Consider the following 57,132-nt stretch of genomic DNA (forward strand, 5'->3'; position numbering starts at 1 on the left):
TAAAGGATCGGTATTTAAGGTTAATGACGTGGTCGTAGTAAAATTAGGATTATCACCTGGAAACTGCATTAACGGTTTTTATAAAAACATTGATCCAACCAGGTGCCTATGAAATCAATCACCCAATTACAGGGTGTTTTTATCAAAAACTATAACTAAACTCCGGTTGATAAACAACCAGAACTAACTACAGATGCAACAACTCCGTTTATGGTTGAATAAATACTATCATCATAGAAACGGGCGTCTGTTGCATTATAAAATATGCCTTTTTGAGAGAAGAATTTATCTGAATCATATTCGACCAAATAGAATCCATCAATTGGGAAGTCGGTGTCTGCTAGAATTGTGTTCACAACCTCAATGCTCTCTTTATGAATAGCTGCACAGGCACTCATTATACATACTCCTCAATAATAACCCGACCAGACGCGCCAGCGCCTTAGGAATAACTAACTGATGACGATATATAGCAGCCTACGGCACCGCCCGGATAACCTTCTCTATCCGCTGGAAGTGATTTGTGAGGTAATGCGCTATATGCCCCAAATACCCCATCACCCGTTCCACCAATAATGGAAGCTAATGAAGACGCATTTCGCCTACCCTGCCCTGTTTGACCCGAAACGTTAAATACGTTACCTCCTGTTGCAACACCTCGTGTGATTCCAGACGCATTGGTTGTCCACCTGTATAGGTAATAGGCAGTTTAGTGGGCATTAACTAGCTGTTTTATATCAGAATTAATTTAAATTTTCCATTTTTTATATGAACAGCGACAGCCATGTACTCTCATGTATTTGCTAGGAAAAATTTTTGTTTTGCAGAAGGGATTATTTAGACTTAATAAATAAAAAAGAGACTCAACACTTACATTTTCTATTGAGTCTCTTTTTCAGATGCACAGTGTATCATCAAACACCTGGTTACCAGCATCATTGATAATGAATGCCACCACACCCTCAACGACAATTCCTTCATCTAAAAATTCACCACAAAAAGCAATGAAGTCAGCGTTATCGATCAGCGACTCCAGCCCGCGCCGGACAATTGTCACCAGCCTGTAAACCTCATTCTTAACATCGTTCTGAACAAGCAGGAGGTGTCCGACTACGGGTTTTATTGCACTATCAACAAGCAGCATTGTTCCTGAATTTATGTGCTCCCCATGGTACTGCCTTGCAAAATGCAGACGCTAAATCAAAAAAAAACTAACATACCCTTACGTTTCCTTGCCTTCTATGAATCAAATGCTACGATCCTGCAATCTCTCTTACTCGAATCTTCTCATGTTAAAAATTTTTGTTAAGTATGCATTTATTGGCGGTCTTAATACCGCAATCCATTGGTTAACTTTTGCAGCCGTATACTATTCATTTGGTCATAAGCAAATGCTCAGTAACTTTGCGGGATTTTGCATCGCTGTCACATTTAGTTTCTTTGCTAACGCCAAGTGGACCTATCAGGCAGAACACACAACTACAAAATACTTTTTGTATGTTGGCTTCATGGGGGCGCTTGCTCTGGCCTGTGGTTACCTGGGTGACAAGGTCGAACTTAACCCAATATTAACCCTGATAGGTTTTTCAGCAATAAGCCTCCTTATTGGGTTCCTATACTCGACATTCATCATATTTAGGGAAGAGTAATGAAAATATCTCTTGTCGTCCCTGTCTTCAACGAAGAGGACACCATCGCTATTTTTTATCGGACAGTCCGTGAACAACTGTCTCAGCACGAGGTAGAGATTGTTTTCATTAACGACGGTAGTAGCGACAATACAGAAAGCCTAATTAACGCGCTGGCAAAATCAGATTCGCTCGTTAATGCCCTATCCTTCACCAGAAACTTTGGTAAAGAACCCGCTCTATTCGCAGGCCTTGAAGCTTCAACAGGTGATGTGGTAATTCCTATCGATGTTGACCTTCAGGATCCAATTGACGTGATCCCCCGACTTATAGAGAAGTGGCAGGAAGGTGCAGATGTTGTTCTGGCCAAACGAGCGGACAGGTCGTCAGACAGCCATTTTAAGCGTAAAAGTGCTGAGTGGTTTTATAAGCTCCATAACATGATCAGCAAACCCAAGATTGAGGAAAACGTTGGCGATTTCAGGTTAATGTCTCGCGCTGTCGTAGAAAACATTAAGTCGCTCCCTGAACGAAACTTATTCATGAAAGGGGTTCTGTCTTGGGTCGGTGGCCGCACCGCAGTGGTCGAATATACCCGTGATGAGCGCGTAGCCGGTTCGACAAAATTCAATGGTTGGAAACTGTGGAACCTTGCTCTCGAAGGCATCACATCTTTCTCAACTTTCCCGCTTCGCATGTGGACTTATATCGGGCTTTTTGTCGCCGGGCTATCTTTCGCCTACGGTGTATATATGATTATTGACACCCTCATTTTTGGCAACCCAATTCATGGTTACCCGTCTATTCTGGTTTCTATTCTTTTCCTAGGTGGAATTCAATTAATAGGCATTGGCGTACTTGGTGAGTACATCGGAAGGATTTATATCGAGACCAAACAAAGACCACGATTTATCATTAAGAATGACAATGGAGACTGACACCATGCCTGAACACAATGAGGCAGTGAATAAAAGGATTAAAGGAAGGTTTTTGTTCTGTTTTCTGCTTACCCTTGCTTATCTCTTCCCTCTGCTAACTTCTGGGCACTACTACGCTGATGACCTTTTGCATTCGGTTACGGGCCAGACGCCATGGAACTCCAATGGCAGGCCGCTATCAAATGGCCTGTTTCATTTGCTTATGGCTGGCGGTTTGCTGAGCGACATAGCGCCTTTAACACAAATACTTGGCGCTGCCACTATCTCAGCCAGTATCGTTTTTTTATCTTTCAGGATTAGTAAGTCTGGAGTGATTCTTCCTGTCCTTGCTCTGTTTCCTATCATATCGTCGCCATACTATCTGGAAAACTGGTCTTTTAGATATGATTCACTGACAATGGCTTTTGCTGTTTCAGCAGCAATCTTACCCTATGCATTTAAAAGCGATGATATTGTCAAAAGTATCGCTAGCTCTACGTTTTGCTTATTTATCTCACTGTGCTTTTATCAGGCGGCTCTTAACTTATTTATCTCATTCGCAGCAATAATCTTCATTGTTGATACTTATGAGAAGAGGTGTGCGGGGAAATATAAAGAACTGGCAGGAAGGGTAGCGGGGCTTTTATTAGCAAATGCCATTTACACTTTAACCATAAAAAAATTCATAGTAACAGGAGATTATAATATTATCCACAGCGAACTGGCATCAGGAAGCTTAACGGATATATTATCGGTAATTGTTATTAACTATGCATCCCTAAGCAGTATGTTTTTCTCTGCATTTGCTGGGTCTCTTCGCAACTACTTCTTGATACCTATCATTTTTTCTATGGGATTCATTTTCTTAGTTTTAAAGCATATCTTCCTGAATCAACAGATAAAAGCATTAAAGATGCTCGATTTAGCTATTTTGATGGCAAGTATTATTGTTATTTATGCATCAATATTCGGACCTCTACTTCTCCTGAAGTCACCCGTATTCTCTCCTCGCGTTCTTATCGGTGCCTCTGGGATTATGGTTTTCATTACGTTGTCTGTCGCTATCTTAACCGAAAACATAAGGGCGCTCAGGTGGATAATCGCACTTCCTGTTATCGGAATGTTTGTCCTCGCGTATTCTTACTACAACGCTCAGAGAACAACGGATGAACTTGAGGCCACAATGATTTCTGAGATTAAAACGACTATTGCCTTGCAGGGTGGTGAGGGCAAGGGCATTGCCTTTAAAGGCTCAGCCCCTCACAGTGCGCAGTCCAAACTGGCAGAGTGGAATTTCCCCATCATAGGAAGAATTATCTTCAACGATTTGAATCAGGATTTCCTGTGGGGTAGGCTGAGGCTTGAGGCGTTTGGTTTGCAGATACCTTATGTAAGCCTTGCAGAAGCCACTCAAGATCTGTGTGGGATGAAGTTGGTGGGAGATTTTGGCGGCTATTACATGTGGAGCGGAAGTGGTTATTTTGTAGTGGATTATGACCGTCACGAATGTAAATTTTGACCCTCCATGGTAATGGTTCAAATTGAAGCAATAACAAAACTGGAGTGGCATAGTAAATTTGGCCACCTGAATAGAGGTGATATCATCACCTCATAGTCAAAACAGGTGACATTATGACCGGGCGTAACAGACGCAATTTTAGCCCCGAGTTTCGCCTCGAGGCTGCCCAGCTTGTACTCGATCAGCATTACACCGCTGCCACTGCGATGAATGTCGGCAAATCCACGATGGACAAATGGGTTCGACAACTGAAAGAAGAGCGAGCGGGAAAATCACCCATAGCTTCACCCATGACACCTGAGCAGTTCGAGATGCGTGAGTTGAAGAAAATTCTTCAACATATTGAAATGTAAAGAGATATATTAAAAAAATGCTACCGCGCTCTTTATGTCAGACTCCCTGAACGATTCTCATTAGTTGAGAAACTCAGGGCGCGGTTTCCTGTTGCCGTTGTGTGCAACGTGTTTGGGGTTCATCGCAGCAGTTATAAATACTGGCGGCAGCCCAGGAAGCCTGACGCCACGAGAGTGGCATTACTGAGCCTTGTGCGTGAAGTTTATCGCGAAAGTAACGGTTCAGCAGGAGGCAGGAGCGCGAAGCATTGCCGCAATGGTCACCACCAAAGGTATAAAACTGAGCCGCTGGCGGGCAAAAAAGCTGATGAAAGCGCTCAATATTATCAGCTGTCAGCAACATGGCCATCGTTATAAGAAGGCGTCTAAGGAACACATTGAGATCCCTAATTATCTGGATCGCCAGTTTGCTGTTACAGAGCCTAATCAGGTCTGGTGCGGTGATGTGACTTATATCTGGACGGGAAAACGCTGGGCTTATCTGGCTGTTGTACTCGATTTGTTTTCCCGTAAACCGGTTGGCTGGACGATGTAATTTTTCCCTATTCCACACTGACAGGTAAAGCCCTGTCGATGGACTGGGAAGCACGGGGAAAACCGGCTAATTTACTGTATCACCCGGATCAAGGCAGTCACTATACCAGCAGGAATTTCAGACAGTTACTGTGGAGATATCAGATAAAGCAAAGCCTGAGTCGCCGGGGAAATTGCTGGGATAACAGCCCAATGGAACGGTTCTTCAGAAGCCTGAAAACAGAGTGGGTACCGGATAATGGCTACACGAATTTTAGCGAAGCCAGCACGGCAATAACGAATTACATCACAGGATATTACAGCCAGCTCAGATCTCATCAATATAATGGTGGTTTGACGCCGAATGAATCAGAACGATTGTCCTGGAAAAACTCTAAAGCTGTGACCAGTTGTTGTTGACCACTACACCACTTCAGCATGAAAGTGTTCAAGCCGTCATCAAACTTCATGATGTCATTCTCGTTGATCCTTACTGTCATCAGGTAGTCCATTCCCTGCCGTAGTGATATCGGCTCATCTATCACGAATCCGAACCAGTCATCGTAAATCTGGCCAAGCCAATAGTCGCCGCCATGCTCTTTGAGGCGCGGCTGAGTCATTGCCCGGTCGCAGGGCTTTTTACGTTTAAAGACACTTATCATTAGTGCATAATTATAAGATAACTTATGGCTAATCAGGATCTGAATATGGCAAACCAAGGAAGAAACAATGCTATCGATTTTGTAAAGATTTTGATGGCCATCCTTGTAATCTCAATTCATACGATAACTCCTAGCGGGACTTTAGATTATCTTCTCACCCAAAGCATAGCGAGGGTCGCCGTACCATTTTTCTTTATTGCTGCCGGTTATTATTTTCCATCAAATCCTAAAGCAGCAGATATTAAGAAAACTGTTTTCAGGCTTACCTGCTTGTATATCGCATGGTGTGTTTTTTATCTGCCCTTCGAAATATCGGATATAGCTATGAAGCACCGTTCAACTGGCGGGTATGCATTTGAATCTTTATACATACTTGTAAAAGGGTGGCGGCATCTTTGGTTTATGCCTGCGCTGATAATCGGCATGATTGTTTATTATTTCCTGTATGCAAACAAACGACTTTACCTTATTGCTATATCACTATATGTGATTGGATTCATCTTGCAGTCAAGTATTGAGCATGGTGAATACTCTATCCTATTTTATAGAAACTTTTTAACATTCGGATTCCCTCTAATTGCCTTAGGTGCGGCCCTAAAAAAATACAGAATTTCATCTATGGCCGCCTATTCTGGGGTATCAACCTTCTTATTTCTTACTATCATGCTTTGTGCTGAGGGATGCATCAGGCTAAAGCTGGGAGTTTATAATAATGATCTATTATTATTCGCTCCACTCGCCGCGTCTTGTATCTTCATGATTGCGTTAAGATCAAATATTAAAATTAACTTTAACATAGCTAGCACTGCATCAAGCATTTACTTTATTCATTATTTCTTTTACTTAGCTTTAAAATCCCAGATTGGTAACCAGACACTCCTGTTTTTATCGGTTTCATTTTTTTCAGTATTTTTCAGCCAGACGTTTGGAAAAATCAGTTTTTATAAAAGAATCCTAACTTAAAGCTTATATGAGTACGTTTTTTTAAGATCAGTCTTTAGGTGGTGAAGGGAGTTCTTTGCTTCCATCACCTGAAGAAATGTATGATCTTAATGATTTCCTATACCCGGTCCAAGTGCTCAGTAAATCATCAAGCTCAGACTCCATTGCAGTTGTAAAATCTTCGTCTTCAATTTGCTCTCTGATGGAATTTATTTTAGAAGATGCTCCGTCATATTCAGACTGTTCAGCAGCAGCCTTCGGTTGTCGTAAATACAGCTCAGCCGTCAAATATTCCGCCGCCATTGAATCAGAAGTAAGAGCCTACCCGGCCACCGAGTCGGGTTTTCTATATGAAAAAAATACAAAAACTCTTTATCGAAGAACGCAAAGGCCTTAGCCCTTGGGATAGCACCCCCTAATAACTACTATGGAAACGAGAATGTATTATTTTCTTTGTTGTAGACCATTCCTGTAGATGCGGGATTATCCTGAATTATTTCAACCAGATAATATCCATCCAATTCAAAATCTGAATCGGCTACAATCGTGTTGTCAACTATGTTAGTTGTCGAGGAAATCAATGCGTAAATAGTAGCAGCCATTATGCATACTCCATAATAATTATATAACCATTTGCACCCGCACCAGATGCAAGGTATTGAGTTGATGTTGGTTTTTTTCCGCCAGCCCCTCCGCCACCGGCACCACCTCCAGAAGCGGTTGTTGTTGTGTTACCGCCACCCCAACATTTGATCTGTGCTTTTTTTGCTCCTGAAGTTTTGGTCCAAGTTCCGCTTGTGCTGAACACTTGACTATTGAGTAATTGCCCAGGCGCCGCACTCAGTAGGCCCGACTTAAGATTCGTCACAATAGTAGCAGGCACTCCATTATCAAGCACATCAGTGGACGAAGTATCAGAAATGAACTGGGCCAACACATAGGCCATTACTGTTGCCTGCCTGATGGCTTTGTTTATTTGCGCAGATGATGACTTCCCTGCCTGAAATCCTGAAGCAAGTGCGCTCAATGCTTCATAATCAGCTTGAGATAAGACATTCGCTCCTGAGCTAATTGCGAAAAGTTTAAAATTGTTTGTACTCATTATAATTTCTTCTCCCATGCGCCATCATCGAATCCGGCTATGTAATCGTTATCCATATCAAACCCGAAAAATTTATTGCCTACTGACGGGGTTTCTACGGAGGGTGTCTGAATGTCGCCAGCCCAAACCCCGGCGGCCTTTACTGCCAGATCTCCCTGACGGATCGCCGCGATCAGCTCGAGTGAAACATCAGAAATATCGGTTTCCGGAAATACCCAAACTGAAATTGTCATGTCCTGGTTGTCTACGATCTGCATCGTCAGGCCTGAACCTGCCAGAGCCGTATCGAGGATTTCCGGTAGGGTTTCGTTTGTGCCGTTCCAGTGATTAATCGCAATTTTTGCTTTGAGGACAATTCGGTAAGCGTCATCACTCAAGTTCGTAAATCCAACGTCAGGATCATATTGCCCTTGCCACACACCCTGATCGAATCCCAAACTGTCCGTGTCAAAGGAAAAATAAATGCCAGATATGGGCTGTCTAACAACTCGCGTTCTGCCAATCCATTTGCCGAGAATATCCAGCTGCACGCCGATCGCTTCATCGATATCGAATTCGGTAATAAACGCAGTTATTGCGTTTCCGGCATCGCTCAGCGGTCGGGTAATCAGGTCAATATGGTCAACGAAAAGCGGCTTTAGGCTGTGGTAATTGGTAGTAAGATCGGTGTCTTTACTCATGGCGTCACCGTAATGCTGATATTGCTCACGTCACAGGTTGCCGATTCGCTGTAACCAATAGCGATATTTGCCGCGGCGACCGTTCCGGCACTTTTCCCGATTTGCAAACTGGTGATGTCGTAGAACCGTCGCTTACCACACCAAGGTTTGCCGCCGTTGCGATTGAGTTTGCGCGTAGGCAATGGGAGAGAGAGAAGCAAGGGGGGCGCGGCAGAGCAATGTCAGGTTCGAATCAGACCCTTGACCCACGCACAGACGGCATTCTGGGGCTGGGCAAGTGAAAACCTAACCGGAAACTTAAGGTAAGGCACTTGAAAGCGCGGACAGGTTGGGATTATTCCTTAACCTTGTTCGTGCCGTGCTTCCTCCCGTTGCTTAGGAATGGCTGTTATTGGCACCGTCTGGCATCACCGTAGATATATTTCCCGTATAGTTTTTGGACAGGATAAGTCCACAGAATTGCAGTGATTGAGCAATGAGCAAAGCCGCTCGCAAAGTCAGAGAGAATGCCCGTAAGAGGGCTAACATTCTGGTAGGTGCAAAGCCTAAACAGATGGAACAGGAAGACGCCCGCACACAACGAAAAGAAGTTTTGTTAAGTGCTGAGGCAAAAGCCCACCTAATCGAAATGCGGACTGAGGGAGTCTGCCCCCCGAATACGTTACCCACGGTTCAGCAATATTCACGATACGCAGCATTCAAGAATTCGCAGGCCGCAGCCAGTCGAGCCCGTGCCATGCAGGAGGAAACAAGCCTGTATGTTGCAGAGGGCGGAGTAATGGGGCGCGTCTTTGAACGCCTGAATTCACCACCCCTGAAAGATACCCCGTTTGCGGTTCTGGCTACGCTTGCCGTTCGCCTCATGAGCTCCGCTCCGTCACTGGTTGACGAAGGGCAACGCATCGCACAAGCCACAGACGGTAACAATGTGTCAGACGATGAATTGGCAGCAGGCATCGCCCGCGCTGGGGTGGATGCTATGCGCCGAAACCTGCATGTGAGGGGATACAACGGCGCTCACCAATGGCGTTCATTCATTTCGGTGATTCACTTATTCCGGCAATGCAACCTGCCCTTGTATGCGATGGCTCAACGCTAACCGGAACTCTATCCCTGAATAGTTACAGGGACAGCATGAGTACAAAACTCACTTATTTAGTAAGCACAGAAAAATATTTAGGGTTTGTGGCGATTTGTGCGGGGTGGTTTTTTGGGGGGTAGTGTGGAAACGCTAACTTGACTTGTAACTAAACTAGGGGGTTTTGATGTTTGGCGGGGTTTTTGCGTGTAACTCATTGTTTTTAAATGGTACGCCCTACAGGGCTCGAACCTGTGACCTACGGCTTAGAAGGCCGTTGCTCTATCCAACTGAGCTAAGGGCGCATTGCTTGTCCCAAATTGGGAGCGTTGCGGGTTCGGATTATACGGGCAGACCGGGTTGAGTCAATGGCTTTCGAACTCTCTGCTTAATGCCTGAACAATTAGCAGTTATTCCCGGTATGCCTGATAAGACGATGTCATCAGCGGTGGTTATTTTTCGTGCTCAGATTTCAATGCAGCGGTGATAACGCGCGCGGAGGCGTGGTATGCCACGCCTTCGTAGGCGGTCAGTTCCGGCTGCAAAGTTTGTACGATACCGTTTTTACCGATCACCGCCGGTTGCCCGATATACACGCTAAGTTCTTCATCCCACGCGGAAACCGGGTACACGCTCTGCGCATTGGACAGCACGGCATCCACCAGACGCGCTGTCGCGGTCGCAATACCGAAGCTGGTCCAGCCCTTCCCTTGCAGGATTTCCCAGCCGCCGCCGCGAACGGCGTCGTCCATTTTTGCCCAGTCAACCTCGCGATCGCCCGCCAGTTCGGCGACCGGACGTCCACCGAGCGTGACAGTGCTCCAGGCGACAAACTGCGACTCACCGTGTTCGCCCATCACGTAGCCCGTGACGCTTTTCGGATCAAAGCCGAAAAACTCGCCGACGACGCGTTTCATCCGTGCGGTATCCAGAGACGTGCCGGTGCCAAATACCTGCGAATCCGGCAAGCCGCTGGTTTGCTGAATAATCTGGGTTATCACGTCGCACGGGTTGGTGATGTTGATAATAACGCCGCCAAAACCGCTGGCGATGACACGGGGAATGACTTCACGGACTGCCGCACGGGTTTCGGCCAGCTCTTCCAGACGGTCTTCGCGTAACAGCGTTTTAGGGCCGACGGCGATGACCAGCACGTCGGCGTCATGCAATTCGCTGTAATCATTAGCGATGACCTGAACGCGCGAAGCAGTCAGTGAAGCCATATCGCGCAGTTCAAGCGACTGGCTGACGGCTTTCTTTTCATTTTCATCCAGCAGCACAATGATGTCGCACAAACCCTGTGTGACCAGTGAAAACGCGACGTCAGCGCCCACGTGCCCGGCACCGATGATTCCCACTTTACGTGTCATTTATTCCTTTCCTCATGATTTAAATAGAGTCACCTCTAAAATAGACACTTTTTTCGCCACTGTCTCAGGTTAAATTCTCACCCGCCGATAACAAGTTATTCGCATTCAGCGCCTGACAGCGCACGCCTCTTCTGACAAAATAGACGCATCCCCCTGCATTTTTTAATTGATGGATTTATTCCCTGATGGCAGCAAAGATTATTGACGGTAAAACGATTGCGCAGCAAGTCAGAAACGAAGTTGCGGCGCGTGTTCAACAACGACTGGCGGAAGGGAAACGTGCTCCCGGGCTGGCTGTCGTACTGGTCGGTGAAAATCCGGCATCGCAGATTTATGTCGCCAGCAAGCGCCGTTCTTGCGAAGAAGTCGGGTTTATTTCCCGCTCTTACGATTTACCGGCGACGACCACCGAAGGCGAACTGCTCGGCCTTATCGATCAGCTCAATAACGACAACGAAATCGACGGTATTCTGGTTCAGCTTCCGCTGCCTGCGGGCATTGATAACATCAAGGTGCTCGAACGTATTCATCCTGACAAAGACGTCGACGGGTTCCATCCGTACAACGTGGGGCGTCTGTGCCAGCGCGCTCCAACGCTGCGTCCTTGTACGCCGCGCGGTATCGTGACCCTGCTCGAACGTTATGGCGTTGATACATTCGGGCTGAACGCCGTGGTGATCGGCGCATCCAATATTGTTGGCCGTCCGATGAGCATGGAGTTACTGCTGGCGGGCTGCACCACGACGGTCACGCACCGCTTCACTAAAAATCTGCGCCATCACGTTGAAAACGCCGATCTGGTGGTGGTTGCCGTCGGTAAACCGGGTTTTATTCCGGGCGAATGGATTAAACCGGGCGCGATTGTCATTGATGTCGGTATAAATCGTCTGGAAAGTGGTAAAGTTGTCGGCGATGTGGAATATGATGGCGCCGCTGAGCGAGCTTCCTTTATCACACCGGTGCCGGGCGGTGTTGGCCCGATGACGGTCGCGACGCTGATCCAGAATACCTTGCAGGCTTGCGAGGAATATCACGACATCAGCGCAAATAAGTCTTAAACAATTAGCACTACACATAAAGTCAGGAATACATGGAAACTTTTTTTCTCGAAAAACATCCGCACGTTGAACTGTGCGACCTGCTCAAATTTATGGGCTGGTGTGACAGTGGCGGTACCGCTAAAGCGGTGATCGCTGAAGGCCAGGTTAAGGTCAACGGTAAAGTCGAAACCCGTAAACGCTGCAAAATCGTTGCTGACCAGAACGTTGAGTTCGCCAGCAATAAAGTCGTGGTGAAGGCGTCAGTATAATTTTCTGACCCAATCCGGCTTCGAAAAAATGCCCTGCAAGCTTCACGCTGACAGGGCATTTTTTATGTCTGCTTTAGGACAAAGACTGAGTTACGGAGCCTGTGTAACCCACAATACCGGCCAGTCGCCGCCGCTGCTGTAGCCATCACAGCTTGGCTCTGACGCAAACGCGGCCAGGCGGAACGTTTTGCCATCGAATATCCAGCGGGAAGAGACGCCGCAATCTCCGACGCCACGGCCTTTATCGTAGGTCGTCAGCAATCCGGTTTTCGGATCAAAATCAGCATTGATCAGTTCCGGAGACTGATCGTCTTCGCCCAGTTTGAACGGCATGCTCAGCGCCAGATCGTCCATTTTATACGGTGACTGACGCGAAACCAGGAATCCCAGCGCGTAAAGGTTATACGCGCCCATATCGCAGTTCACTGTCATCAGCGCTTTCTCGTTGCTGAGTGCAAAGATATGTACTTCGCGCTCCGACGGGTCGAGGCTGCAATCGTTGTTCTCAATGGTAGTCGCGGCATTCTGCGTAATCGCCGAAATCTCAGTTTCAGAAAGCGCATGAGGTTCGCTGAAACGCGGCAGAACCGGCGTTGCCGGGATCGGCGGCACCGTATTCACCGGCTTCGTTCCGCGGTTCGCCCAGGCAGTTTTCGTGCCAACGCGCCCCTGCTGTGCATCGATTGCCAGCAAAGCGGCCTTCAGCCCTTTGAGTGAAATAACCGGCCTGACCGGCTGCGCGGTATCGGCTTTACCGGCCAGCTGAATGCTGCTGCCTTCACGGATAGCGGCAATAAAATCATTCACCACCAGACGGTTACCGGTAGAAAGGTGTTTTTTGCTGACATCCCATTCGCGATGATTAAAGCTCAGCGTTTTGCCATTCATCTGCAAACGGCTGGCGATTGGCGCTTCAGCAGACTGTTCATCGCTGTTGCGCTGGTAATCAATGCTGACAGTCGATTTACCTTCGGGTCCGGCTTCGCGGGTAATTTTCATTACCAGCTCCTGCCCGTCCTGAGAATTTCGGGCGACGCAGTGATTGAGATTGTCGCAGCTGACCTGCCAGTCGTTATAAATTGCCTGCGTCGGCTCGGCCTGCGCGCTGAAAGCCAGCATTCCGGCCAGCAGGCATAAAGGGGCGGTAATCCATCTGCTCATTATGAGTTTCTGCTCTGTTCGAAATTATCTTTTTTGATAATAGCGTAACCGCCGCCAAGACTCTGCCAACAATGCAGCATTTTTTATTCGAAATAAGAAAGAGATACTTTGCCGGATTTATTTTTTTGCAGGCATTTATTTTTCACCACTTACGAAATCACGTAATGGTGACGTAACGAAACTTTCAGTACACTGACTCCGCCAATAACGAAAAAAAATGGCGAAAGGATGATGTTCATTTCTCCGGGAGATTCAGATGAAGTTATGGATTTGGCTGATAACGTTGTTCTCTCTGTCCGCGTGGGCGGAAGAGCCGCCGGTGGTGTACAACGGCACACTGGGAAAAACCAGCATAGTGGTTGAGCTGGACATGAATAAACCTGACGAAGTGACGGGCCGTTACTTTTATCAGAAGTACCATCTGGATTTGCCACTCAACGGCGCGCTGGACGGGCAGGATCTCAAACTTCAGGAAGGGCTGGACGATTTTGACGATACGCCGCGTCCTGAATTCACACTGACCAAAGATGAAAACGGTGGCTGGCAAGGTAACTGGACCAATCCGCAGGGCAAAACGCTGCCGGTGACGCTAAAACCTGCGCAGCTTCCTGCGGCGGCTACCGACGACAGCTATCTGGGTTCGCTGATTCATACCGATCCTTACGAGTATCTGCGGTTATCTGAATTGCAGCTGAAGGCCGGTAAAAGCGAGAATTTCATGGGTTATCAGCTGCAATGGTGGGTTGAGCCTCAGTCGAAAATCACGCTTTTCGAGATTGTGTCCGGTTATCCGGACGCCAGTTTGCAGGCGATGAACCAGAAACTGCGCACCCGTTTATGGCAGGAAGTCAGCGGATGGCATGCGTGTATGCTCGGCGCCAGCCGGTTTGGTCAGGGCGAATATCAGCAGACCGTTACGCCGGAATTCATGAGCCCGGAAGTCGTCAGTGTCAGTCTGTTCACGTCCTATGATTGCGGCGGTGCGCATCCTGATTTCGGCGAAGCGCCGGTCAATATGAACGCCCAAACGGCGGATACACTGACGCTGGAAGACATCGTGTGGGTCGGTGACGGCGCGCCGTTCCATTATCTCAATGCGGAAGATCGCGCCTCATCGGGCAAGAATGACGTGGATTTCGATACCTTCGCCGCGTACCGCGATAAGAAATGGGCACCGTGGCTGGTGAAACAGCTTACTGAGGCGCATCCGGAACAGATGAAGAAGCCGACCGACGATAGCGATGATGACTGCGATTATTCGGATCCGTCCGTCTGGCAGTTCCCGGCGTGGTATTTCACACCGAAAGGCCTGTATTTTGATCCGACGTTCGCCCGCGTACAACGTTCGTGCGAAAGCCCGGAATGGTCAGTCTTGCCGTGGTCAGCGCTGAAAGGCCACGCAGGGAGCACCGCCATCAGTCTGGAACACTAAAAGTCAAAGGCACCTGCGGGTGCCTTTGACTTTTAAGATAACAATGACTTTTCGGGATTAAAACTTTTACGCCAGCCAGCCCTGCAACTGCGCGTATTGAAGCAACATAATCGTTTTACCGTCTTTGATGCGGCCATCTTTGATCATCGCCAGCGCTTCGGTGAACGGCACTTCCAGCACGTCAATATCTTCATCTTCCACGCCACCGCCAGCATTCGCCCGCTGCGATTCATCATATTCTGCGGCAAAAAAGTGAACGATTTCCGTCACGCTGCCCGGCGACATGTAGCATTCGAAGAGTTTCTCGACGTGCCCGACGGCAAAACCGGTTTCTTCAATCGCTTCTTTACGGATGCAGTCTTCCGGCGAATCATCGTCCAGCAACCCTGCGCAGGTTTCCAGCAACATGCCGGTCGGGTTGCCGTTGACATACGTCGGCATACGAAACTGATTGATCAGCAGAACGGTTTTCTTTGGCCGGTTATAAAGCAGAATGGTCGCACCGTTTCCCCGGTCATACACTTCACGGGATTGCGGCTGACGTTCACCGTTGCGTTTGATTAAGTCGTAGGTGAATTTTCGAAGAACATACCAGTTATCAGAGAGTAACTCGGTCCGGACGTTTTCGATTTTAGATGACCTGCCATGAGATGACATTTAGCGTGCCTCCGCTCAGAAGTGGTGAGAGAAGCCCGATATCATAGCCGCAATAGTACGCCCCTGCCAGCGTCAGCCGTGCTCAATTGCGTCGAGAAGTTGCTCGCGATGTCGGCCAATCCATTGGGGATCCAGCGGTCCCCAGCCGGAAATCTGATAGTAGCCGTCGTTGTTGCGCACGCCCTGCTGCACAAATTCCAGCTCGATGCCCATTCCCGGTAACGCTTTCAGCACATCCTGCAAAGTGCGGCGCGGCCAGCCGGTAATCTCCATCAGTTTGGGCACATTCGGTTTTTGTTCGTTATCCAGCAACCAGCAAAGATAGAGACGGCGCGCAAACACCGAATTCAAATTCAAACTCATCTGGACGACCCCTGCGTATTGTCATAAAAAGAAGATAGCCAAAGCGTAGACTGTTTCAGCGAATACGTGTGAGACATAACCCTGTGTGCGGGGAGGCTTTTTTACATTATCTCCTTTATTTCTCCACGTTTTATCGGGAATGAGAAGGTAAAGTGCATTGACGTAGAACGACACTCTAACACTCGCTCAGTCCTTTCCGGACGGTACTGCCTCTGAGAAAACCTTTTCAGGGGATTTTTTTGTCAGATTACTGACGCTCTGTTTGTTTGCTGATGTTAGTCACTCACGCCAGAGTGACAACGAGGTTCTTGACGCATGGCTAACTTTTTTATCGATCGCCCGATCTTTGCCTGGGTTTTAGCGATCATCATTTCCTTGTCCGGCGCACTGGCTATCTATTCTTTGCCCGTTGAACAGTACCCCGATCTGGCTCCGCCAAATGTGCGTATAACCGCGACTTATCCGGGCGCATCAGCTCAGACGTTAGAAAACACGGTGACACAAATCATCGAGCAGAACATGACCGGGTTAGACAACCTGATGTACATGTCTTCTCAGAGCAGCAGCAACGGCAAGTCACAGATTACCTTGAGTTTTGTGGCCGGAACCGACCCGAATGAAGCCTTGCAACAGGTACAAAATCAGCTGCAACAGGCGATGAAACGATTGCCGCAGGCGGTGCAAACGCAAGGGGTCACCGTCTCGAAAACCGGTGATACCAACCTGATGACCGTCGCATTCGTGTCCACCGACGGCAGTATGGATAAGCAGGATATCGCCGACTATGTGGCCTCCAATATTCAGGATCCACTAAGCCGTATCGACGGTGTCGGCAGCATTACCGCTTACGGCACGCAATATGCGATGCGTATCTGGCTCGATCCGAACAAACTGACTAACTACCAGATGACCACCAGCGATGTGGTGACGGCAATTGAAAACCAGAACAGTCAGGTGGCAGTCGGGCAGCTCGGCGGCGCACCGTCGGTTGATTTGCAGGCGCTCAACGCAACGGTTAACGCGCAGTCGCAGTTGCAAACGCCGCAACAGTTTCGCGATATCACCCTGAAAGTGAATCAGGACGGCTCACAGGTCAAACTCGGCGATGTCTCAACCGTCGGTCTGGGTGCCGAAGACTACAGCATTCTCAGCCGTTATAATGGCCAGGCCGCATCTGGTATGGGCGTGCAGCTGGCGTCCGGCGCCAACGAACTGCAAACCGACAAACTGGTTCGCGCACGTCTGACGGAACTGGAAAAATACTTCCCCCACGGGCTCGAAACCCGCATCGCCTATGAAACCACGCCATTCGTCAAAGCGGCGATCACCGACGTGGTGAAAACGCTGTTCGAAGCGATCGTGCTGGTGTTCCTCGTAATGTATCTGTTCCTGCAAAATATCCGCGCAACGTTGATCCCGACCATTGCCGTCCCGGTCGTTTTGCTGGGGACGTTCGTGGTGTTGCATCAGTTCGGTTACACCATCAACACCCTGACAATGTTCGCGATGGTGCTCGCCATCGGGCTGCTGGTCGATGACGCCATCGTGGTGGTGGAAAACGTCGAGCGCGTGATGAGCGAGGAAGGGCTAAGCCCCAGAGACGCAACCCGAAAATCGATGGGGCAAATTCAGAGTGCGCTGGTCGGTATCACCATGGTGCTGTCGGCCGTATTTATCCCGATGGCGTTTTTCGGCGGTACAACCGGTGCGATCTACCGTCAGTTCTCCATCACGATTGTTGCCGCGATGGTGCTTTCTGTCTTTGTCGCGCTGACCCTCACACCGGCGCTGTGTTCGACCATTCTCAAGCCGATTGCCAAGGGCCATCATCACGGCAAAACAGGTTTCTTCGGCTGGTTTAACCGCACGTTCGATAAGAATGCGCACCGTTATGAACGGGGCGTTGGCAGCATTCTCCGCCACAGCGTGCGTTATATGCTGGGTTATCTGCTGATCCTCGGCATTCTGGCGTTCCTGTTTGTGAAACTGCCGACGTCATTCCTGCCGCAGGAAGATCAGGGCGTACTGACCGTTCAGGTTCAGCTGCCGCCGGGTTCTACGCTGCAACAGACACAAAAAGTGGTCGAGAAAATCGAGCACTATTTCCTGACGGAAGAAAAGAATGATGTGGTTTCCGTGTTCTCCACGCTGGGCGCAGGCCCGGGCGGTAACGGTCAGAACGTTGCCCGTCTGTTTATCAGCCTGACGGACTGGGACAAACGCACCTCCGGTCATAACTCTGTCTTCGACATTATTGACCGCGCGACCAAAGAATTCCGGCACATCCGCGAGGCGCGCGTTATCGCCAGCGGACCACCGGCCATCAACGGACTGGGGACATCTGCCGGTTTCGATATGGAATTGCAGGATCACGCCGGGAATGGTCATGATGCACTGATGGCCGCGCGCGATCAGCTTCTGGAAATGACCAGCAAAGACAGCACGCTGAGCCGCGTTCGTCATAACGGTCTCGATGACAGCCCGCAGTTGCAGATCGACATCGATCAGGTAAAAGCGCAGGCGCTGGGGGTTTCCGTTGCGGATATCAACAGCACGCTGAGTACCGCCTGGGGTTCCACGTACGTGAATGACTTCGTTGACCGCGGGCGTGTGAAGAAAGTTTATGTTCAGGCTGCCGCGCCGTTCCGTATGCTGCCGGACGACGTCAATAAATGGTACGTGCGCAATTCCAGCGGAACGATGGTGCCGTTCTCCGCATTCACCACGTCGCACTGGCAAACCGGTTCACCGCGTCTGGAACGTTACAACGGTTATTCTGCGGTAGAAATTGTCGGTGAAGCTGCAACGGGCGTCAGCAGCGGTACGGCGATGGACGAGATGGAGAAACTGGTAGCGAAACTCCCCGCCGGATTCGGTCTTGAATGGACGGGGCTTTCTTATCAGGAACGCCTCTCCGGTGCGCAGGCTCCGGCGCTGTACGCCATCTCCCTGCTGGTCGTATTCCTGTGTCTGGCGGCGCTTTATGAAAGCTGGTCGATTCCGTTCTCGGTCATGCTGGTGGTGCCTTTAGGCGTGATCGGGGCGGTGATTGCAACGTGGCTGCGCGGGCTGGAAAACGATGTTTACTTCCAGGTCGGGATGTTAACCATCATCGGTTTGTCGGCCAAAAACGCCATTCTGATCGTCGAATTTGCCAATGACCTTAACCACAAAGGCAAAGCGCTGGTAGAAGCCACGCTCGAAGCCTCAAGGATGCGTCTGCGACCTATTCTGATGACGTCGCTGGCGTTTATCTTCGGGGTCTTGCCGATGGCGACCAGCACCGGCGCGGGTTCCGCGAGCCAGCACGCAGTCGGCACCGGGGTTATCGGCGGGATGATTTCTGCCACCGTTCTGGCAATCTTCTTCGTTCCGCTGTTCTTTGTGCTGGTCCGCCGCCGCTTCCCGGGGAAAACCGGTGAACCGGTCATCTCGGATATCGTCGCAACCGTGCCTCACGAACACAAATAGCAGGCACAAAAAAGGCGTTAATGTGAATTAACGCCTTTTTTATTAATGATTTATTGGCTGGTGTAAATCGTCTCTAAATGGACGTAATGGTCTTCCTGAACAAACGTTTTTATTATGACGCGCTGACACGGTGAATAAATCTTCTCTTTGCTTTGTCGCTGGTACTGTGGGCAATTACGCTTTCAACATACGGTCGATAAAGTCTTTCCAGTTACCTAATTCTTGCTCTAACATTTTTCTCCCCTTGATTAGACGGCATCATTATACGTCTATTTTTTGTACACGCAAAAATTCAATGACAATTGTTTAATCGTGATCACAATCCCGCCCCGTCTGGATCCTGCCCGCGTTTTGCCTCATTATGTGATTATTCGTGTCCCGCTTTTTGCGCTGGTCAAAAGTTCCTTTATTACTCACAGGTTATGTTTTTTTATGGCAACGACGTCTGCTCAAACCACTTTTATTCTTTACGGCATTAAAAATTGCGATACCGTCAAAAAAGCCCGCCGCTGGCTGGAAGAAAATGGCGTTGAATGCCAGTTCCACGATTATCGGGTTGAAGGCCTGGACGAGGCGCTGCTGCAAAACCTCATCGGCAAACAGGGTTGGGAAGCGATGCTCAACACGCGCGGCACCACCTGGCGCAAACTGGACGAAGCCACGCGCACGGCCTGTGATAACGAAGCCAGCGCCAAAGCCGTGATGCTTGAACACCCGGCGGTGATCAAACGCCCTTTCTTGCTGGCGCCAGATGGCCAGTCTCTGCTGGGATTCAAACCAGAAAGCTATCAGCAATTTCTCGCACAGGTGAAGTAACATGAGTTGTCCGGTTCTCGATTTAGCCCAGCAGTTAATCCGCCGCCCTTCCCTCAGCCCGGACGATGCAGGCTGCCAGGAAATTATGATTGCCCGCCTGCAGGCCATTGGTTTTCACGTTGAGCCGATGAATTTTGGCGATACCCTCAATTTTTGGGCGACACGCGGTGAAGGCAAAACCCTGGCATTTGCCGGGCACACTGACGTCGTACCGACCGGCGATCACAATCTGTGGGTAACCGGCCCGTTCGAGCCAACCCTGCGCGATGGCATGCTGTATGGCCGTGGCGCTGCCGATATGAAAGGTTCGCTGGCGGCGATGGTGGTCGCGGCAGAACGCTTTGTGGCAGCAAACCCGAATCACAAAGGCCGTCTGGCGTTTCTGATTACTTCCGATGAAGAAGCCAGCGCCGTGAACGGCACCGTCAAAGTGGTTAACGCCCTGATGGAACGCAAAGAGCGCCTGGATTTTTGCCTGGTCGGCGAGCCGTCCAGCACCACGCGCGTGGGCGATATTGTGAAAAATGGCCGTCGCGGCTCGATGACCGCTAACCTGCACGTGCATGGCGTTCAGGGGCATGTTGCCTATCCGCATCTGGCCGATAATCCGGTGCACCGCGCCATGCCTGCGCTCAACGAACTGGTCGCTACGGTCTGGGATAACGGCAACGAATTCTTCCCGCCGACCAGCATGCAAATCGCCAATATCAATGCCGGTACCGGCAGCAATAACGTGATCCCCGGCGAGCTGTATGTGCAGTTTAACTTCCGTTTCAGCACGGAACTGACCGATGCCATCATTAAGCAGCGCGTCGCTGAACTGCTGGATCGCCACAATCTTCAGTACACACTGAACTGGGTGGTGTCCGGCCAGCCGTTCCTGACGTCCCGCGGTGAACTGGTTGACGCCGTCGTGAATGCCGTTCGCCACTACAGCGAAATCACGCCAGAACTGCAAACCACCGGCGGAACTTCCGACGGGCGTTTCATCGCGCTGATGGGCGCTCAGGTGGTTGAACTGGGGCCGGTGAATGCCACCATCCACAAAATCAACGAATGCGTACATGCCGCCGATTTGCAGGTTCTCAGCCGTATGTATCAGCGCATCATGGAACAGTTAGTCGCATGATCAGCCACGAAATGCTGACCGGCCGCTCCGACGCGCATCTGGTCACATTGGGCGAAGGCCCGCACCGGTTACAAAAAGCCGCCGCCGGTGCCTTTGCAGAAATGCAAAAAGCAGCGGCGCAGGCCGGGTTTAATTTGCAGCCAGCCAGTACTTTTCGTGATTTCAGTCGCCAGCAGGCCATCTGGAATGGCAAATTTCGCGGCGAGCGACCAGTATTAGATAAGAACAGCCAGCCGGTGGACATCAGCACGTTGTCTGCCGCTGAACGTTGTGAACTGATCCTGCGCTGGTCGGCACTACCGGGCGCAAGCCGCCACCACTGGGGCAGCGATCTGGATGTTTACGATCCGTCTCTGCTGCCGGAAGGCCGGACGCTGCAACTGGAGCCGTGGGAATACGAGGAAAACGGCTATTTTCATCCGCTGAACCTCTGGATGTCGGCGCACATGGAAGCATTTGGCTTTTACCGGCCTTTTGCACAGGATCGTGGCGGCGTTGCCGTTGAACCCTGGCACCTGAGTTATCGTCCTCTGGCACAGCAGTGCGAATCACAGCTGACGCCGGAGGTGCTAATCAGCGCGTGGCAGGGCCAGGATATCGCCGGTTCTGACTGGGTCATCAGTGAGATAGCGACAATTTTTCCGCGTTTTATCGCCCTAAACCCTACATAAATTAAGGAGCACGCCATGGAGTGGATTAAAGATTACTGGTGGATCGTTCTGATCATTCTGATCGGCATGTTTATCAGCGGGATGAAAGAGTTACGTCGTGTGGACGTGAAGAAATACCTGAAAGATAAACCTGAACTTCCACCGCATCGCGACAACAATGCCGAGTGGGATAAAGATGATGACTGGCCAAAGAAAAAGTAACACCGGTCAGCACGGCTACAAAACCTAATCAATATTAGTCGGCGGATTATGTAGCGATTCTCCGCCGATTGACTCTCTCTCCGGCCAGTATCATGTGACGTGAAACTGACGTACGGAGAGACGAGTCCTTTGCCAACTTTAACAACCCCGACACCAGAGCAGGCGACAGCCGACGCCACGCAATTTCTGGGGCTTGCTCCATTTTTACGCATGAGCATAGCCGGTGACGAGTGCACCGCGATCGCGCAGAAACTGGTCACACGTGCGCAGCAAAATCCTGATGATGCCATTTTGTGGATGAACCTTTCCACGGTGATGCTGTGCCTGCAACGCACCGATCTTGGCCTGACTATCCAGAATCAGGCGCTGGCGATGCAGCAGGTTTATACCCTCAGCGCTGTGCAAAAACCGGCAAAACTGCGTTTACTGATGCTGATGGTGCCCGGTACGCTGTCCGCCAACGTGCCCCTCGACTGTCTGCTGGAAAACAGCGACATCGACCTGATTTATTACTACATCACGCCGGAAGCACCGTTTGAGGCGCCCATTCCTGAACATGACCTGCTGATGATTGGCATCAGCGCGACCACCGAAAATCTGTTCCTGTTGCAACAACTGGAAACCTTGACCCGCCAGTGGCCGGTGCCGGTGATCAACGCTCCCGAGTACATTCCTCATTCAGAACGCCACATCGCCAGCCGCGTTTTACAAAACAAACCGGGGCTCACCATCGCGCAGGCGTATCCGGTGACGCACGCCCTGCTTACTGCGGTCGCAAGCGGGCAAATGACGCTGAGCGATGCGTTACCGGGCAGTGATTTCCCGGTTATCCTGCGCCCCGCAGGTTCGCACGGTGGCCACGGTCTGGAGAAAATCACCCGGCAGGACGAACTGGCGGATTACCTTGCGCGCGTTGGCGTTGAAGATTATTTCCTGTCGAAATTCATCGATTACAGCAACGCGGACGGCCAGTTCCGTAAATACCGTATATCGCTGATCGACGGTAAACCTTACGCCTGCCATATGGCTATTTCGTCGCACTGGATGGTGCATTACGTCAACGCGGCGATGTATGAAGATCACAAAAAACGTGAAGAAGAAGCGGCTTTCCTGACGAATTTCCACGAATTCGCCGCGCGCCACCACGTCGCGCTGAAGGCCATTTATGACACAACCCAACTCGATTATGTCGGGATTGATTGCAGCGAAGCGCCCGACGGCTCGTTGCTGGTCTTTGAAATTGATCCGGCAATGGTGGTTCACGCCATGGATCTGGAAGTCATGTTCCCGCACAAACAAATCCATATGAATAAAGTTAAAACAGCATGCCGCGAGTTGCTGTTATCCCGTGCCTTTGCGCACGCCGACACTTCCGCTGATGCGCTAACAGGACAAGAATAAACATGATTTCACGTAACGCCCTGAATTTCTCTGGTGGTCCCGGCGCATTGCCGGAAACGGTTCTGGCGCAGGTCGAGGCCGCCATCAAAGAAGTGCCGGAGGTTGGCCTGTCGATCCTCGGGATCAGCCACCGCTCAGACTGGTTCGCTGCCGTCGTCGAAGAAACGGAAAATAACATCCGTACCCTGCTCGGCTTGTCTCAGGATTTCCATATTCTGTTTCTGCAAGGCGGCGCCACACAGCAGTTTTCCATGGTGCCGATGACGTTACTTCGCGGCCAGAAACATGCGGCTGAATATCTGGATACCGGTTACTGGAGCAGCAAGGTTGTGACCGAAGCGCGTCGCGAAGGCCCGGTAAAAGTGCTGTGGAGCGGTGAGTCCTGTGGTTTTAACCGTCTGCCATCTGATGGCGAGCTGGATTTTTCACCGGACGCGCCGTATCTGCATTACGTTTCGAACGAAACCGTGGAAGGGCTGCAATTCCAGCGCGTTGTGGGCCGCGATGATGTGCCTCGCGTCTGCGATATGTCCTCTGATTTCCTGTCTAAACCGTGCGATGCTAATAAATTCTCGGTGATTTACGCCCATGCCCAGAAAAACATCGGCCCGGCCGGTGTGACGATTGTGCTGGTGCATGACACCGTGGTGAAAGCCTCCTCCGACGAACTGCCGACATTCCTCAACTACCGTCGTCAGGTTGAATCCCATTCCAACCTGAATACGCCACCAGTTTTTGCGATTTACGTGGTTCTGCTGGTCACCCGCTGGCTGCTCAATGACGTAGGCGGTCTGGAAAATATGGCCCAAACCAACCGCCATAAAGCCGAATTGCTGTATGCGATGCTTGATAACAGCGACGGTTTTTACAAAGGCTGGAGCAGCAAGGAAGACCGTTCACAAATGAACGTGGCGTTTAAATTGCCGGATGAGACGCTGGAGCAAAAATTCCTGGCAGAAAGCCATGAAGCCGGTTTCTCAGGTCTGGCGGGTCATCGCGCCATTGGCGGGATCCGCGCCTCAATCTACAACGCGCTTTCACTGCCAGCGGCAGAGAAACTGACCAACTTCATGGATGACTTCCTGCGCCATAATCGCAAATAAACCTCTGTGATTTCAATAAAAAAGCCCCCAACTGATCAGCAGGCGGGGGCTTTTTTACGGGTAAAAATCAGTGCTGATGAGACTTCGGTTCGTAGTTTTTCAAATGCGCAATCGCGGTATTGATCATGTGTGAATCCAGCCCGTGGCCCATGCCCGGCTGAAGATTCAGGGTGCAATCACAGCCTAATGATTTGAGGCGCTCAGCGGCACTTTTTGACTGGAACGGGTTAATCACCGGATCCGGTTCACCGTGAATAAAATGCACCACAGTACCGGCAGAAATCGATTTTTCCGGCAGGACGGAGAAACGTCCGCTGAAAGCCACAATGCGCGAAGCCAGATGTTCTTCCACTTTGGTGGATTCCAGCGCCATGATGGTCCCCTGAGAGAAACCAATCAGCGTGGTATGTTCCGGCGGCACGCCGGTTTTCTGCTGCCAGTCGCGGACAATTTCGACGAATGCGGGCATCGCCGCGTCGACACGCGGCTGACGGTTTTGCTCCGTCACGCCCTGCACGGAGAACCACTGGAAGCCACGGCCAAAATCACAGATGTCCGGGCTGCCGACGCTGATAACCTGCGCCTGTGGAAAAGAAAGCGCAAAAAACTTGCCGATCTCACCCATGGAAATCGGGTTATCGCCCACGCCATGAAACAGTAAAATCAGCTGGTTAGCTCTTTCTTCCGGTTGCTGGACAATAATCTGTTCTGAGCTCATGAATTTCTCCCGTTGTAGGTTAATGGCCTTACTATACGCCGCCCGCCGGTCAGTGAAATCGGGTTTTATTGAACGAGTCTTTCCATTTTTTGCAATAAAACCGTTGATTTAATCGCCAGTGTGCAGGGAAATTGCCCGCCGACGCCAAATTTCACACGCCGTCGCATCCGTGGCTTTCAGCGCCTGCGCCGTTTCCTGACGCCAGCGGACCAGCAGGTCTTTCCGGCCATTCAGCCGCAGCATCTGCACAATGTCGGCGACACTTTTCCCCTGTTGCAGGTAAGCGCGCAGGGCGACCAGCGGCAGGGAAAGTTGCAGTAAGAGGCGGTTCAGCGCCGGTAAACTGCTTTCCAGCGGCCGGTGCGCAAACGCAAATCCGGCCAGTTCGCGCCAGTCGGCTTCATCTAATGATAAATCGCCCGTTAACGGGAGCGGCAGCTGGCGGTCAATCTGCGGTGCCAGCCAGCGCCAGTCGCGGTTGAGCTGCGACTCTGCGGCATCCGTCAGCGCCTTTCCGGCATCGCTTAACGGTAACAGCGCCATCGCGGCGTAACATCCGCTGCTGGCCTCTTTCTGCGGACTCACGCGCACCAGACGAAAACCGGCCTGCTGCCACAACGCGGCGAGTTCATCGGTATAGCCGAAACTGACCGACATAAAATCCAGCCTCTGTTGCTGCGCGCTGTGTTTTTGCTGCATCAGCAACTCGCTGGCAATTCCCTGACGCCGGAACGCCGGATGAACAGCAATACGGCTGATGCGGCGCGAACGCAAAACCGCCGCCTGCGGGAAACCGGCGTGCGCGGCAAGAGATTGTGCGACCAGGTTCCCGCGCGGACGCCGCCTTCCGGCCCAGACTTCATGCGCCAGTTCCGCACTCAGCCCGCCCTCTTCCACCAGCCACAGTGCACCGGTCAGCGTGCTTTTCTGCCTGGCGGCACTGAAAATCATGCCAGGTGCATCGAGCAGGCGGCGTAAATCCAGCGGCGAGGTGCGGTAGTGTGCGCTGGTCAGTAAACCGTAAAACTGCTGCAAAAGCGCAGGTTCACGCAGCCAGTCACCGGCATCGATGGAGAATATTTCGGACGTTGCTGTCGTGGCATCTCCGGCGGGAATTTCTTCCGAAAACAGCAATAACTCGCTGATGAACGGCTCCAGCAGGTCGCCTGCGGACCAGCGGACCGGTTCGGTCAGACGTAAATCATGCCAGTGCGGCAGCGAGGCGCAGAATTTCAGCAGAAAACCGCGGCCTGTGCCTTCATAGCCCTGAACCGTGGTGGAAAGTAAAACGCGGGGAAACGACGCGATCAGCGCCGACAGCATCGGTGCGGGGATCGCCGCCGCTTCATCGATTATCAGCCAGTCGGCGTCCGTCACCGGCCCGGCGTCACATAATGCAAGCAAGGCATCCGGTGCGATAAAACAGGCCGATTCCGGAAGATGACTGAGGATTTGATTTGCGGACGCTTTACCCGGCGCGGTAATCCGGCAGATGCCCGGCCAGCGGCTGGCGAGCATACCGGCCAGCGTTGATTTGCCGCGACCGCGCGGTGCCGTCAGCACCCAGACGCCGGAGTCCGCGCTCAGCAGCTGTTGTAAAATCAGATGCTGCTGAGGCGTTGGCTGGCCGTCGGGCGGTATCCACGCAACGGCGGGCGATAAAGGTGGAATGGCTAAAGGCGCATTCTGGCGACACACGGAAATTTCCGGATGGCGACGCAGTAAAGTTTGAAAACGTTGGATAAAACGCGGAGCCGGGATCGCCTGCGGCTGTTCGCTCCAGCGCAGACTGTCGGCATCAGGACGCTGCGGCCACTCATCCCATTCCGGCACCAGTAAAATAAGCCAGCTTCCCGCTTTCAGAATGCCGGAAAACATCGCCAGCGCGTCAGCATTCAGCCCGGTTCGCGCGTCGAATACGCCGTGCAGTTTTTCCTGTCCCAGCAACGTGTGTACCGCAGAAAAAGTCACAGACTGCGCGTCTGTCGGGGGATTTCCGCTGACCCACACCCAGTCGCCAGGTTGCCCTTGCGCGAACTGCTCCGCCTGTGCGGCACACCACGCGGCCTCGCCGCTGAAAACCAGCAGACGGCGAACGCCCTGTTCAAGCATCTGCTGTTGCAGGGTATTTTTTAGCACAATATCCATGGGTTACCGCTCAGGTTTTTCCCACCAGCATCGACAGCAGACCTGCCGCAATCAGCGGCCCGACCGGAACGCCTTTAAACATCGCCACGCCCAGCACCGTCCCGACCAGCAGACCCGCCACCAGATGCGGCTGACTGCCCATCAGCGTCAAACCGCGTCCGCCCAGCCATGACACCAGCACGCCCACCAGGATCGCCAGAATGGATTTCCAGTGGAAGAAAGAGTGAACCACGGTACTGGCGCTGATTTTGCCGCTGGCAATCGGTGCCATTACCCCGATGGTTAAAATAATAATGCCGATAGTAAGGCCGTATTTTTCGATCCACGGAAAGAAATTATTGAGCGGTGTAATGCGCACCGTCAGGAGAAAAAACATTGCGATAGTGACGGCACTGTTGTGACTGATAATTCCGAGACCGGCAAAAACGAGCAGAATTAAAAGGGTTGGATCGAGAAAAGCCATGGCGTTCCCAGCGGTTCAACATGCAGATGAAAGAGAGGCTCAGTGAGCCTCTCAAAGTCGGACATTGATTATTGAACAGTTTTTACTGGCAGACCAGAGCTTATTCTCACTTAATCAGCGGCTGGCGAAGGTGTTGCACTGGTCAGGATTCCCGGTGTCGAACCCGCGTTTAAACCAGGTGTAGCGTTGTTGAGACGTGCCGTGCGTAAAGCTGTCCGGCACGACGCGCCCCTGGCTTTGCTGTTGCAAACGGTCATCGCCGATCGCCTGCGCGGCATCCAGAGCTTCTTTTAAATCGCCTTCTTCAAGCACGTTTTGCTGCTGCATCGCGTGGCCCCAGACACCGGCGTAACAGTCGGCCTGAAGTTCCATTTTTACGGAAAGCTGATTCACCACAGTTTGCGAAGCGCCCTGCTGCATCTGACGAACTTTACGCTCGGTGCCCAGAAGGTTTTGCACATGGTGACCGACTTCGTGCGCGACCACATAACCCTGCGCAAAATCGCCGCCCGCGCCGAGCTTATTCTGCAAATCCTGATAGAAAGAAAGATCGATGTAAACCGTGCTGTCCGCCGGGCAATAAAAAGGCCCCATGACCGACTGACCGGTGCCACACCCGGTTCGGGTTGCGCCGCGGTACATCACCAGTTTTGGCTCGCGGTAGGTCATCCCCTCTTTCTGAAATATTTCTTTCCAGGTGTCTTCTGTTGACGCGAGGATCACGGACGTGAATTTCGCCTGCTCGTCATCTTTCGGGCTGATGGATTGCGATTGCGTCTGACGCTGTATGTCGCCGGACTGACCGCCGTCAATCAGCGGCGTCAGGTCGATGCCGTAATAACCGGCCACCAGTACGACGATAATAATCACAATGCCGCTTTTGCCACGGATAGGCAGGCGCATTCCGCCACCGCCCATTCCCGGCCCGCCGTTAGCTCCTTCTCCGCGTCTGTCTTCTACATTGTCGCTTTCGCGACGCCCTTGCCAACGCATACCCCACCTCCAGACTGTTTTTTTAAAGACTAGCCAGCGCACACGATTAATACCATCTGCGAAGGGACGTAATTTTAGGCGAGGAATATTTAAATGAAATAAAACAGTGAGGAAAAGGGAAAATAAAACGTAAAGAAAAGAGCGGGTGATGATTTTCATCACCCGTTGAACACCGGACTGCACCGCGTAAACGATTGCGCAGCCCCGCTAAAAAAATAGCGGTCGCTTAGTCCAGTTTTACACCGATGCGATGCGCAACTTCTTCGTACGCTTCGATCAGGCCACCGAGGCTCTGGCGGTAACGGTCTTTATCCATTTTGTTCAGGGTTTCTTTATCCCACAGGCGGCTGCCGTCCGGGGAGAATTCATCACCCAGTACAACTTCACCGTTGAACAGACCGAACTCCAGTTTGAAGTCGACCAGGATCAGACCCGCATCGTCAAACAGTTTGCTCAGAACGTCGTTCGCTTTGTAACTCAGCTCTTTCATGCGCGCGAGGTTTTCCTCGTTTACCCAGCCAAAGGTCTTGCAGTACGACTCATTGACCATCGGGTCGTGCATCGCGTCGTTTTTCAGGAACAGATCGAACAACGGCGGGTTCAGTTCCAGACCTTCTTCAATGCCCAGACGTTTTACCAGCGAACCCGCAGCACGGTTACGGATAACGCATTCAACCGGGACCATATCCAGTTTTTTCACCAGCACTTCGGTGTCAGACAACAGGCGTTCCATTTGCGTTGGGATACCCGCTTCTTCCAGCTTAGCCATGATGAAATGGTTAAATTTGTTGTTAACCAACCCTTTACGGTCGAACTGCTCAATACGCTGACCATCCAGTGCTGACGTATCGTTACGGAACTCCAGTACCAGCAGGTCCGGGTTTTCGGTGGTGTAGACGGTTTTCGCCTTGCCGCGATACAACTCAGCTAACTTTTGCATCTTTACTTACTCCAGTGGAAAAAACAGATGTAAAAAGGGGCCGGAGCCCCTTGGTATTATTTTGCGCTGCTCTGGCTAAACGCGGCCTGCATGACCGCCACCATCGCGTCGTTTTGCGACTGGCTGAGAGCATGTCCTTTCGGATCAAGGAACTGCAAGCTACTACGGTTATCGAGGTCGCCGACCTGAAGTTTGTAATCACCGGAAGTGAGGCCCGGATCTTTCGCACCCAGTGTCTGCCACGCGTCGTCGTTTAGTGGTTTGTAGGTCACGGACAAGGTGCCCTGCGGACGGCTGCTGTCGGTGACTTTCATGCCAGCTTTCGCCAGGGCATTCGGCAGGCGATCCCACACTACGCCGTACGTTGAACGAACGATCAGCACCGGTAAACCGGTATCATCCGCACCGCTCTGGACATCAATCTCACCCACACGACGGTTGTCGAGGCGTGCCTGAGTATCCTGCTGCACTTTATCCAGATTCGCCGTGATGGTGTTCATCATCTGGCTGTTGTAACGCTGGATTTCAGCTGTGGTTGTGACCGCTTTATCCTGCTGTTTCAGCTCAAGCGTTTTCACGGTCAGCGCTAACTGGTAGCTCTGCTGTTTCACGCTGATCTGATAACGGCCCTGATACTGGAAGTCTTCATCGGCACGATTCCAGTTAACGAAATCAGTGGTCAGAGTCTGGTTAGCATCATCGCGGTTAGCAATTTTGTAATTATTTTGCTCAACGGCTTTCACTACGCTGTTCCACAGGTCGCGGTTTTGCGGCGTGTTTTCCAGCAGTACGGTGCTGCTGTCGCCAGAGAACTGGGTCTGAGAACCGTTCAGTAAGGCCAGCGGCTGGGACGGCGGACGAATGTCGAGTTGTTTGCCGACAGCGCCCTGCATTGAACCGGCCTGAATTTCATACGTACCGTTCTGAACCGGTAAAATCATGCCCGCTGGCGCTTTCAGATCATGCAGCGCAGGGGCATCCAGATAAGCTTCATCGCCGCTTACCTGGCGCTTATAACGTTGATCGCTTGAACAAGCGGCCAGCAACATAATCAGGGAAACCCCGACCACTTTTGCTACGGCAGACTTCTGCAAATGGGTCATCTGGAAACTATTCTTGTCAAATAAAGAGGCCATCAAATCTTCCTAAGAGTTACAGCAAACCGGCGCTTTTTAATGCTTCTTCCACGACCGGACGGGCAGCATCTGTTAACGGCGTCATAGGCAGACGCAGAGTATCGGTTGCCATCAAACCCAGTGCCTTACAGGCCCATTTCACCGGGATTGGGTTTGCTTCTACAAACAAATGCTGATGCAACGGCATCAGGCGCTGATTCAGGCGACGCGCTTCGGCAAAGTTACCGGAGGCCGCCAGCTCACACAGTTGAGCCATTTCACGGGCAGCTACGTTGGCAGTGACGGAAATGACGCCCTTGCCGCCGAGTTGCATAAAGTCCAGACCGCTGGCGTCATCGCCGCTCAGCAGAATGAAATCTTCATCATCAACCAGCACTTGGATCTGACTAACACGACTTAAGTTCCCTGTTGCCTCTTTAACAGCAACAATATTCTTCAATTTTGCTAAACGCGCGATGGTCGGCGGCAACATATCGCAGCCGGTACGTGAAGGCACGTTATAGAGAATTTGCGGCAGAGACGTGTTTTCAGCAATCGCTTTGAAATGCTGATACAGGCCTTCCTGCGTCGGGCGATTGTAATAGGGAGTGACTGTCAGGCAGCCAACAACGCCACTATTTTCAAAGCGTTGTGTAAGAGAAATCGCTTCAGCGGTGGCATTTGCCCCGGTCCCGGCGATAACAGGAATGCGCCCATCGGCCAGTTCCAGCGTCTGAAGAACCACGTCACCGTGCTCTTCATGGCTTAACGTTGCCGACTCACCGGTCGTGCCAACGGAAACGATCGCCGCAGTACCACTGGACACATGATAATCAATCAGTTTTTTCAGACTCGCGCGATCGACAGCACCTTTGGTGTCCATCGGCGTAACCAGTGCAACAATACTTCCCGTAAACATTGACCTTCCCCTCCACAAACAGGTCACTCATGGTACTTTTGACACCACTGCAAAAGCAAGCAAACAACGAGCGGTAAGCGCTTGTCCGGCGGTTTTTTTTATGTTTACCTTGGGAATACTCCCAAGCACGACAGGAAGACACAATTTGCCGCAGCCACAACAACATTATCTGGTTATTACCGCATTAGGTGCCGATCGTCCGGGTATCGTGAACACCATCACCCGCCAGGTCAGCAGCTGCGGCTGTAATATCGAAGACAGCCGTCTGGCGATGCTCGGCGATGAATTTACGTTTATTATGCTGCTTTCCGGCAGCTGGAATGCCATCACGCTGATTGAATCCACCCTGCCGCAGAAAGGCGCTGAGCTGGAATTATTGATCGTGATGAAGCGTACCAGCGCACATGAACGCCCGCCGATGCCTGCTACGGTTTGGGTAAAAGTGGATGTTAAAGACTCCCCTCATCTGATTGAGCGTTTTACTGATTTATTCGATACACATCAGATGAATATCGCCGAACTTGCGTCAAAAACACGTCCGGCCGATGCGACCACGCCTGCGCAGTTATCTATTCAGATGACCGCGCACAGTGCCGCCAATACCGACCCGGTAATTATTGAGCAAGCGTTCCATCAGCTATGTACAGAACTGAAAGCGCAAGGCAGTATTAACGTCGTTAGTTATTCTGAGAATGAAGATAAACTGCAGTAACAGCTAAGAGATACGGAGAAAGACAATGAGCCCACTGAAAGCCGGTGACCCTGCGCCGCAATTTAGTTTGCCCGATCAAGATGGTGAACAAATTAATCTGGCCGACTTCCAGGGACAGAAAGTCCTGGTCTATTTCTACCCTAAAGCGATGACGCCGGGCTGCACCGTGCAGGCTTGTGGTCTTCGCGACAACATGGATCAGTTGAAAAGCGCAGGCGTTGAAGTGCTGGGGATCAGCACTGATAAGCCAGAAAAACTGTCACGCTTCGCAGAAAAAGAACTGCTGAACTTCACATTGCTGTCCGATGAAGATCATCAGGTTTGCGAACAGTTTGGCGTCTGGGGTGAAAAATCCTTTATGGGGAAAACCTACGACGGCATCCATCGCATCAGCTTCCTGCTCGACGGGAATGGCAATGTTGAGAAAGTCTTCGACGACTTCAAAACTACCAACCACCACGACATTGTGATGGCTTACCTCAACGGCAATTGAGCCAACCGGTAACCTTCGCACCATCACAAAGTTGGCTTACGGTAGTGGAAATTAAAAAAGCGCAGACGCGCTTTTTTTATTGCTGCTAAACCAAAACCCGCCACTTCTCTAAACGGTTTCGTTCAGGGATTCATCCGGCCAGACGTGAACCACGGCCTTGACCAGTGTGGCCAGCGGTATCGCGAAGAACACGCCCCAGAATCCCCACAGTCCGCCGAATACCACCACCGAAAGAATAATCACCAGCGGATGCAGATTTACAGCTTCCGAGAACAACAGCGGCACGATAACGTTGCCGTCTAATCCCTGAACCACCAGATACGCCACAATCAGCGTCCAGAAATCCGCGCCAAGACCCCACTGGAACATCGCCACAATGACCACCGGAATGGTCACCAGCATCGCGCCGATGTAGGGGATCAGAACCGATACGCCCACCAGCACAGCAAGTAAGAGCGAATAACGCAAATCCATAACCACAAACACCAGATAGGTCGCCACACCTACGATGATCATTTCCAGCACTTTTCCGCGGATATAATTGGTGATTTGCTGATTCATCTCTGCCCACACTTGCCCGGCCAGACCGCGGTCGCGGGGCAAAATACGGCGCACAGCGTTCAGCATCTGCTCTTTATCCTTGAGCAAAAAGAACACCATCATCGGCACCAGAATCAGGTAGATCGCCAGCGTCAGTAAACCGACCAGCGACGCCAGTGAATATTTCACTACGGATTCGCCTAGCCCTGACAGCTTGCTGCGCAGGTTTTCGGCCATCATATCGATGATGCCCGCATCCACCAGCGCCGGATAACGTTTAGGCAATGTGGCGGCAAAATCATAGAAACGGTTAAGCATACTTGGCAAATCGGCCAGCAAATTGACGCCCTGCTGCCACGTCACCGGCGCCACCACAAACATGCCGAGCAGTAAAATTCCGGCAAATATAATCAGCACCACGCTGACCGCCAGCGTGCGCGACAGCCCGACGTGTTGCAGCCGTACCGTCGGCCATTCCAGTAAATACGCCAGCACAATCGCCACTAAAAGCGGTGCCAGAATGCCGTTGAGAAAATAAAGAATACAAAAACCCGCCACCAGAATAGCCAGCAGCGCGATGGCCTGCGGGTCAGTAAAGCGGCGGCGATACCATTGCAATAACATGTCCAACATCGTGAGAACACTCCTGTAAATTCCGGGTCTGACGGGTTTGCGCTGTTCGTTCCCTGCGCGCTCAGACACAAGTAACTATCTTCAAATCTCGTTGTCACACAACTGTAGCTGCGGAGTGTTTTAAACTCTCACGAGGATAGCTACTATAGAGACCGGCGCAAAGAAAAGCGTCACAAAATAATGGTGTGACCAACAGTTCATGGATGAAAGGCTCTTAATGCTTATCGGCATCGCGGTTAACTTATTGGGAAGCAAATGTTTATGGTAATGCGGTTGAAAAAAACGGTGATCGCCCTGTGCCTGGGCAGCCTGTTCACTGGCACAGTCCTCCCCGCAGGAGCCGACGACAGTTCATTCTGGTCGACGCCCGTTGGTTCTTCATCCCAAAATACCCGTTCACCGTCAGCGCCCGTGTCGAGCGATCAGCTTCCCGACATCGGCACCACCGCAGGCGGGACGCTCAGTATTAATCAGGAACTGCAGATGGGCGATTTTTACGTCCGTCAGATGCGCGCCAGTACGCCGCTGATTAACGATCCGCTGCTGAATCAATACATTAATGCGCTCGGCCAACGTCTGGTCGCCCACGCGTATTCCGTCCGCACGCCTTTCCATTTCTTTATCGTCAATAACGATGAGCTGAACGCCTTTGCCTTCTTCGGCGGCAACGTGGTGCTTCACTCCTCGCTGTTCCGGTATACCGATAACGAAAGCCAGCTGGCTTCGGTGATGGCGCACGAAATTTCTCACGTAACGCAACGCCATCTGGCGCGTGCGATGGAAGATCAGCAGCGTAACGCGCCGCTGACGTGGGTTGGCGCACTCGGTTCGATTCTTCTGGCAATGGCCAGCCCGCAAATGGGCATGGCGGCGCTGACCGGCACGCTGGCCGGAACCGCGCAGGGGATGATCAGCTTCACGCAGGCCAACGAACAGGAAGCCGACCGCATCGGGATCCAGGTGTTGCAGCGTTCCGGCTTTGATCCGCAGGCCATGCCTGCATTCCTGCAAAAGCTTGCCGATCAGGCCAGTTATTCGACGCGTCCGCCGGAAATGTTGCTGACGCACCCGTTGCCGGACAGCCGTCTGGCCGATATCCGTAACCGCGCCAACCAGATGCCGCACCTGTTTGTCCAGTCGTCACAGGACTACGTGATGGCGAAGGTGCGTATCCTCGGGATGTACGGCTCAGAAAGCTATCCGCTTTCCGATGACTATCTGCAAAAGCTGAGTAACGGCAATGTCCGCGAGCAGCTGGCGGCGAAATATGGCCACGCATTGCTGTTCTATAAAGCGAAAAAATTCGATCAGGCGCGCGCCATTCTTGAGCCGTTGCTGACGACCTATCCGGGCAACGAATGGTTGCTCGATTTGTCCACCGATAATGACATCGACAGCAAACGCGCTCCACAGGCGATCGCCCGTCTGGAGCAGGCCGGTGCGGCGACCAGTTCCAACCCTGTTTTGCAGCTGAACCTGGCAAACGCCTATCTGGAAGGTGCGAAACCGGCCAACGCCATGAAAATCCTGAACCGTTATACGTTCAATTATCCAGGCGACCCGAACGGCTGGGATTTATTGTCTCAGGCTGCTGCCGCGCAAGGCTTGCGTGCGCAGGAACTGGCCGCGCGCGCTGAAAGTATGGCGCTGGTCGGGCGCCTGGATCAGGCGATTGAAATGCTGAGTAATGCCAGTGCATTGCAGAAATTAGGCAGCCTCGAGCAGGCCCGCTACGACGCACGTATTGATCAGCTCCGCCAGTTACAGGGGCGTTTCCGCCAGTATCAGAAAGGCTGATGTCTGAATCTATCAGGGAGAAAGTTATGTCAGATGAAGTTGCGATTTATCACAATCCGCGCTGCTCAAAGAGCCGCGAAACGTTGAAACTGCTGGAAGATGAAGGTATTACACCGGAAGTGATCCTGTATCTGGACACACCTCCGTCTGTCGAAACGTTGCAAGGTTTGCTGAAAAAGCTGGGATTCAGCTCTGCACGGGAATTAATCCGCAAAGGCGAGGAAATTTATAAAACATTGAATCTGGCCGATAAAAACCTGAGTGAAGCTCAGCTTTTGCAGGCGATGGTGGAAAACCCGAAACTGATTGAACGTCCGATTGTGATCGCCAACGGCAAAGCGCGTTTAGGCCGGCCACCGGAACAGGTGAAAGAGATTTTGTAATTCCCCGCGTCAAATTCGGGTTCGCCACACGAACCCGGATCTTCTCCGATTTACAACCCTGATTTACAGCCCCAGAATTTCTTTCACAAACGGGATCGTGAGTTTCCGCTGCGCCGTGATGGACGCGCGATCGAGCTGATCCAACGTCATGAACAATGTCCGCATTTCGCGATCCAGGCGTTTTAACAGGAAACGCCCCACGTCTTCCGGCAATTCAAAACCGCGCAGTTTGGCGCGCAACTGTAATGCCTGAAGTTTTTCATCATCGGAAAGCGGCTGGAGTTTGTAGATTTGCCCCCAGTCGAGACGGGAAGCGAGATCCGGCAAGCTGAGATTCAGCTGACGCGGAGGACGATCGCCGGTAATAAACAGGCGCGTGCGACCGGTTTCGAGAATGCGGTTATAAAGATGGAAAACGGCCGCTTCCCATTCATCATCTCCGGCAATCCCTTCGATGTTATCAATACAAACCAGCGCCAGATGCTCCATGCCGTCCAGCACTTCAGGGACGAAATAAGCGCGCTTGTCTAAAGGCACATAACCCACGGCTTCACCGCGTTGCGATAATTCGGCGCAGGCTGCGTGTAAAAGATGGCTGCGGCCACCGCCTTCGCGGGACCAAAAATAGATATACGTGCCGTGTTCCTGATGCAATGCGGTCTGAATCGCAGAAAGCAGAGAAGAGTTTTCCCCCGGATGAAAACTGGCAAAAGTCTCATCATCGGGCAGATAAAGTGGCAGGGAAAGCTGTGCCGGCGTATTCAGAAGCACCTCAACCAAAGCGGTATGAAGACCGCAGATGTTGTCACGTCAATAAAAGGAACTGCCAAATTCTAGCAAGGATCCGCGGTGAAATGAACTGTGCCCGGTGCAACCGCTTGCGATCCGAGCACCTGACCGGTTGCGCGCTGGCAAACCGGTCAGAAATGATCCCCCTCAGACTGGCGGATTTTCCCTCTCGTCATCGATATCAATGATCTGTTCTTCGCCGCGGAAAATCTCGATCACTTTGAACAACAGACTCAGGAAGATACCCACGATCGTGGCCAGCGCCATGCCTTTCAGCTCCGCCGCACCGATGTGGATCTTCGCGCCGCTGACGCCGATGATGAGGATCACCGCAGTCAGGATCAGGTTCTGTGCCTTGTTGTAATCGACTTTAGATTCAATCAGTACGCGGATACCGGATGCGCCAATCACGCCATACAACAGCAAGGAAACGCCGCCCATTACCGGAACCGGAACGGCCTGAATTGCCGCCGCCAGTTTCCCGATACAGGAAAGCAGGATCGCCAGAATCGCCGCACCACCAATCACCCAGGTGCTGTAAACCTTGGTGATCGCCATCACGCCGATATTTTCGCCGTATGTGGTATTGGGAGTAGAACCGAAGAAACCGGACAACACGGTAGAAAGGCCGTTAGCCAGCATCGAACGGTGCAGGCCCGGATCACGCAGCAAATCTTTTTTCACGATGTTCGCCGTCACGACTAAATGCCCGACATGCTCGGCAATAACCACCAGCGCCGCAGGCAAAATGGTCAGGATCGCTACCCATTCGAAACGCGGTGTGTAGAAAGTTGGCAGAGCAAACCAGTGCGCGTTTTCAATCGCAGAAACATCCACAACGCCCATAAAGAAGGACAGCGCATAACCTACCAGCACGCCGATGAGGATCGGGATAATCGCCAGGAAACCGCGAAAGAGCACGGAACCAAGGATCGTCACCGACAGCGTCACCAGAGAGATGATGATCGTTTTGGAATCCACCGGTACGCCGTCAGCCGGCAGCAAACCGGCCATATTGGCAGCCACACCGGCCAGCTCCAGCCCGATGACGGCAACGATTGCGCCCATCGCTGCGGGCGGGAACATCACGTTAATCCAGCCAATCCCGGCTTTCTTAACAATCAGCGCCACCAGGCAGAACAGTAAACCGCAGGCAATAAATCCGCCCAGCGCCACTTCATACCCCATCGGCAACAGCAACAGCACCGGTGAAATGAACGCGAAGCTTGAACCCAGATACGCCGGTATTTTCCCTTTACAGACAAATAAATACAGCAAAGTCCCTATGCCATTGAACAGCAGCACCGTTGCCGGGTTAATTTTGAACAGAATGGGAACCAGAACGGTGGCACCAAACATGGCAAACAGATGCTGGAAACTCAGGGGGATTGTCTGCAGTAAAGGCGGACGCTCACTTACCCCGATGACACGACGGGTCATGGATGTGATCCTCTTAAAGTGTGGTGTTGTGTTATGTGTTTTAAAAACCAAAAAAAAGCCGACTCATGAGTCGGCTTAACGCTTACTTCGTACCAAATATCTTGTCGCCCGCATCGCCGAGCCCCGGCATGATGTAGCCCTTTTCGTTGAGTCCCTGATCCACCGAGGCCGTGTAGAGCTCGACGTCAGGGTGCGCAGCTTCGAGAGCGGCGATCCCTTCCGGTGCCGCCACCAGCACCAGAACTTTAATGCTCTGGCAGCCCGCTTTTTTCAGCAGGTCGATGGTTGCGATCATGGAACCGCCGGTTGCCAGCATCGGGTCAACCACCAGAGCCAGACGTTCTTCGATGTTAGAAACCAGCTTCTGGAAATACGGCACAGGCTTCAGGGTTTCTTCATCACGGTACACACCCACCACGCTGATACGCGCGCTCGGGACGTGTTCCAGTACGCCTTCCATCATGCCCAGACCGGCACGCAGAATTGGCACAACGGTAATTTTCTTGCCCTTGATCTGGTCGATTTCAACCGGACCACACCAGCCTTCGATAGTGACTTTTTCAGTTTCTAAATCGGCAGTCGCTTCATACGTCAGAAGACTACCCACCTCAGAAGCCAGTTCGCGAAAACGTTTTGTGCTGATGTCATTTTCACGCATCAGGCCCAGCTTGTGTTTCACCAGCGGGTGTTTCACCTCGACGATCTTCATTGTTTATTCTCCTAAGGTGGTTGGGCTGCAAAAAAAAAATCGCGAGATTATAACGCCATTTTTTTTGAACGCCACTGCCAATTGCCTGATCCGGATCAACATATCCTTCGTCAGTCTAACTGCTGCGGTGTTGGCTGCACTTTCTCACCCGAATCACTGACTCATGTCAGCTCATCGGGATTCGTGCGTTTGCCGCCTTGCTGCAATCAGGCTGACTTTGGATAAGCTCTCTCATTGGCTTCTAAAATCAGTATAGATAGACACAGTCAATAAGGCGCTCGCAAACGTTTGCTTCCACTGTTAGAATTGCCGCGCATTATTTTTCAATCACCAACCCAAACCGCCGTGGGGACTTCGCAGTGACCGACAAAACCTCTCTCAGCTATAAAGACGCAGGCGTAGATATCGATGCCGGTAACGCATTGGTAGACCGCATTAAAGGTGTAGTAAAACAGACCCGTCGCCCGGAAGTTATGGGTGGATTGGGCGGTTTTGGTGCTCTCTGCGCGCTGCCGCAAAAATATCGTGAACCCGTGCTGGTTTCGGGTACCGACGGCGTTGGCACCAAGCTGCGTCTGGCGATGGATTTAAAACGCCACGATACCATCGGTATCGACCTGGTCGCGATGTGCGTCAACGATTTGATCGTTCAGGGCGCTGAACCGCTGTTCTTCCTCGATTACTACGCCACCGGCAAACTGGATGTCGACACTGCCGCCAGCGTGATCACCGGTATTGCAGAAGGCTGTAAACAGTCCGGCTGTGCGTTAGTTGGCGGCGAAACCGCTGAAATGCCGGGGATGTACCACGGCGAAGATTACGACGTCGCGGGCTTCTGCGTCGGCGTGGTGGAAAAATCAGAAATTATCGACGGCAGCAAAGTGGCTGACGGCGACGTGCTGATCGGCCTGGCCGCCAGTGGCCCGCACTCCAACGGCTACTCGCTGGTGCGCAAAATTCTGGAAGTCAGCAAAACCAATCCGGAAACCACCGTTCTGGCAGGCAAATCGCTGGCCGACCATCTGCTGGCACCGACCAAAATTTACGTGAAATCGATCCTGAATCTGATCGAAAACGTCGAGGTGCACGGTATCGTCCACCTGACCGGCGGCGGCTTCTGGGAAAATATTCCGCGCGTTCTTCCTGAAAATACTCAGGTCATCATTGATGAATCAAGCTGGCAGTGGCCGGATGTCTTTACCTGGCTGCAAACCGCCGGCAACGTCAGCCGTCACGAAATGTACCGTACCTTCAACTGTGGCGTTGGCATGCTGGTTGCACTTCCGGCTGAGCTGGCTGAACAGGCGATTGCTTTACTGAACGATAATGGCGAAAAAGCGTGGAAAATTGGCTACATTAAAGCCTCTGACTCCGCTGAACGTGTTGTCATCCAGTAATTCAACCCACTGAAGACAGGTATAGAAATGAAAAGGATTGTGGTTCTGGTATCGGGCGAGGGAAGCAATTTACAGGCCCTGATCGATGCCTGCCAGCAGGGAAGGATCAACGCAGAAATCTGCGCTGTTTTCAGCAACAAATCCGCCGCTTACGGGCTTGAAAGAGCCCGTACTGCCCACATTCCGGCGCATGCGCTGGATGTCAAAGCCTACGAAGATCGCGCCGCGTTTGATGTCGCACTGGCCGATGCCATCGACACATTCCGGCCCGATCTGGTGGTACTCGCCGGGTATATGCGTATCCTCACCGCAGAATTCGTTCAGCGCTTTGCCGGACGGATGATCAACATCCACCCTTCCCTGTTGCCGAAATATCCGGGTCTTCACACTCACCGCCAGGCGATTGAAAATCAGGATACCGAGCACGGCACATCGGTGCATTTTGTCACTGAGCAGCTCGACGGTGGCCCTGTCATATTGCAGGCGAAAGTCCCGGTGTTTACCGAAGACACTGAAGAAGAGCTGGTGGCGCGTGTGCAAACGCAGGAACACAGCATTTATCCGCTGGTGGTCAGCTGGTTTGTTGAAGGACGTTTGTCCTTGCAAAACGGACAGGCGCTACTGGATAATAATCCACTGCCTGAACAGGGTTACGCGGCGGATTAATCTGCTTAAGCGCGATGATTTCACTATAAACCGGCCCCGTGCCGGTTTTTTATTTTCTGTCATTTGACACTTGTTTACATTTCACCCGATATAATGCCCATCCCGGCGCACGTTTAAACGTCGTTTGTGCGCCGACCTTCATCTGAAACACGGTTGTTTCAGATCTCATATTCACGAAGGTTACCTCAGGTAAAACGGCTTTTTGATTTTTTGAGGAACACCCCATGTTTAGCAATAACAGCGTCAGATTACGTCCACTGGAAAAGGATGACCTGTCGTTTGTTCACCGTCTTGATAATAACGCCAGCATCATGCGTTACTGGTTTGAAGAGCCTTACGAGGCGTTCGTCGAACTGACAGATCTCTATAACAAACATATTCATGACCAAAGCGAGCGTCGCTTTATTATTGAATTCCAGGGCGGACCGGTCGGATTAGTCGAACTGGTCGAAATTAATCATATTCACCGCCGCGCGGAATTTCAGATAATCATCGACCCGCAGCATCAGGGTAAAGGCTTTGCCGGTGATGCCGTCCGTCTGGCCATGGATTATGCCTTCTCCGTTCTGAACCTCTATAAGCTGTATTTAATCGTCGACAAAGAAAATAAAAAGGCGATTCATATTTACAGCAAACTCGGATTTGAACTTGAAGGCGAACTGAAGCAGGAATTCTTTGTGAACGGCGAATATCGCAGCGCCATCCGCATGTGTATTTTCCAGCCTCAGTTCCTGGCGAAATATAAAACTAAGCCTGTTCAGGTCAAACCTGAATCTCTTATTGGTGCCAGCGCCGTCTGATTTCGCATAAATACCTTACCGGTGAGGGCGACAACGCCTTCACCGGTAAGACTTTTCCCGCTTTTGATCCTCATTTATTCCCCCTGCATAAACTCTCCTTGATTCATCCCCTGTAGTGTTGGACTTTCCTGTCAATCTTTCGCAATATTGGTAGTAGACACTAGGCCCTCTCACAAAAGGCTTCCTGTTGCGCCCGGCTTTGAAACAGACGGGTAACATGAAGATCACGTTGAGCTAAATTGCGGTGTTTTTCAGGCGATTTGCCTGTATGGGCCAGGTTGTAAGCCAAATGAACGGAGTGAAAATGGGTCAGGAAAAGCTTTATATCGAGAAAGAACTAAGCTGGCTGTCCTTCAATGAGCGCGTGTTGCAGGAAGCGGCAGACAAAAGTAATCCCCTGATCGAAAGGATGCGTTTTTTAGGGATTTACTCCAATAATCTGGATGAGTTTTATAAAGTCCGCTTTGCTGATTTAAAACGGCGGATCCTCATCAGTGAGGAACAGGGTTTTCTTGGCGCGTCCCGTCATTTGCTGAAAAAAATTCAGGCAAAAGTGCTTCGCATTGATCAGGAATTTGACAGTCTCTACAACGATTTACTGCTGGAAATGGCACGTAATCAAATTTTCCTGATTAACGAGCGTCAGGTGTCGGAAAACCAGCAAGCCTGGTTGCGTCAGTATTTCAAACATCAGCTGCGCCAGCACATTACGCCGATCCTCATTAATCACGACACCAATCTGGTGCAATTCCTCAAAGACGATTACACCTATCTGGCGGTAGAAATTATCCGCGGCGAAGAGATTCACTACGCCCTGCTGGAAATCCCGTCCGATAAAGTTCCGCGTTTCGTTAACCTGCCACCGGAAGCGCCGCGCCGCCGCAAGCCGATGATCCTGCTGGATAACATTCTGCGTTATTGCCTCGACGACATTTTCAAAGGCTTCTTCGATTACGATGCGCTGAATGCCTATTCGATGAAAATGACCCGCGACGCCGAATACGATCTGGTCACAGAAATGGAATCCAGCCTGCTGGAACTCATGTCATCGAGCCTGAAACAGCGTCTGACCGCCGAGCCGGTGCGTTTTGTCTATCAGCGCGACATGCCGGATGAAATGGTGGAATTGCTTCGCGGCAAGCTCGGTATTTCCAACTACGATTCTGTAATTGCCGGTGGCCGTTACCACAACTTTAAAGATTTCATTGGTTTCCCAAACGTCGGCAAAGCCAATCTGGTCAACCGCCCTCTGCCACGCCTGCGTCATTTGTGGTTCGATAAATTCCGTAACGGCTTTGCCGCTATTCGTGAACAGGACGTGTTGCTGTATTACCCATACCACACGTTTGAGCACGTTCTCGAACTGTTGCGCCAGGCATCGTTTGATCCGAACGTTTTATCGATAAAAATCAATATTTACCGCGTGGCAAAAGACTCACGCATTATTGAATCGATGATCCACGCCGCGCATAACGGCAAGAAAGTGACGGTTGTTGTTGAGTTGCAGGCGCGTTTCGATGAAGAAGCTAACATTCACTGGGCGAAACGTCTGACGGAAGCCGGTGTACACGTTATTTTCTCTGCGCCGGGTCTGAAAATTCACGCAAAACTCTTTCTTATCTCGCGCCGCGAAGGCGATGAAATTGTCCGCTATGCTCATATTGGGACCGGTAACTTTAACGAGAAAACCGCGCGGCTTTATACCGACTATTCGCTGCTGACCGCTGATGCGCGTATCACCAACGAAGTCCGTCGCGTCTTCAACTTTATTGAAAACCCTTACCGCCCGGTTTCTTTCGAACATCTGATGGTGTCGCCGCAAAACTCGCGCGACATGCTTTACCGCCTGATCGACAAAGAGATCGCCAACGTGCAGGCTGGCGGAACCGGCGGCATTACGCTGAAGATCAACAATCTGGTGGACAAAGGGCTGATTGATCGTCTGTACGTCGCGTCGAATGTGGGCGTCAAAATCCGCCTGCTGATCCGCGGCATGTGTTCACTGGTGCCCAACTTACCCGGCTTCAGCGAAAACATTCAGGTCACCAGTATCATCGACCGCTATCTTGAACACGATCGCGTTTATGTCTTTGAAAATGGCGGCGATACCAAAGTCTTCCTGTCTTCCGCTGACTGGATGACCCGAAATATTGATTACCGCATTGAAGTGGCTGTCGCCCTGCTCGATCCGCGCCTGAAACAGCGCGTTCTGGACATTCTCGAACTGCTGTTCAGCGACACGGTAAAAGCCAGAGTGATTGATAAAGAACTGAGCAACCGGTATGTTCCACGCGGAAATCGTCGCAAAGTGCGCGCACAACTGGCGATTTACGAATATCTCAAAGATCTGGAACAACAAAGTCAGCAAGCCTGAACCCCTGGAGCGTTACACAACTATGCCCCTTAAAAGCAGCAGCCCATTGAATGCCAAGCCACAGGAAATTGCTGCGATCGACCTCGGATCGAACAGTTTCCATATGGTGATCGCCCGCGTCGTTAACGGCGCATTGCAGGTGCTGGGACGCCTGAAACAGCGCGTTCACCTGGCCGATGGCCTCAACAATAAAAATGTGCTCAGTGAAGAAGCCATTCAACGCGGGCTGGATTGCCTGGCTTTATTTGCTGAACGCCTGCAGGGTTTTCCGGAAAATAACGTCACTATCGTTGGAACCCATACGCTGCGTCAGGCGGTGAACGCTGAGGAATTCCTCAAGCGCGCCGCCGAAGTAATCCCGTATCCGATAGAAATTATTTCCGGTCAGGAAGAAGCACGTCTGATTTTTATGGGCGTTGAACACACGCAACCTGAAAAAGGCCGCAAGCTGGTGGTCGACATTGGCGGCGGTTCGACTGAACTGGTCATCGGCGAAGATTTCGAGCCGCTACTGGCCGAAAGCCGCCGCATGGGTTGCGTCAGTTTTGCGCAGATGTTTTTCCCCGACGGTGAAATCAGCCGCAGCAATTTCAAACGCGCACAACTCGCCGCCGCACAGAAACTCGAAACACTGGCGTGGCAGTATCGTCTGCAAGGCTGGCAGTATGCGCTGGGCGCCTCAGGCAGTATCAAAGCCGCCCATGAAGTGCTGGTCGAAATGGGTGAAAAAGACGGTCTGATTACCCCTGAACGGCTGGAAATGCTGACCGAAGCCGTGCTGAACTTTAAGAATTTCAGTGCGCTGGAGTTGCCGGGCTTATCAGAAGATCGTCAGTCGGTATTCGTTCCCGGCCTGGCGATTCTGCGCGGCGTGTTTGATGCGCTGGCGGTGAAAGAATTACGCCTTTCCGACGGCGCGCTGCGTGAAGGCGTGTTGTATGAAATGGAAGGCCGGTTCCGTCATCAGGATATCCGCACCCGCACGGCGAAAAGCCTGGCCGAGCATTACAATATCGACCGGGAACAGGCGCGCCGCGTGCTTGAAACGACGGAACAGTTGTATGCCCAATGGCTGGCGCAAAATACCAAACTGGTACAGCCGCAGCTCGAATCTCTGCTGAAATTCAGCGCCATGCTGCATGAGGTCGGCCTGAGCATCAACCACACCGGCATGCACAAGCATTCTTCTTATATCCTGCAAAATACCAACTTGCCGGGCTTTAATCAGGAACAGCAAACGCTGCTGGCGACGCTGGTGCGTTTTCACCGCAAAGCCATCAAGCTCGAAGAACTGCCGCGCCTGAATTTGTTTAAGAAGAAGCATTATATTCCGCTGATTCAGCTGCTGCGTCTGGGGGCGTTGCTCAACAACCAGCGCCAGTCGACAACCACGCCGGAATCCCTGCGGTTATCGACCGATGATAATCACTGGACGCTGCGTTTCCCGGCGGGATATCTGGCCCAGAATAACCTGGTTCAGCTCGATTTCGAACGCGAACAAAGCTACTGGAACGATGTCACGGGCTGGAAACTGATGCTCGAAGAAGAAGACGCTGAGCCTTCTGACAAATAAATCCGGACAATAAAAAAAGCCCTCTGGCATTTTATGCTCAGAGGGCTTTTAACTTTTCAGCGTACTGATAAATCAGTTTTTTTGAAATTCCAGCAGCGAGGCCAGCGGCAGAGGCTTGCCCACCAGATACCCCTGCATATAATCCACGCCCAGTGCGTGAAGTGCCGCTTTCTGCTCTTCGGTTTCCACGTATTCCGCCACAATCGACAGATGTTTCATGCGCGCCACCTGACAAATTGACTGCACAATGTATCCGTCCAGCGGATCGGTCAGCATGTTGCGCACAAAACTGCCGTCAATCTTCAAAATATCAGCCTGAATCGCCTTGAGGCGGCCATAACTGGCGTAACCGGTGCCGAAGTCGTCAATCGCAATCCGGCAGCCATAAGAGCGCAGTTCACGCATCGCATAATCCGCATACTTCATGTTTTGAAGTAGATGCGATTCCGTAACTTCTAAAACGATCTGGAACGGTTCGATCTCAAATTCCAGCATCAGCGTTTTAAAATCGCGGGTAAACGTCGGGCGGCACAGCGTGGATGGTGTAAAGTTCACGGCAAAACGCAGGCTGGGAAGACGCACGCGGTTCTGATGAATAAACATCAGCGTGTGCCGCAGAACCCACATATCCATCTGATAAGAAAGACCGAACTCATGCACCACCGGCAGGAATTTATCCGGCGTCACCAGTGATTCCTGTTCACCATCAAACAGGCGCAGCAGAATCTCATGATAACTGTCGCCGCGCACGCCCAGTATCGGCTGCGCCATCAGCACAAAGCGGTCGTCATCAAGGGCACGCTGGATTTTATGCAGCATGTCGACTTTCTCTTTAATCTCCAGCTGAACCTGACTGTGGTCGCTTTTATTGGATTCTGGCTGACCGGTGGTCAGGGAAACTTCCGCAATACCACTGAGTTCGCCGAGCAAAATCGGCAAATGCTCAACCGGGGAATAGACTGTGCAATAGGATAAGCCGATGTTCGGATGCAGCGGCAGACCGTTCCAGATCAGCCGGAAATCTTCCAGATAATCATGCAAATACTGAAGCTTTTTATCGGCGTCTTCGCAGTTTAAACGCAGAACCAAATCATATCCCGGCAGGTGGTAAACCCGCTCACCGTCCTGCAAATAAGGATTCAGCCCCAGCGCCAGTTGCTGTTTAAACTGGATACGCAACTGCATGCCGTAGTTGCGGCTCAGCACATCCATGTCCGAAACGCGGATGAAGCACAACATTGAGCGCGGATGACGGGCCAGATCACGGTTAAACGCGCGCAGGTTGGGCAGGCCAAAGACCGGATCCTGCAACGCCGCGGCGCTGAATTTTTTCATCAGCAGACGCTGACGGGAAGAAAGCACCGACATGAGTAACAGCGTCACGGTATAAACCAGCATGAGCGCAGAAACAAAGACCAGATTATGTGTAAACCCGTGTTCAGAGATAAAACCCTGATAGTTATTGAATAAGACGGTAAGCGTAACCGTCCAGACGATGCTGATGAAGTAATAGCCATAACGCAGCGCGCCGAACAGCAGCACCGGGAAAAGCAGTGTCAGCGTATAGTCGCTGAGCAAAATCTTGGTAAACGGCTCGCTGAGCCCCGGAATGCACAGCAACGTCACCATGAAGGTCAGCACAACAAACCACAGCAGCACTTCGAGACGTTTCACGCCCGGCGCACGCTGTTTTCTCAACATCATGCGCAACACGCGGAAATAACGTGGCTGACGGATCAGGCGGATAACCAGATAAATAACGTGAGAGTTAAGCAAGATCCCTAAAATCATTGCCTGCAAATTGACCAGCGTTCTGAGGGTGACAAACTCTGCGGTCGCCATGCCCAGATAACCGGGTAAAAGCCCGCTTTCCACGACAATCTGCAAGACGATCATAAAAAAGAACGTCAGAAAAATCAGCAGCCAGCCAACACGAACTTTCGCCAGCGTCATTAATCCCAACGGAGCCGACCAGCGGTTCCCGGCCTGCCAGCGATAACCCAGCCATGCGAGAAACAGTGACGTGAAATAAATCACCGTCATCAGCACGCTCATGTCAAAACCGACACGCAGGTAATAACGCAGGAAAAGCGTGAGGACAATGCCCGGGAAAGCCGCCCAGTCAAATACCATCAGTAAGGCAACGCACGTTGCCAGCGGCATGTAGATCAGATACGTCCGGCCTTCCGGCAGCATAATGATCGGCGAAAGCCATGACGTCACTGGAATCAATACCAGCGCGCAAATAACGGGAAGTCCCCACCATTTGTGGCGCAGGTCATGCCAGGAGAAATTTTTACGCATCAAGTCCATCTACGTTTGCGCATGAGGTTCATGCAGCGGTGAGTGATTTAGGATGTCACGGACGTCAGGCAATCCGGCAGCAGTGGCGACAGCTCCGCTCTCCGTTATCATTGTAAAAATGTCATTTCACAGAAAAAAATGCGGAAGAAAAGAATACAGCGGACGAAAGCCTGGTCGCAGATATTTAAATTATGGCTGGATTCTAATGCGACTTATCTTAAATCCTTTGATGCAGATCATTAAACAGAATCTTTACGATTTTCACTAAAAATCATCCAAAACAAATTAATCACGCGATGAATGAAGTGAAAAATCTTATTTGGATTAGAATCATGAAACAAAGAGAAAAATTCTATGCAGTGAGGCTTTCACCGGAGGTCAAATCGCCATTTTTGCGCTTTTTTTGATTATCTGGTTGCCCGTTTAGTTCTGTTATATATTGTAAATATTATTATTTATCCTCTTTCTTTCCCGCTACCGGAGCCAGGAACCACTTAAGCGATCTTAATTATGTCTCGAAAATCCAACATCAAGATGACGAAAATCGTTTTATCGATAAGTTTCATTATTTTGTTCGGCCGTCTCGTCTACTCAGCTATCGGCGCGTATACGCATCATCAGAACCAAAAACAGTCCGAAACGCCAACCGAAACCCGACGAGATCAGACCCCCGAAAAAACATGTACCGGCACGCTGAAAAGTTGCCGTTACTTCAAGGAATAAGGATCTCGAATGTCTGCCGAAAAACCTAAGAATTACGGCCAAAAGCTGGCGGAAAGCCGCAGCAGGATCCTCGATCTCCTTCTGAATACCGACAATCTGGCTGAGAGCATTCTGGGCGAAGACCTGGATGTGGATGACGCAACGCGTGCCACGCTGATGGATAACACCGCCGAACTCAGCGCGCGCGTACAAAAATTGCATGCGGCGGACGTCGCCGACGTGCTGGAAGCATTACCTATCCGTGAACGTCTGGCGTTATGGAGCCTGGTTGAGCCGTCGGCGCGCGGTAAAGCGCTGGTCGAAGTTTCAGAAACCGTCTGGGACAGCCTGATTGAAGAGATGAGCGATAAAGACCTGCTCAAAACCATGTCGCTGCTCGACGTGGACGATCAGGTGTATCTCGCCGAATACCTTCCGCGTGACCTGATTGGTCGGGTTCTGACGTCCCTCGACCCGCGCCAGCGCGATAAAGTCCGCGAAGTCATGAAGTTCAGCAAGGAATGCGTGGGCCGTATCATGGATTTCGAGCTGCTGAGCGTTCGCCCGGATGTCACGCTGGGCACCGTGCAGCGCTTTCTTCGTCTGCGTAAAACCATTCCGCAAGCGACCGATAAGTTATTCATTACCGACCGGAAAAATACGCTGCTCGGCGAACTCCCGCTGACCACAATTTTACTGAACCCGCCGCATACGCCGGTTTCTGACGTCATGATCACCGACTTCACCAGTTTTGAGCCGGAAGATAAGGCCGAAGACGCAGCCAGCGCGTTTGAACGTTATGACCTGATTACCGCCCCGGTGGTGGATAAAAAAGGCAAACTGATGGGACGTCTGGCGGTGGAAGAGATTGTTGATTTCGTGAATAACGACACCGACAGCAATCTGCGCCGGATGGGCGGCCTGAGCCCGGAAGAAGATGTGTTTTCTCCGGTCAGAAAGGCCGTACGAAACCGCTGGGCCTGGCTGGCTATCAATTTGTGTACGGCGTTTGTCGCCTCGCGCGTTATAGGCCTGTTTGAACATACTATTTCACAACTTGTGGCCCTTGCCGCGCTGATGCCGATTGTCGCCGGGATCGGCGGTAATACCGGCAATCAAACCATCACGATGATTGTCCGCGGGCTGGCGCTACACCATGTTCAGCTCGGTAACCTAAGATTTCTGATGTTCAGGGAGTTGGGTGTAGCGCTGATCAACGGCCTGGTTTGGGGCGGGCTGATGGGCGTGGTGACGTGGCTGCTGTACAGCGACTGGCAGATGGGCGCTGTGATGACGCTGGCGATGGTGCTGAATCTCCTGCTGGCCGCGCTGATGGGCGTGGTTATTCCTCTGACCATGGTTCGCCTTGGCCGTGACCCTGCCGTGGGTTCCAGCGTGATGATCACCGCGCTGACTGACACCGGCGGTTTCTTTATCTTCCTGGGCCTTGCCACTATTTTCTTGCTTTGACGCACACTTTCCGGCTTTCGGGCCGGAATATTCGTTATCTATTACACCGTAATGTAGAATTTATATTAATAATTCATTCTGATTTTCCGATACTGATAACATGCCGCCGCGCGATCCCCACACTGCCGCGACGAGTAAAAAATAGAACAACAGCTATTACCGCATTTGTTTGTCATTCGCCGCCGGTCAGAAAAGGGTTTTCATCGTGGAAAGAAGCCAACCACCTTCTCTCATAGTTCACAGGGCAGACTGGAAAGCCCCCCTGCTTTTAGGTATTGCTATCTGCCTGCTGGCGCTTGCGTGCATGAACGTTATTCAGAGACAGTCGAGCCTGGCGGGTTTATGGCTGCCCACTGCGTTGCTTATCCCGGTCCTTTTTCATCACCCTTATCGCCAGTGGCTGCCGTTGCTTTGCGCCGCGTCTCTGGGCATTGCCGCCGCCCATGCGGTCATGGGTACGCCGTTCCCGCGCTATTTTCCTTATCTGCTCAACAACCTGATTGAAGCGTCTTTGTGTGCAGTATTGTTGCGCCGGATGTTGCCACAGCGGGATCCGCTTTCCGGTCTCGGTTCCTGGGCGAAGTTTTTGCTGATTGCCGTGGTTTTCTGCCCGCTGATCAGTTCGGTGATCATGATGCTGTTCATCCTGCACATTCATTCACCAGGCGAATTGCAAAACCGTTTTGCAACCTGGTTTATGTCTGAGGCCGTGGCGATCCTGGCACTCACGCCGCTGGGGCTGATTTATCAGCGCGGTTATTTCAGCAAAAATCTCACTTCTCAGCGTTTTTTTGAGCTGGCTCTGACACTGATTCTGACGCTGATCGCCGGTTTTCTCGCACTGAAATGGCTGCCTTACACCTTCGCGTTTATCACCATTCCGCTGCTGTGGTGCGCCATCCGCCTGCCGCGTATTGAAGCCTTTATTATTTTCCTTTCGATGACGCTGATGATTGCCCTGCTGCACACCAGCGGGATTATCAACGTTCAGCCCCATACAGTGATGCAAATCCCGCAGGGGTTAATTTTCCTGCCGCTGCTGCTGATCCTGATGCCAGCTAATGCGATGGCCATGGCCATGCATTCCTTGCGCATGGAGAAATCACACATTACCCAGAGCGAAAACCGCTTTCGTAACGCCATGGAATATTCGGCCATCGGAATGACACTGGTTTCTCCGCAGGGAAAACTGCTCCAGGTCAACAAGGCGCTGTGCAACCTTTTGGGTTATGAAGCAGAGTATCTGACTACGCTGTCGTTTCAGGAAATAACCTATCAGGAAGACTTAGGCAAAGATCTCACGTTGTTCAAGCAGTTGCTCGATGATGAAATCCAGAGCTACACCATGGAAAAACGCTATTTATGCCGCAATGGTGAACTCGTCTGGGCTTTGCTGGCGGTTTCGCTGGTGCGTGATGAACACCACAACCCGCTGTATTTCATTTCTCAGATTGAGGATATTAACGAACTCAAACACACGGAAATGACCAACAAACGGCTGTCTGAAGCGCTGCATGAAGAAAAAGAGCTGCTGCACATCACCCTGAATTCGATCAATGAAGCCGTGATTTCCACCGACCGGAATATGAATATTACGTTCATGAATCCGGTGGCGGAGAAAATGACCGGCTGGTCAGAGCAGCAGGCGCAGGGGCAGCCGGTAAACCGGATCGTGTTGATCAGCAAAGGGCCGGACGGGCCGCTTATCGACAACCTGCTGCAATTTGATATCAACGAAAACCTGCACTCTTCCGTGGAACGTTCCCTCGTGCTGCACGGCCACGACACCGGTTTGTTTGATGTCCAGCTGGCCGTTTCGCCGCTGCGCACGCTGAAAGATGAGCCGATCGGTATCGTGCTGGTACTTCAGGACGTCAGTAAATCCCGCGAGCTGATGCGCAAACTCAGCTACAGCGCGTCCCACGATTTGCTGACCGGCCTGTCTAACCGCGGCAGTTTTGAATCGAGCCTGAAAAAAGCGCTAAACCTGACGGCGACGCGTCATCAGGTTCACACGCTGGCGTTTATCGATCTCGACCGTTTCAAAGCGATCAATGACAGTGCGGGCCACGCAGCGGGCGATGAGTTGTTGCGTCAGCTGAGCACGCTGATGCAGGAACATATCCGCAACAGCGATCGTCTCGCGCGTCTGGGTGGTGATGAATTTGCGCTGATTCTGTTTGATTGTCCGATGGAACAAGGGCTCGGCATGGTTCAGCAACTGGTGGATAAGATCAACGCGTACCACTTTATGTGGGAAGGGAAAATGTACCGCATCGGCGCCAGCGCAGGGCTGACGCAAATTTGTAATCCGCACATCAGCGGCAGTGAATTTATGGCGCAGGCCGATATGGCCTGTTATACCGCCAAACGTAACGGCCGCGGGCAGGTTTTCAAATACGAAGCCGACCAGAAAACCGCAACCGCCCACGCCCCGCAATCCGTGTCGCCGCCTCAGAACGGAACGGAATAGTCAGGGCAAATCAGGCTGCCAGTCATTGTTGAACCATAAATGCAGCGTGGCGTAAGTGCGCCACGGCTTCCAGACCTCGGCGTAACGGGCGATTTTCCCCGGCGTCATTCCGGGAAAGCGCTGCTTAATCAGATAATCGCCGCCCAGAAAAACATCAGGCGCAGACCACGCGCGCATCGCCACATAACTCGCCGTCCAGCTGCCAATGCCCGGCATCGCCAGCAACTGTCTGACACCTTCCTGCACATCGGTAATGTCATCGAGCGGCAACCGCCCTTCTTCCACCGATTGTGCAATATTAATCAGGCACGCCGCGCGTTTGGCCTGCACACCGATACCGCGTAAATCATCGACCGTTAATTTCGCGATTGCCGCCGGAGACGGAAACAGATGCGTCAGCGCCGCAAAAGGCGTGCTCAGCGGTTCGCCCCATTTTTCCGTCAGCCGCGTCGCCAGCGTTGCCGCCATTTTCACACTGACCAGCTGACCCAGTATCGCCCTCACCGTCAGCTCAAAACGATTTATACAGCCCGGCAGACGGAGTCCCACGGCGTTTTCGGCCAGCGGACCTAAACCTTCAGCGATCAGTAATGGCTGCGCATCCAGATCCAGTAACCGCCGCACCTGCTGCGCTACATTTTCTGCAACCGGAGCCAGCGACGGCGAAACCTCCAGTTCGACACTGTTAAGGTCCGGCAAAGGACGCAACCGCAACCAGCCGCTCAGCCGCACGCCGTTGTGCATCACCGCCAGTGTGCGCTGATAAAATTCGCCGTCCTGCTGCTCGATGCCCTGCAAGGCACGTGCGCCAAGAAACGCGGTCATCCACTGCCAGTCATACGGAGGCTGATACGTCAGAAGCATTTGAGTCACAGGACAGTCCTTATAAAAAAGCCTCCAGAAAGGAGGCTGTTGAGATCTTGCATCTCCAAAATAAATGGAGTCTGAAGGAGATTATTTACGGCGCCAGGTGGTTCCGTTTGCCCCATCTTCCAGCACGATACCCATTTCATTCAGGCGGTCGCGCGCCTTATCCGCCATGCCCCAGTCTTTGCTGGCGCGGGCATCGTTACGCTGTTTGATTAACGCTTCGATTTCAGCGACTTCATCGTCATTATCTGCCTGCGCACCGGATTTCAGGAACTGCTCCGGATCTTGCTCCAGCAAGCCGAGCACGCCCGCCAGCTGACGCAGTTCTGCTGCCAGACCGTTTGCCGCCGCCATATCTTCCGTTTTCAGACGGTTAATGTCGCGCGCCATATCGAACAGCACGGAATAGGCTTCCGGCGTATTAAAATCGTCGTCCATTGCCGCACGAAAACGCGTCACAAACGCGTCGCCACCAGCAGGCGTTGCGCTGGCGTCAGTACCACGCAGAGAGGTGTACAGACGTTCCATCGAGGTACGCGCAAGTTTCAGGTTCTCTTCGCTGTAGTTCAGCTGGCTACGATAGTGGCCGGACATCAGGAAGTAACGCACGCTTTCCGCATCGTAATATTTCAGCACATCGCGCACGGTAAAGAAGTTATCCAGTGATTTGGACATCTTTTCGCGGTCAATCATGACCATGCCGGAGTGCATCCAGGTGTTCACATACGGGCCGTCGTGTGCGCAGCTTGACTGCGCAATTTCGTTTTCGTGGTGCGGGAACATCAGGTCTGAACCGCCACCGTGAATATCAAAATGCGCGCCCAGCTGCTTGCAGTTCATCGCAGAACATTCGATGTGCCAGCCCGGACGGCCCTCGCCCCACGGAGAGGTCCAGCTCGGTTCGCCCGGTTTGGACATTTTCCACAGCACGAAATCCATCGGATTACGCTTCACGTTAGCTTCAACTTCGACGCGTGCGCCAGCCTGCAACTGATCCAAATCCTGACGGGATAACACACCGTAATCCGGATCACTTTCCACCCAGAACATCACGTCGCCATTGGAGGCGACATAAGCGTGATCGCGGTCGATCAGCTTCTGCACGATATCGATGATTTCATGAATGTGTCCGGTCGCGCGCGGCTCAGAATCCGGCGGCAGAATATTCAGGGCAGCAAAATCCGCGTGCATTTCGGCGATCATACGGTCGGTCAATGCCATAAAAGTTTCGCCATTTTCAGCGGCACGTTTAATGATTTTGTCGTCGATATCGGTGATGTTACGCACATATTTCAGGTCATAACCGAGGTAACGCAGGTAACGCGAAACCACGTCGAAAGACACAAAGGTGCGACCGTGGCCGATGTGACACAGGTCGTAAACAGTGATCCCACACACGTACATCCCGACTTTACCGGCATGAATTGGCTTGAATTCCTCTTTTTGGCGACTCAGGGTATTAAAAATCTTCAGCATCAGGCTATTCCGTGTGTTGGGCGTAGAAAATGACGTTGGCGCAGTTAAGCGACACTAACGGCCATAATATAACGAAAATGATTTCACCGAAACGGCATAAGGCCGCCGGACGGGCTTTAGTGGTCACAAAGGCGCTGCTGACGGCAACTTTTGAGTTATGGTATAAGAAAAGGCTATAGTAACGACTCTTACAGAGAGCACACATCAACATTAGCAGGATGATAATTATGGTCACTTTCCACACCAACCACGGCGACATCGTCATTAAAACTTTCGCTGACAAAGCGCCAGCCACGGTTGAAAACTTCCTGAACTATTGCCGTAAAGGCTTCTACGACAACACAATTTTCCATCGTGTGATTAACGGTTTCATGATCCAGGGCGGCGGTTTTGAGCCAGGCATGAACCAGAAAAACACCGACGCACCTATCGATAACGAAGCGGATAACGGCCTGAAAAACACCAAAGGCACGCTGGCGATGGCGCGTACTAACGATCCGCATTCTGCCACCGCACAGTTCTTCATCAACGTTACTGACAACGATTTCCTTAACCACAGCGGCAAAAACGCGCAGGGTTGGGGCTACTGCGTATTTGCAGAAGTGGTTGAAGGTCAGGACGTGGTTGACGCAATCAAAGCCGTTAAAACGGGCCGCAGCGGTATGCACCAGGACGTTCCAAAAGAAGATGTTGTGATCAAAAGCGTCACCATCAGCGAATAATTAGCGTCGGGATGACCACGTTTTTTATCGCAGATATCCATCTTTGCGCACAGGAACCGGCAATCACTGCCGGTTTTCTGCGTTTTCTTCGCGAAGATGCGCCGCAGGCTGATGCGCTGTACATTCTCGGGGATTTATTCGAAGCCTGGATTGGTGACGATGACCCGGAACCGTTACACGCAGAAATCGCTGCGGCGTTAAACCAGCTCCGCCAGCAAGGCGTGCCCTGCTTTTTCATCCACGGTAACCGCGATTTTCTGCTCGGCAGACGTTTTGCGCGTGAAAGCCTGATGACGCTGCTGCCAGAGAAAAAAGTTCTCGAGCTTTATGGCCGCCGCGTGCTCATCCTGCACGGCGACACGCTGTGTACCGATGACGTTGCCTATCAGAATTTCCGCAAAAAAGTTCATAACCCGTTTATCCAGAAATTATTCCTGATGCTGCCTCTGAAATGGCGACTGGCGATTGCCGCAAAAATGCGCGCCAACAGCAAAGCGTCTAATCAGGGAAAATCGCTGGAAATTATGGACGTGAATCCGCAGGCGGTGATCAGTGAAATGCAGGCGGCAGGCGTCGAGTGGATGATCCACGGGCACACGCACCGCCCGGCTATTCATGATGTGCCTTTAGAAAATAAAACCGGCCACCGCGTAGTACTCGGCGCATGGCACGAAGAAGGCTCGATGGTGAAAGTCACCGCCGGTAACGTGGAACTGATCAGCTTCCCGTTTTAAGCCCGCAGACTGGGACTCCACTGTGGAAGCGGAATTGTTCATCTGGCGTTAAGATCAGTTCCGCTTCAATCCTGCCAAACTCCTCCACCCGTTCACTGATATCGGTTCCCGCATACTGTTCGGCCAGCGCCAGATAATCGGCAAAATGGCGTGATTCTGAGCGCAACAGCGACGTATAAAAGCGTGACAGGGTTTCATCGAGATGCGGAGCAATCTTGGCAAATCGCTCGCAGGAACGCGCTTCGATGTACGCACCAATAATCAGACGGTCCACCAGAATATTCAGGTCATCATGATGGCG

General features: G+C 51.6%; 57 protein-coding genes, 1 tRNA gene and 2 pseudogenes (2 of these 60 only partly in view). 31 read left to right on the forward strand and 29 right to left on the reverse strand.

The window, feature by feature from the left end; genetic code table 11:
- Positions 1–112: the 3' end of a glucosyltransferase domain-containing protein gene (locus M2403_RS04105; protein WP_152326403.1), read on the forward strand. The gene continues 1,367 nt to the left of window position 1, outside the view; the window shows 112 of its 1,479 coding nt (coding positions 1,368–1,479); its start codon lies beyond the left edge, outside the window; its stop codon occupies positions 110–112.
- 43 nt (positions 113–155) lie between these two features.
- Here the strand turns inward: M2403_RS04105 and M2403_RS04110 are convergent, their stop codons facing one another.
- Entirely contained in the window at positions 156–398 is a 243-nt protein-coding gene (locus M2403_RS04110) for a hypothetical protein (RefSeq protein WP_259228586.1), read from the reverse strand.
- 497 nt (positions 399–895) lie between these two features.
- The gene (locus M2403_RS04115; protein WP_259228587.1) at positions 896–1,144 is read right to left on the reverse strand and encodes a hypothetical protein; all 249 of its coding nucleotides are present in this window, start codon (positions 1,142–1,144) and stop codon (positions 896–898) included.
- A 145-nt stretch (positions 1,145–1,289) separates the two neighbouring features.
- On the opposite strand from M2403_RS04115, the gene M2403_RS04120 reads away from it, so the two are divergent.
- The 4 genes and pseudogenes from M2403_RS04120 to M2403_RS04135 all read left to right on the forward strand — a co-directional run bounded on the left by M2403_RS04120 (position 1,290) and on the right by M2403_RS04135 (position 5,350).
- Entirely contained in the window at positions 1,290–1,649 is a 360-nt protein-coding gene (locus M2403_RS04120; protein WP_152326400.1) for a GtrA family protein, read from the forward strand.
- Complete coding sequence (locus tag M2403_RS04125) at positions 1,649–2,566, forward strand: glycosyltransferase family 2 protein (protein ID WP_152326399.1); 918 nt, start codon at positions 1,649–1,651, stop codon at positions 2,564–2,566. The genes M2403_RS04120 and M2403_RS04125 overlap by 1 nt, the downstream gene beginning before the upstream one ends.
- A gap of 4 nt (positions 2,567–2,570) precedes the next feature.
- Positions 2,571–4,064: a glucosyltransferase domain-containing protein gene (locus M2403_RS04130; RefSeq protein ID WP_259228588.1), complete on the forward strand. Its 1,494-nt coding sequence runs from the start codon at positions 2,571–2,573 to the stop codon at positions 4,062–4,064.
- Between the two features lie 113 nt (positions 4,065–4,177).
- Positions 4,178–5,350: pseudogene (locus M2403_RS04135) on the forward strand (IS3 family transposase).
- On the opposite strand, the gene M2403_RS04140 reads toward M2403_RS04135, so the two are convergent.
- A complete protein-coding gene (locus tag M2403_RS04140) occupies positions 5,269–5,550 on the reverse strand; it encodes a hypothetical protein (RefSeq protein ID WP_259228589.1) in 282 nt (93 codons plus the stop codon). The pseudogene M2403_RS04135 and the gene M2403_RS04140 overlap by 82 nt on opposite strands.
- 87 nt (positions 5,551–5,637) lie before the next feature.
- On the opposite strand from M2403_RS04140, the gene M2403_RS04145 reads away from it, so the two are divergent.
- Positions 5,638–6,555 carry an acyltransferase gene (locus M2403_RS04145; RefSeq protein ID WP_259228590.1) on the forward strand — a complete coding sequence of 306 codons (918 nt, stop codon included), beginning with the start codon at positions 5,638–5,640 and terminating at the stop codon, positions 6,553–6,555.
- A 27-nt stretch (positions 6,556–6,582) separates the two neighbouring features.
- Here the strand turns inward: M2403_RS04145 and M2403_RS04150 are convergent, their stop codons facing one another.
- The 5 genes from M2403_RS04150 to M2403_RS04170 all read right to left on the reverse strand — a co-directional run bounded on the left by M2403_RS04150 (position 6,583) and on the right by M2403_RS04170 (position 8,516).
- Positions 6,583–6,822, reverse strand: coding sequence for a hypothetical protein (locus M2403_RS04150; protein WP_259228591.1), 240 nt, complete (start codon positions 6,820–6,822; stop codon positions 6,583–6,585).
- Between the two features lie 137 nt (positions 6,823–6,959).
- Positions 6,960–7,136 carry a hypothetical protein gene (locus tag M2403_RS04155; RefSeq protein ID WP_193333145.1) on the reverse strand — a complete coding sequence of 59 codons (177 nt, stop codon included), beginning with the start codon at positions 7,134–7,136 and terminating at the stop codon, positions 6,960–6,962.
- Positions 7,136–7,636 (reverse strand): hypothetical protein, encoded by a 501-nt coding sequence (locus M2403_RS04160; protein WP_405047803.1) that lies wholly within the window; start codon positions 7,634–7,636, stop codon positions 7,136–7,138. Before M2403_RS04160 ends, M2403_RS04155 begins: the two co-directional genes overlap by 1 nt.
- On the reverse strand, positions 7,636–8,316 hold the full coding sequence (locus M2403_RS04165; RefSeq protein ID WP_259228592.1) for a DUF2612 domain-containing protein: 681 nt from the start codon (positions 8,314–8,316) through the stop codon (positions 7,636–7,638). The genes M2403_RS04160 and M2403_RS04165 overlap by 1 nt, the downstream gene beginning before the upstream one ends.
- Positions 8,313–8,516, reverse strand: coding sequence for a hypothetical protein (locus M2403_RS04170; RefSeq protein WP_259228593.1), 204 nt, complete (start codon positions 8,514–8,516; stop codon positions 8,313–8,315). Before M2403_RS04170 ends, M2403_RS04165 begins: the two co-directional genes overlap by 4 nt.
- A 275-nt stretch (positions 8,517–8,791) precedes the next feature.
- Between M2403_RS04170 and M2403_RS04175 the strand changes: the two genes are divergently transcribed.
- Complete coding sequence (locus M2403_RS04175; RefSeq protein ID WP_152325069.1) at positions 8,792–9,415, forward strand: hypothetical protein; 624 nt, start codon at positions 8,792–8,794, stop codon at positions 9,413–9,415.
- A gap of 207 nt (positions 9,416–9,622) precedes the next feature.
- Here M2403_RS04175 and M2403_RS04180 read toward each other — a convergent pair.
- Positions 9,623–9,699: transfer RNA gene (locus M2403_RS04180), tRNA-Arg, on the reverse strand.
- Between the two features lie 147 nt (positions 9,700–9,846).
- Positions 9,847–10,764, reverse strand: coding sequence for an L-lactate dehydrogenase (locus tag M2403_RS04185; RefSeq protein WP_217153226.1), 918 nt, complete (start codon positions 10,762–10,764; stop codon positions 9,847–9,849).
- Positions 10,765–10,949: 185 nt separating this feature from the next.
- Between M2403_RS04185 and folD the strand changes: the two genes are divergently transcribed.
- Complete coding sequence (folD, locus tag M2403_RS04190; protein ID WP_152327960.1) at positions 10,950–11,822, forward strand: bifunctional methylenetetrahydrofolate dehydrogenase/methenyltetrahydrofolate cyclohydrolase FolD; 873 nt, start codon at positions 10,950–10,952, stop codon at positions 11,820–11,822.
- A gap of 32 nt (positions 11,823–11,854) precedes the next feature.
- Positions 11,855–12,073: a ribosome-associated protein YbcJ gene (ybcJ, locus tag M2403_RS04195; protein ID WP_152327959.1), complete on the forward strand. Its 219-nt coding sequence runs from the start codon at positions 11,855–11,857 to the stop codon at positions 12,071–12,073.
- Between the two features lie 90 nt (positions 12,074–12,163).
- Here the strand turns inward: ybcJ and M2403_RS04200 are convergent, their stop codons facing one another.
- The gene (locus tag M2403_RS04200) at positions 12,164–13,234 is read right to left on the reverse strand and encodes a DUF1176 domain-containing protein (RefSeq protein ID WP_152327958.1); all 1,071 of its coding nucleotides are present in this window, start codon (positions 13,232–13,234) and stop codon (positions 12,164–12,166) included.
- Positions 13,235–13,490: 256 nt separating this feature from the next.
- Between M2403_RS04200 and M2403_RS04205 the strand changes: the two genes are divergently transcribed.
- Positions 13,491–14,666, forward strand: coding sequence for a hypothetical protein (locus M2403_RS04205; protein ID WP_259228595.1), 1,176 nt, complete (start codon positions 13,491–13,493; stop codon positions 14,664–14,666).
- A 66-nt stretch (positions 14,667–14,732) separates the two neighbouring features.
- On the opposite strand, the gene nudK is transcribed toward M2403_RS04205, so the two are convergent.
- The gene (gene nudK, locus M2403_RS04210; protein WP_152327956.1) at positions 14,733–15,323 is read right to left on the reverse strand and encodes a GDP-mannose pyrophosphatase NudK; all 591 of its coding nucleotides are present in this window, start codon (positions 15,321–15,323) and stop codon (positions 14,733–14,735) included.
- Positions 15,324–15,395: 72 nt separating this feature from the next.
- On the reverse strand, positions 15,396–15,686 hold the full coding sequence (locus M2403_RS04215) for a helix-turn-helix domain-containing protein (RefSeq protein WP_152327955.1): 291 nt from the start codon (positions 15,684–15,686) through the stop codon (positions 15,396–15,398).
- Between the two features lie 315 nt (positions 15,687–16,001).
- On the opposite strand from M2403_RS04215, the gene acrD reads away from it, so the two are divergent.
- Positions 16,002–19,157, forward strand: coding sequence for a multidrug efflux RND transporter permease AcrD (acrD, locus tag M2403_RS04220; protein ID WP_165059377.1), 3,156 nt, complete (start codon positions 16,002–16,004; stop codon positions 19,155–19,157).
- Positions 19,158–19,331: 174 nt separating this feature from the next.
- Here acrD and ypfM read toward each other — a convergent pair whose 3' ends face one another.
- Positions 19,332–19,391 (reverse strand): protein YpfM, encoded by a 60-nt coding sequence (ypfM, locus tag M2403_RS24920; protein ID WP_152328030.1) that lies wholly within the window; start codon positions 19,389–19,391, stop codon positions 19,332–19,334.
- Between the two features lie 198 nt (positions 19,392–19,589).
- Here ypfM and M2403_RS04225 point away from each other — a divergent pair, with 198 nt between their 5' ends.
- The 6 genes from M2403_RS04225 (at position 19,590) to M2403_RS04250 (ending at position 24,478) form a co-directional block, all read left to right on the forward strand.
- Positions 19,590–19,973 carry an ArsC family reductase gene (locus M2403_RS04225; protein WP_152327953.1) on the forward strand — a complete coding sequence of 128 codons (384 nt, stop codon included), beginning with the start codon at positions 19,590–19,592 and terminating at the stop codon, positions 19,971–19,973.
- Between the two features lies 1 nt (position 19,974).
- A complete protein-coding gene (dapE, locus tag M2403_RS04230) occupies positions 19,975–21,102 on the forward strand; it encodes a succinyl-diaminopimelate desuccinylase (protein WP_165059374.1) in 1,128 nt (375 codons plus the stop codon).
- Positions 21,099–21,773 carry a M15 family metallopeptidase gene (locus M2403_RS04235; protein WP_195823605.1) on the forward strand — a complete coding sequence of 225 codons (675 nt, stop codon included), beginning with the start codon at positions 21,099–21,101 and terminating at the stop codon, positions 21,771–21,773. Before dapE ends, M2403_RS04235 begins: the two co-directional genes overlap by 4 nt.
- Before the next feature lie 15 nt (positions 21,774–21,788).
- Complete coding sequence (locus M2403_RS04240; protein WP_152327950.1) at positions 21,789–21,974, forward strand: YpfN family protein; 186 nt, start codon at positions 21,789–21,791, stop codon at positions 21,972–21,974.
- A 129-nt stretch (positions 21,975–22,103) separates the two neighbouring features.
- Positions 22,104–23,375, forward strand: a complete 1,272-nt coding sequence (locus tag M2403_RS04245; protein ID WP_259228596.1) for a RimK family alpha-L-glutamate ligase — start codon at positions 22,104–22,106, stop codon at positions 23,373–23,375.
- A 2-nt stretch (positions 23,376–23,377) separates the two neighbouring features.
- On the forward strand, positions 23,378–24,478 hold the full coding sequence (locus tag M2403_RS04250) for a phosphoserine transaminase (protein ID WP_208949923.1): 1,101 nt from the start codon (positions 23,378–23,380) through the stop codon (positions 24,476–24,478).
- A 67-nt stretch (positions 24,479–24,545) separates the two neighbouring features.
- Here the strand turns inward: M2403_RS04250 and ypfH are convergent, their stop codons facing one another.
- The 7 genes from ypfH to dapA form a co-directional block, all read right to left on the reverse strand.
- The gene (gene ypfH, locus M2403_RS04255) at positions 24,546–25,196 is read right to left on the reverse strand and encodes an esterase (protein WP_259228597.1); all 651 of its coding nucleotides are present in this window, start codon (positions 25,194–25,196) and stop codon (positions 24,546–24,548) included.
- 108 nt (positions 25,197–25,304) lie between these two features.
- Complete coding sequence (locus tag M2403_RS04260) at positions 25,305–27,344, reverse strand: tRNA(Met) cytidine acetyltransferase TmcA (protein ID WP_259228598.1); 2,040 nt, start codon at positions 27,342–27,344, stop codon at positions 25,305–25,307.
- A 10-nt stretch (positions 27,345–27,354) separates the two neighbouring features.
- Positions 27,355–27,807, reverse strand: coding sequence for a DUF441 domain-containing protein (locus tag M2403_RS04265; RefSeq protein ID WP_101075569.1), 453 nt, complete (start codon positions 27,805–27,807; stop codon positions 27,355–27,357).
- Between the two features lie 114 nt (positions 27,808–27,921).
- On the reverse strand, positions 27,922–28,800 hold the full coding sequence (locus M2403_RS04270; RefSeq protein WP_165059364.1) for a neutral zinc metallopeptidase: 879 nt from the start codon (positions 28,798–28,800) through the stop codon (positions 27,922–27,924).
- A 226-nt stretch (positions 28,801–29,026) separates the two neighbouring features.
- A complete protein-coding gene (purC, locus tag M2403_RS04275; RefSeq protein WP_047608889.1) occupies positions 29,027–29,740 on the reverse strand; it encodes a phosphoribosylaminoimidazolesuccinocarboxamide synthase in 714 nt (237 codons plus the stop codon).
- A gap of 56 nt (positions 29,741–29,796) precedes the next feature.
- Positions 29,797–30,876 (reverse strand): outer membrane protein assembly factor BamC, encoded by a 1,080-nt coding sequence (gene bamC, locus M2403_RS04280; RefSeq protein WP_152327944.1) that lies wholly within the window; start codon positions 30,874–30,876, stop codon positions 29,797–29,799.
- Positions 30,877–30,892: 16 nt separating this feature from the next.
- Positions 30,893–31,774, reverse strand: a complete 882-nt coding sequence (gene dapA, locus M2403_RS04285) for a 4-hydroxy-tetrahydrodipicolinate synthase (protein ID WP_152327943.1) — start codon at positions 31,772–31,774, stop codon at positions 30,893–30,895.
- A 145-nt stretch (positions 31,775–31,919) separates the two neighbouring features.
- Here dapA and M2403_RS04290 point away from each other — a divergent pair, with 145 nt between their 5' ends.
- Together M2403_RS04290 and bcp are read left to right on the forward strand one after the other, a co-directional pair.
- A complete protein-coding gene (locus M2403_RS04290) occupies positions 31,920–32,486 on the forward strand; it encodes a glycine cleavage system transcriptional repressor (protein ID WP_259228599.1) in 567 nt (188 codons plus the stop codon).
- A gap of 25 nt (positions 32,487–32,511) precedes the next feature.
- Positions 32,512–32,979 carry a thioredoxin-dependent thiol peroxidase gene (gene bcp / locus M2403_RS04295; RefSeq protein ID WP_165059358.1) on the forward strand — a complete coding sequence of 156 codons (468 nt, stop codon included), beginning with the start codon at positions 32,512–32,514 and terminating at the stop codon, positions 32,977–32,979.
- Positions 32,980–33,087: 108 nt separating this feature from the next.
- Here bcp and M2403_RS04300 read toward each other — a convergent pair whose 3' ends face one another.
- Positions 33,088–34,152 (reverse strand): AI-2E family transporter, encoded by a 1,065-nt coding sequence (locus M2403_RS04300; protein ID WP_152327940.1) that lies wholly within the window; start codon positions 34,150–34,152, stop codon positions 33,088–33,090.
- A 420-nt stretch (positions 34,153–34,572) separates the two neighbouring features.
- Here M2403_RS04300 and M2403_RS04305 point away from each other — a divergent pair.
- Both M2403_RS04305 and arsC read left to right on the forward strand, forming a co-directional pair.
- A pseudogene (locus M2403_RS04305) lies at positions 34,573–35,949 on the forward strand (M48 family metalloprotease); the annotation flags it as partial.
- A 26-nt stretch (positions 35,950–35,975) separates the two neighbouring features.
- A complete protein-coding gene (arsC, locus tag M2403_RS04310) occupies positions 35,976–36,332 on the forward strand; it encodes an arsenate reductase (glutaredoxin) (protein WP_259228600.1) in 357 nt (118 codons plus the stop codon).
- 63 nt (positions 36,333–36,395) lie between these two features.
- Here the strand turns inward: arsC and hda are convergent, their stop codons facing one another.
- The 3 genes from hda to upp all read right to left on the reverse strand — a co-directional run bounded on the left by hda (position 36,396) and on the right by upp (position 39,270).
- Positions 36,396–37,103: a DnaA inactivator Hda gene (hda, locus tag M2403_RS04315; protein WP_152328029.1), complete on the reverse strand. Its 708-nt coding sequence runs from the start codon at positions 37,101–37,103 to the stop codon at positions 36,396–36,398.
- Between the two features lie 165 nt (positions 37,104–37,268).
- Positions 37,269–38,561, reverse strand: coding sequence for a uracil permease (gene uraA, locus M2403_RS04320; protein ID WP_152327937.1), 1,293 nt, complete (start codon positions 38,559–38,561; stop codon positions 37,269–37,271).
- Positions 38,562–38,643: 82 nt separating this feature from the next.
- Positions 38,644–39,270 (reverse strand): uracil phosphoribosyltransferase, encoded by a 627-nt coding sequence (gene upp / locus M2403_RS04325; RefSeq protein ID WP_104922995.1) that lies wholly within the window; start codon positions 39,268–39,270, stop codon positions 38,644–38,646.
- 359 nt (positions 39,271–39,629) lie between these two features.
- Between upp and purM the strand changes: the two genes are divergently transcribed.
- The 5 genes from purM (at position 39,630) to ppx (ending at position 46,080) form a co-directional block, all read left to right on the forward strand.
- A complete protein-coding gene (purM, locus tag M2403_RS04330; RefSeq protein ID WP_165059354.1) occupies positions 39,630–40,667 on the forward strand; it encodes a phosphoribosylformylglycinamidine cyclo-ligase in 1,038 nt (345 codons plus the stop codon).
- 27 nt (positions 40,668–40,694) lie between these two features.
- Positions 40,695–41,333, forward strand: a complete 639-nt coding sequence (gene purN / locus M2403_RS04335) for a phosphoribosylglycinamide formyltransferase (RefSeq protein ID WP_217153234.1) — start codon at positions 40,695–40,697, stop codon at positions 41,331–41,333.
- A 224-nt stretch (positions 41,334–41,557) separates the two neighbouring features.
- Complete coding sequence (speG, locus tag M2403_RS04340; protein WP_152327934.1) at positions 41,558–42,133, forward strand: spermidine N1-acetyltransferase; 576 nt, start codon at positions 41,558–41,560, stop codon at positions 42,131–42,133.
- 304 nt (positions 42,134–42,437) lie between these two features.
- Complete coding sequence (ppk1, locus tag M2403_RS04345; protein ID WP_152327933.1) at positions 42,438–44,507, forward strand: polyphosphate kinase 1; 2,070 nt, start codon at positions 42,438–42,440, stop codon at positions 44,505–44,507.
- A 22-nt stretch (positions 44,508–44,529) separates the two neighbouring features.
- Entirely contained in the window at positions 44,530–46,080 is a 1,551-nt protein-coding gene (gene ppx / locus M2403_RS04350) for an exopolyphosphatase (RefSeq protein ID WP_152327932.1), read from the forward strand.
- A gap of 72 nt (positions 46,081–46,152) precedes the next feature.
- Here the strand turns inward: ppx and M2403_RS04355 are convergent, their stop codons facing one another.
- On the reverse strand, positions 46,153–48,384 hold the full coding sequence (locus tag M2403_RS04355; protein WP_235937366.1) for an EAL domain-containing protein: 2,232 nt from the start codon (positions 48,382–48,384) through the stop codon (positions 46,153–46,155).
- Between the two features lie 510 nt (positions 48,385–48,894).
- On the opposite strand from M2403_RS04355, the gene M2403_RS04360 reads away from it, so the two are divergent.
- From M2403_RS04360 to M2403_RS04370, 3 genes are all read left to right on the forward strand, one after another.
- The gene (locus M2403_RS04360; protein WP_152327930.1) at positions 48,895–49,107 is read left to right on the forward strand and encodes a YfgG family protein; all 213 of its coding nucleotides are present in this window, start codon (positions 48,895–48,897) and stop codon (positions 49,105–49,107) included.
- 9 nt (positions 49,108–49,116) lie between these two features.
- On the forward strand, positions 49,117–50,556 hold the full coding sequence (mgtE, locus tag M2403_RS04365; RefSeq protein ID WP_208949917.1) for a magnesium transporter: 1,440 nt from the start codon (positions 49,117–49,119) through the stop codon (positions 50,554–50,556).
- Positions 50,557–50,761: 205 nt separating this feature from the next.
- Complete coding sequence (locus M2403_RS04370; RefSeq protein ID WP_259228601.1) at positions 50,762–53,029, forward strand: PAS domain S-box protein; 2,268 nt, start codon at positions 50,762–50,764, stop codon at positions 53,027–53,029.
- Here M2403_RS04370 and alkA read toward each other — a convergent pair whose 3' ends face one another.
- Positions 53,030–53,893, reverse strand: coding sequence for a DNA-3-methyladenine glycosylase 2 (gene alkA, locus M2403_RS04375; protein WP_259228660.1), 864 nt, complete (start codon positions 53,891–53,893; stop codon positions 53,030–53,032).
- A gap of 90 nt (positions 53,894–53,983) precedes the next feature.
- The gene (cysS, locus tag M2403_RS04380; protein ID WP_259228602.1) at positions 53,984–55,375 is read right to left on the reverse strand and encodes a cysteine--tRNA ligase; all 1,392 of its coding nucleotides are present in this window, start codon (positions 55,373–55,375) and stop codon (positions 53,984–53,986) included.
- Positions 55,376–55,602: 227 nt separating this feature from the next.
- On the opposite strand from cysS, the gene ppiB reads away from it, so the two are divergent.
- Both ppiB and lpxH read left to right on the forward strand, forming a co-directional pair.
- Positions 55,603–56,097 (forward strand): peptidylprolyl isomerase B, encoded by a 495-nt coding sequence (ppiB, locus tag M2403_RS04385; protein ID WP_152327925.1) that lies wholly within the window; start codon positions 55,603–55,605, stop codon positions 56,095–56,097.
- Between the two features lie 11 nt (positions 56,098–56,108).
- Positions 56,109–56,831 (forward strand): UDP-2,3-diacylglucosamine diphosphatase, encoded by a 723-nt coding sequence (gene lpxH, locus M2403_RS04390; protein WP_152327924.1) that lies wholly within the window; start codon positions 56,109–56,111, stop codon positions 56,829–56,831.
- Here the strand turns inward: lpxH and M2403_RS04395 are convergent.
- On the reverse strand, positions 56,815–57,132 hold the 3' portion of the coding sequence (locus M2403_RS04395; protein ID WP_259228603.1) for a tRNA-(ms[2]io[6]A)-hydroxylase. 315 nt of this gene lie beyond the right edge of the window; 318 of the gene's 633 nt are visible here — the last part of the coding sequence; its start codon lies off the right edge, out of view — the gene reads right to left on this strand; the stop codon is at positions 56,815–56,817. The two genes, lpxH and M2403_RS04395, sit on opposite strands and share 17 nt — an antisense overlap.

Source organism: Rahnella sp. BIGb0603 (assembly GCF_024808755.1).
GTDB classification, from domain to species: domain Bacteria; phylum Pseudomonadota; class Gammaproteobacteria; order Enterobacterales; family Enterobacteriaceae; genus Rahnella; species Rahnella contaminans.

Bases quoted from the DNA above. Each gene is read 5' to 3' on its own strand.
- ybcJ (WP_152327959.1), top strand. From the start codon at position 11,855: ATGGAAACTTTTTTTCTCGAAAAACATCCGCACGTTGAACTGTGCGAC.
- M2403_RS04160 (WP_405047803.1), bottom strand. From the start codon at position 7,636: ATGAGTACAAACAATTTTAAACTTTTCGCAATTAGCTCAGGAGCGAAT.
- dapA (WP_152327943.1), bottom strand. From the start codon at position 31,774: ATGTTTACGGGAAGTATTGTTGCACTGGTTACGCCGATGGACACCAAA.
- M2403_RS04225 (WP_152327953.1), top strand. From the start codon at position 19,590: ATGGCAACGACGTCTGCTCAAACCACTTTTATTCTTTACGGCATTAAA.
- M2403_RS04110 (WP_259228586.1), bottom strand. From the start codon at position 398: ATGAGTGCCTGTGCAGCTATTCATAAAGAGAGCATTGAGGTTGTGAAC.
- M2403_RS04120 (WP_152326400.1), top strand. From the start codon at position 1,290: ATGTTAAAAATTTTTGTTAAGTATGCATTTATTGGCGGTCTTAATACC.
- upp (WP_104922995.1), bottom strand. From the start codon at position 39,270: ATGAAGATCGTCGAGGTGAAACACCCGCTGGTGAAACACAAGCTGGGC.
- M2403_RS04175 (WP_152325069.1), top strand. From the start codon at position 8,792: ATGAGCAAAGCCGCTCGCAAAGTCAGAGAGAATGCCCGTAAGAGGGCT.
- M2403_RS04185 (WP_217153226.1), bottom strand. From the start codon at position 10,764: ATGACACGTAAAGTGGGAATCATCGGTGCCGGGCACGTGGGCGCTGAC.
- M2403_RS04200 (WP_152327958.1), bottom strand. From the start codon at position 13,234: ATGAGCAGATGGATTACCGCCCCTTTATGCCTGCTGGCCGGAATGCTG.
- M2403_RS04270 (WP_165059364.1), bottom strand. From the start codon at position 28,800: ATGCGTTGGCAAGGGCGTCGCGAAAGCGACAATGTAGAAGACAGACGC.
- folD (WP_152327960.1), top strand. From the start codon at position 10,950: ATGGCAGCAAAGATTATTGACGGTAAAACGATTGCGCAGCAAGTCAGA.
- M2403_RS04115 (WP_259228587.1), bottom strand. From the start codon at position 1,144: ATGCTGCTTGTTGATAGTGCAATAAAACCCGTAGTCGGACACCTCCTG.
- ppiB (WP_152327925.1), top strand. From the start codon at position 55,603: ATGGTCACTTTCCACACCAACCACGGCGACATCGTCATTAAAACTTTC.
- bcp (WP_165059358.1), top strand. From the start codon at position 32,512: ATGAGCCCACTGAAAGCCGGTGACCCTGCGCCGCAATTTAGTTTGCCC.
- M2403_RS04145 (WP_259228590.1), top strand. From the start codon at position 5,638: ATGGCAAACCAAGGAAGAAACAATGCTATCGATTTTGTAAAGATTTTG.
- M2403_RS04130 (WP_259228588.1), top strand. From the start codon at position 2,571: ATGCCTGAACACAATGAGGCAGTGAATAAAAGGATTAAAGGAAGGTTT.
- speG (WP_152327934.1), top strand. From the start codon at position 41,558: ATGTTTAGCAATAACAGCGTCAGATTACGTCCACTGGAAAAGGATGAC.
- M2403_RS04205 (WP_259228595.1), top strand. From the start codon at position 13,491: ATGAAGTTATGGATTTGGCTGATAACGTTGTTCTCTCTGTCCGCGTGG.
- nudK (WP_152327956.1), bottom strand. From the start codon at position 15,323: ATGTCATCTCATGGCAGGTCATCTAAAATCGAAAACGTCCGGACCGAG.
- purN (WP_217153234.1), top strand. From the start codon at position 40,695: ATGAAAAGGATTGTGGTTCTGGTATCGGGCGAGGGAAGCAATTTACAG.
- dapE (WP_165059374.1), top strand. From the start codon at position 19,975: ATGAGTTGTCCGGTTCTCGATTTAGCCCAGCAGTTAATCCGCCGCCCT.
- bamC (WP_152327944.1), bottom strand. From the start codon at position 30,876: ATGGCCTCTTTATTTGACAAGAATAGTTTCCAGATGACCCATTTGCAG.
- M2403_RS04265 (WP_101075569.1), bottom strand. From the start codon at position 27,807: ATGGCTTTTCTCGATCCAACCCTTTTAATTCTGCTCGTTTTTGCCGGT.
- M2403_RS04355 (WP_235937366.1), bottom strand. From the start codon at position 48,384: ATGCGTAAAAATTTCTCCTGGCATGACCTGCGCCACAAATGGTGGGGA.
- M2403_RS04260 (WP_259228598.1), bottom strand. From the start codon at position 27,344: ATGGATATTGTGCTAAAAAATACCCTGCAACAGCAGATGCTTGAACAG.
- M2403_RS04250 (WP_208949923.1), top strand. From the start codon at position 23,378: ATGATTTCACGTAACGCCCTGAATTTCTCTGGTGGTCCCGGCGCATTG.
- M2403_RS04155 (WP_193333145.1), bottom strand. From the start codon at position 7,136: ATGGCTGCTACTATTTACGCATTGATTTCCTCGACAACTAACATAGTT.
- ppx (WP_152327932.1), top strand. From the start codon at position 44,530: ATGCCCCTTAAAAGCAGCAGCCCATTGAATGCCAAGCCACAGGAAATT.
- arsC (WP_259228600.1), top strand. From the start codon at position 35,976: ATGTCAGATGAAGTTGCGATTTATCACAATCCGCGCTGCTCAAAGAGC.
- cysS (WP_259228602.1), bottom strand. From the start codon at position 55,375: ATGCTGAAGATTTTTAATACCCTGAGTCGCCAAAAAGAGGAATTCAAG.
- M2403_RS04215 (WP_152327955.1), bottom strand. From the start codon at position 15,686: ATGAGTTTGAATTTGAATTCGGTGTTTGCGCGCCGTCTCTATCTTTGC.
- M2403_RS04165 (WP_259228592.1), bottom strand. From the start codon at position 8,316: ATGAGTAAAGACACCGATCTTACTACCAATTACCACAGCCTAAAGCCG.
- alkA (WP_259228660.1), bottom strand. From the start codon at position 53,893: ATGCTTCTGACGTATCAGCCTCCGTATGACTGGCAGTGGATGACCGCG.
- M2403_RS04240 (WP_152327950.1), top strand. From the start codon at position 21,789: ATGGAGTGGATTAAAGATTACTGGTGGATCGTTCTGATCATTCTGATC.
- purC (WP_047608889.1), bottom strand. From the start codon at position 29,740: ATGCAAAAGTTAGCTGAGTTGTATCGCGGCAAGGCGAAAACCGTCTAC.
- acrD (WP_165059377.1), top strand. From the start codon at position 16,002: ATGGCTAACTTTTTTATCGATCGCCCGATCTTTGCCTGGGTTTTAGCG.
- M2403_RS04300 (WP_152327940.1), bottom strand. From the start codon at position 34,152: ATGTTGGACATGTTATTGCAATGGTATCGCCGCCGCTTTACTGACCCG.
- M2403_RS04360 (WP_152327930.1), top strand. From the start codon at position 48,895: ATGTCTCGAAAATCCAACATCAAGATGACGAAAATCGTTTTATCGATA.
- mgtE (WP_208949917.1), top strand. From the start codon at position 49,117: ATGTCTGCCGAAAAACCTAAGAATTACGGCCAAAAGCTGGCGGAAAGC.
- M2403_RS04140 (WP_259228589.1), bottom strand. From the start codon at position 5,550: ATGACTCAGCCGCGCCTCAAAGAGCATGGCGGCGACTATTGGCTTGGC.
- uraA (WP_152327937.1), bottom strand. From the start codon at position 38,561: ATGACCCGTCGTGTCATCGGGGTAAGTGAGCGTCCGCCTTTACTGCAG.
- M2403_RS04235 (WP_195823605.1), top strand. From the start codon at position 21,099: ATGATCAGCCACGAAATGCTGACCGGCCGCTCCGACGCGCATCTGGTC.
- ppk1 (WP_152327933.1), top strand. From the start codon at position 42,438: ATGGGTCAGGAAAAGCTTTATATCGAGAAAGAACTAAGCTGGCTGTCC.
- M2403_RS04125 (WP_152326399.1), top strand. From the start codon at position 1,649: ATGAAAATATCTCTTGTCGTCCCTGTCTTCAACGAAGAGGACACCATC.
- ypfH (WP_259228597.1), bottom strand. From the start codon at position 25,196: ATGAGCTCAGAACAGATTATTGTCCAGCAACCGGAAGAAAGAGCTAAC.
- lpxH (WP_152327924.1), top strand. From the start codon at position 56,109: ATGACCACGTTTTTTATCGCAGATATCCATCTTTGCGCACAGGAACCG.